44 protein-coding genes and 2 pseudogenes are annotated in these 46,578 nt (G+C 46.3%); 23 read left to right on the top strand and 23 right to left on the bottom strand.

Annotated features, from left to right (window positions below; genetic code table 11):
* The first annotated feature begins 64 nt into the window (after nucleotides 1–64).
* The 3 genes from ACE1CM_RS42065 to ACE1CM_RS42055 all read left to right on the top strand — a co-directional run bounded on the left by ACE1CM_RS42065 (nucleotide 65) and on the right by ACE1CM_RS42055 (nucleotide 1,966).
* Nucleotides 65–952 (top strand): hypothetical protein, encoded by an 888-nt coding sequence (locus ACE1CM_RS42065; RefSeq protein WP_374885231.1) that lies wholly within the window; start codon nucleotides 65–67, stop codon nucleotides 950–952.
* 181 nt (nucleotides 953–1,133) lie between these two features.
* The gene (locus ACE1CM_RS42060; RefSeq protein WP_374885230.1) at nucleotides 1,134–1,517 is read left to right on the top strand and encodes a hypothetical protein; all 384 of its coding nucleotides are present in this window, start codon (nucleotides 1,134–1,136) and stop codon (nucleotides 1,515–1,517) included.
* Between the two features lie 11 nt (nucleotides 1,518–1,528).
* Nucleotides 1,529–1,966 carry a hypothetical protein gene (locus ACE1CM_RS42055; protein ID WP_374885228.1) on the top strand — a complete coding sequence of 146 codons (438 nt, stop codon included), beginning with the start codon at nucleotides 1,529–1,531 and terminating at the stop codon, nucleotides 1,964–1,966.
* A 128-nt stretch (nucleotides 1,967–2,094) separates the two neighbouring features.
* Here ACE1CM_RS42055 and nrdR read toward each other — a convergent pair whose 3' ends face one another.
* The 4 genes from nrdR to ACE1CM_RS42035 form a co-directional block, all read right to left on the bottom strand.
* Nucleotides 2,095–2,658, bottom strand: coding sequence for a transcriptional regulator NrdR (gene nrdR, locus ACE1CM_RS42050; protein WP_374885226.1), 564 nt, complete (start codon nucleotides 2,656–2,658; stop codon nucleotides 2,095–2,097).
* 315 nt (nucleotides 2,659–2,973) lie between these two features.
* Nucleotides 2,974–3,069, bottom strand: coding sequence for a photosystem II reaction center protein T (locus tag ACE1CM_RS42045; protein ID WP_226582684.1), 96 nt, complete (start codon nucleotides 3,067–3,069; stop codon nucleotides 2,974–2,976).
* A 133-nt stretch (nucleotides 3,070–3,202) separates the two neighbouring features.
* The gene (gene psbB, locus ACE1CM_RS42040) at nucleotides 3,203–4,738 is read right to left on the bottom strand and encodes a photosystem II chlorophyll-binding protein CP47 (RefSeq protein WP_374885224.1); all 1,536 of its coding nucleotides are present in this window, start codon (nucleotides 4,736–4,738) and stop codon (nucleotides 3,203–3,205) included.
* Nucleotides 4,739–5,246: 508 nt separating this feature from the next.
* Nucleotides 5,247–5,582: a hypothetical protein gene (locus tag ACE1CM_RS42035; RefSeq protein ID WP_374885222.1), complete on the bottom strand. Its 336-nt coding sequence runs from the start codon at nucleotides 5,580–5,582 to the stop codon at nucleotides 5,247–5,249.
* 311 nt (nucleotides 5,583–5,893) lie between these two features.
* Between ACE1CM_RS42035 and ACE1CM_RS42030 the strand changes: the two genes are divergently transcribed.
* From ACE1CM_RS42030 to ACE1CM_RS42015, 4 genes are all read left to right on the top strand, one after another.
* Nucleotides 5,894–6,586: a hypothetical protein gene (locus ACE1CM_RS42030; protein WP_374885221.1), complete on the top strand. Its 693-nt coding sequence runs from the start codon at nucleotides 5,894–5,896 to the stop codon at nucleotides 6,584–6,586.
* Nucleotides 6,587–6,753: 167 nt separating this feature from the next.
* Nucleotides 6,754–8,394, top strand: a complete 1,641-nt coding sequence (locus ACE1CM_RS42025) for a B12-binding domain-containing radical SAM protein (RefSeq protein ID WP_374885220.1) — start codon at nucleotides 6,754–6,756, stop codon at nucleotides 8,392–8,394.
* Nucleotides 8,395–8,601: 207 nt separating this feature from the next.
* Nucleotides 8,602–9,588: a lysylphosphatidylglycerol synthase domain-containing protein gene (locus ACE1CM_RS42020; protein ID WP_374885219.1), complete on the top strand. Its 987-nt coding sequence runs from the start codon at nucleotides 8,602–8,604 to the stop codon at nucleotides 9,586–9,588.
* A complete protein-coding gene (locus tag ACE1CM_RS42015) occupies nucleotides 9,589–9,957 on the top strand; it encodes a cyclic nucleotide-binding domain-containing protein (protein ID WP_374885218.1) in 369 nt (122 codons plus the stop codon). It begins immediately after the preceding gene.
* 208 nt (nucleotides 9,958–10,165) lie between these two features.
* Here the strand turns inward: ACE1CM_RS42015 and ACE1CM_RS42010 are convergent, their stop codons facing one another.
* Both ACE1CM_RS42010 and hpnH read right to left on the bottom strand, forming a co-directional pair.
* On the bottom strand, nucleotides 10,166–10,981 hold the full coding sequence (locus tag ACE1CM_RS42010) for a PHP domain-containing protein (RefSeq protein WP_374885216.1): 816 nt from the start codon (nucleotides 10,979–10,981) through the stop codon (nucleotides 10,166–10,168).
* Between the two features lie 326 nt (nucleotides 10,982–11,307).
* Nucleotides 11,308–12,330 (bottom strand): adenosyl-hopene transferase HpnH, encoded by a 1,023-nt coding sequence (gene hpnH, locus ACE1CM_RS42005; protein WP_374885214.1) that lies wholly within the window; start codon nucleotides 12,328–12,330, stop codon nucleotides 11,308–11,310.
* A 638-nt stretch (nucleotides 12,331–12,968) separates the two neighbouring features.
* On the opposite strand from hpnH, the gene ACE1CM_RS42000 reads away from it, so the two are divergent.
* Entirely contained in the window at nucleotides 12,969–13,043 is a 75-nt protein-coding gene (locus ACE1CM_RS42000; RefSeq protein ID WP_374885233.1) for a PT domain-containing protein, read from the top strand.
* A gap of 22 nt (nucleotides 13,044–13,065) precedes the next feature.
* A pseudogene (locus ACE1CM_RS41995) lies at nucleotides 13,066–13,659 on the top strand (DUF6745 domain-containing protein).
* A 289-nt stretch (nucleotides 13,660–13,948) separates the two neighbouring features.
* Here the strand turns inward: ACE1CM_RS41995 and ACE1CM_RS41990 are convergent.
* Together ACE1CM_RS41990 and hpnA are read right to left on the bottom strand one after the other, a co-directional pair.
* Nucleotides 13,949–14,386 (bottom strand): hypothetical protein, encoded by a 438-nt coding sequence (locus ACE1CM_RS41990; protein ID WP_374885213.1) that lies wholly within the window; start codon nucleotides 14,384–14,386, stop codon nucleotides 13,949–13,951.
* Nucleotides 14,387–14,663: 277 nt separating this feature from the next.
* Nucleotides 14,664–15,647: a hopanoid-associated sugar epimerase gene (hpnA, locus tag ACE1CM_RS41985; protein WP_374885211.1), complete on the bottom strand. Its 984-nt coding sequence runs from the start codon at nucleotides 15,645–15,647 to the stop codon at nucleotides 14,664–14,666.
* A gap of 89 nt (nucleotides 15,648–15,736) precedes the next feature.
* Between hpnA and ACE1CM_RS41980 the strand changes: the two genes are divergently transcribed.
* The 3 genes from ACE1CM_RS41980 (at nucleotide 15,737) to ACE1CM_RS41970 (ending at nucleotide 18,109) form a co-directional block, all read left to right on the top strand.
* Nucleotides 15,737–17,050, top strand: a complete 1,314-nt coding sequence (locus ACE1CM_RS41980; protein ID WP_374885210.1) for an FAD-dependent hydroxylase — start codon at nucleotides 15,737–15,739, stop codon at nucleotides 17,048–17,050.
* A 435-nt stretch (nucleotides 17,051–17,485) separates the two neighbouring features.
* On the top strand, nucleotides 17,486–17,911 hold the full coding sequence (locus tag ACE1CM_RS41975) for a hypothetical protein (protein WP_374885208.1): 426 nt from the start codon (nucleotides 17,486–17,488) through the stop codon (nucleotides 17,909–17,911).
* 15 nt (nucleotides 17,912–17,926) lie between these two features.
* Complete coding sequence (locus ACE1CM_RS41970) at nucleotides 17,927–18,109, top strand: hypothetical protein (protein ID WP_374885206.1); 183 nt, start codon at nucleotides 17,927–17,929, stop codon at nucleotides 18,107–18,109.
* Nucleotides 18,110–18,627: 518 nt separating this feature from the next.
* Here ACE1CM_RS41970 and ACE1CM_RS41965 read toward each other — a convergent pair.
* From ACE1CM_RS41965 to ACE1CM_RS41945, 5 genes are all read right to left on the bottom strand, one after another.
* On the bottom strand, nucleotides 18,628–19,518 hold the full coding sequence (locus tag ACE1CM_RS41965; protein WP_374885205.1) for an alpha/beta fold hydrolase: 891 nt from the start codon (nucleotides 19,516–19,518) through the stop codon (nucleotides 18,628–18,630).
* A gap of 103 nt (nucleotides 19,519–19,621) precedes the next feature.
* Nucleotides 19,622–20,107, bottom strand: coding sequence for a glutathione peroxidase (locus ACE1CM_RS41960; RefSeq protein WP_374885203.1), 486 nt, complete (start codon nucleotides 20,105–20,107; stop codon nucleotides 19,622–19,624).
* A 105-nt stretch (nucleotides 20,108–20,212) separates the two neighbouring features.
* Nucleotides 20,213–21,040 (bottom strand): slipin family protein, encoded by an 828-nt coding sequence (locus ACE1CM_RS41955; protein WP_374885202.1) that lies wholly within the window; start codon nucleotides 21,038–21,040, stop codon nucleotides 20,213–20,215.
* 194 nt (nucleotides 21,041–21,234) lie between these two features.
* Entirely contained in the window at nucleotides 21,235–22,260 is a 1,026-nt protein-coding gene (locus tag ACE1CM_RS41950; RefSeq protein WP_374885200.1) for a hypothetical protein, read from the bottom strand.
* A gap of 99 nt (nucleotides 22,261–22,359) precedes the next feature.
* Nucleotides 22,360–25,809, bottom strand: coding sequence for an ATP-binding protein (locus ACE1CM_RS41945; protein ID WP_374885198.1), 3,450 nt, complete (start codon nucleotides 25,807–25,809; stop codon nucleotides 22,360–22,362).
* 355 nt (nucleotides 25,810–26,164) lie between these two features.
* Between ACE1CM_RS41945 and ACE1CM_RS41940 the strand changes: the two genes are divergently transcribed.
* From ACE1CM_RS41940 to ACE1CM_RS41905, 8 genes and pseudogenes are all read left to right on the top strand, one after another.
* The gene (locus tag ACE1CM_RS41940; RefSeq protein ID WP_374885197.1) at nucleotides 26,165–27,088 is read left to right on the top strand and encodes a circadian clock protein KaiA; all 924 of its coding nucleotides are present in this window, start codon (nucleotides 26,165–26,167) and stop codon (nucleotides 27,086–27,088) included.
* Nucleotides 27,089–27,176: 88 nt separating this feature from the next.
* The gene (gene kaiB / locus ACE1CM_RS41935; protein WP_226581197.1) at nucleotides 27,177–27,497 is read left to right on the top strand and encodes a circadian clock protein KaiB; all 321 of its coding nucleotides are present in this window, start codon (nucleotides 27,177–27,179) and stop codon (nucleotides 27,495–27,497) included.
* A 101-nt stretch (nucleotides 27,498–27,598) separates the two neighbouring features.
* Nucleotides 27,599–29,164 carry a circadian clock protein KaiC gene (gene kaiC / locus ACE1CM_RS41930; protein ID WP_374885196.1) on the top strand — a complete coding sequence of 522 codons (1,566 nt, stop codon included), beginning with the start codon at nucleotides 27,599–27,601 and terminating at the stop codon, nucleotides 29,162–29,164.
* A gap of 423 nt (nucleotides 29,165–29,587) precedes the next feature.
* Nucleotides 29,588–29,905 carry a hypothetical protein gene (locus ACE1CM_RS41925; protein WP_374885194.1) on the top strand — a complete coding sequence of 106 codons (318 nt, stop codon included), beginning with the start codon at nucleotides 29,588–29,590 and terminating at the stop codon, nucleotides 29,903–29,905.
* Between the two features lie 116 nt (nucleotides 29,906–30,021).
* Nucleotides 30,022–30,171, top strand: coding sequence for a hypothetical protein (locus tag ACE1CM_RS41920; RefSeq protein ID WP_374885192.1), 150 nt, complete (start codon nucleotides 30,022–30,024; stop codon nucleotides 30,169–30,171).
* 48 nt (nucleotides 30,172–30,219) lie between these two features.
* Nucleotides 30,220–30,330: pseudogene (locus ACE1CM_RS41915) on the top strand (DUF2887 domain-containing protein); the annotation flags it as partial.
* 153 nt (nucleotides 30,331–30,483) lie between these two features.
* Nucleotides 30,484–30,924: an Rpn family recombination-promoting nuclease/putative transposase gene (locus ACE1CM_RS41910; protein ID WP_374885190.1), complete on the top strand. Its 441-nt coding sequence runs from the start codon at nucleotides 30,484–30,486 to the stop codon at nucleotides 30,922–30,924.
* A gap of 40 nt (nucleotides 30,925–30,964) precedes the next feature.
* Nucleotides 30,965–31,348: a hypothetical protein gene (locus tag ACE1CM_RS41905; RefSeq protein ID WP_374885188.1), complete on the top strand. Its 384-nt coding sequence runs from the start codon at nucleotides 30,965–30,967 to the stop codon at nucleotides 31,346–31,348.
* 75 nt (nucleotides 31,349–31,423) lie between these two features.
* Here the strand turns inward: ACE1CM_RS41905 and ACE1CM_RS41900 are convergent, their stop codons facing one another.
* From ACE1CM_RS41900 to ACE1CM_RS41870, 7 genes are all read right to left on the bottom strand, one after another.
* Nucleotides 31,424–32,611, bottom strand: coding sequence for a TRC40/GET3/ArsA family transport-energizing ATPase (locus ACE1CM_RS41900; RefSeq protein ID WP_374885186.1), 1,188 nt, complete (start codon nucleotides 32,609–32,611; stop codon nucleotides 31,424–31,426).
* A gap of 42 nt (nucleotides 32,612–32,653) precedes the next feature.
* Nucleotides 32,654–33,043 (bottom strand): DUF2358 domain-containing protein, encoded by a 390-nt coding sequence (locus tag ACE1CM_RS41895; RefSeq protein ID WP_374885184.1) that lies wholly within the window; start codon nucleotides 33,041–33,043, stop codon nucleotides 32,654–32,656.
* A gap of 107 nt (nucleotides 33,044–33,150) precedes the next feature.
* Nucleotides 33,151–33,714, bottom strand: coding sequence for a hypothetical protein (locus tag ACE1CM_RS41890; RefSeq protein WP_374885182.1), 564 nt, complete (start codon nucleotides 33,712–33,714; stop codon nucleotides 33,151–33,153).
* A 237-nt stretch (nucleotides 33,715–33,951) separates the two neighbouring features.
* Entirely contained in the window at nucleotides 33,952–36,009 is a 2,058-nt protein-coding gene (locus tag ACE1CM_RS41885) for a DUF4912 domain-containing protein (protein WP_374885181.1), read from the bottom strand.
* Between the two features lie 30 nt (nucleotides 36,010–36,039).
* Nucleotides 36,040–36,174, bottom strand: coding sequence for a hypothetical protein (locus ACE1CM_RS41880; protein WP_374885179.1), 135 nt, complete (start codon nucleotides 36,172–36,174; stop codon nucleotides 36,040–36,042).
* Nucleotides 36,175–36,453: 279 nt separating this feature from the next.
* Nucleotides 36,454–37,239 carry an AEC family transporter gene (locus tag ACE1CM_RS41875; RefSeq protein ID WP_374885177.1) on the bottom strand — a complete coding sequence of 262 codons (786 nt, stop codon included), beginning with the start codon at nucleotides 37,237–37,239 and terminating at the stop codon, nucleotides 36,454–36,456.
* A 180-nt stretch (nucleotides 37,240–37,419) separates the two neighbouring features.
* Nucleotides 37,420–39,882 carry an IMS domain-containing protein gene (locus tag ACE1CM_RS41870; protein ID WP_374885175.1) on the bottom strand — a complete coding sequence of 821 codons (2,463 nt, stop codon included), beginning with the start codon at nucleotides 39,880–39,882 and terminating at the stop codon, nucleotides 37,420–37,422.
* Between the two features lie 279 nt (nucleotides 39,883–40,161).
* On the opposite strand from ACE1CM_RS41870, the gene pdhA reads away from it, so the two are divergent.
* Nucleotides 40,162–41,196, top strand: a complete 1,035-nt coding sequence (gene pdhA / locus ACE1CM_RS41865; protein ID WP_374885174.1) for a pyruvate dehydrogenase (acetyl-transferring) E1 component subunit alpha — start codon at nucleotides 40,162–40,164, stop codon at nucleotides 41,194–41,196.
* Between the two features lie 132 nt (nucleotides 41,197–41,328).
* Here the strand turns inward: pdhA and ACE1CM_RS41860 are convergent, their stop codons facing one another.
* On the bottom strand, nucleotides 41,329–42,276 hold the full coding sequence (locus ACE1CM_RS41860) for an aldo/keto reductase (RefSeq protein WP_374885172.1): 948 nt from the start codon (nucleotides 42,274–42,276) through the stop codon (nucleotides 41,329–41,331).
* 164 nt (nucleotides 42,277–42,440) lie between these two features.
* Between ACE1CM_RS41860 and ACE1CM_RS41855 the strand changes: the two genes are divergently transcribed.
* Entirely contained in the window at nucleotides 42,441–43,883 is a 1,443-nt protein-coding gene (locus tag ACE1CM_RS41855; protein ID WP_374885171.1) for a BCD family MFS transporter, read from the top strand.
* A gap of 123 nt (nucleotides 43,884–44,006) precedes the next feature.
* Nucleotides 44,007–44,828 carry an inositol monophosphatase family protein gene (locus ACE1CM_RS41850; protein ID WP_374885169.1) on the top strand — a complete coding sequence of 274 codons (822 nt, stop codon included), beginning with the start codon at nucleotides 44,007–44,009 and terminating at the stop codon, nucleotides 44,826–44,828.
* A gap of 132 nt (nucleotides 44,829–44,960) precedes the next feature.
* On the opposite strand, the gene ACE1CM_RS41845 is transcribed toward ACE1CM_RS41850, so the two are convergent.
* Nucleotides 44,961–45,530, bottom strand: a complete 570-nt coding sequence (locus ACE1CM_RS41845; RefSeq protein WP_374885167.1) for a Uma2 family endonuclease — start codon at nucleotides 45,528–45,530, stop codon at nucleotides 44,961–44,963.
* Between the two features lie 20 nt (nucleotides 45,531–45,550).
* Nucleotides 45,551–46,423, bottom strand: coding sequence for a ChaN family lipoprotein (locus tag ACE1CM_RS41840; RefSeq protein ID WP_374885165.1), 873 nt, complete (start codon nucleotides 46,421–46,423; stop codon nucleotides 45,551–45,553).
* Nucleotides 46,424–46,578: the final 155 nt, after the last annotated feature.

Below are 46,578 nucleotides of genomic sequence, written 5' to 3'. Positions count from 1 at the left end.
GGATTAAACTGCATCAGGGCGCTCTTCTAATTAAATCTTTACTTGCATAGAAGGCGTTGAATCAATGCTCAATCGAGAGTCTTGCCAAAAATCGGAAAAAGACTTCTGCTTTGCCACCTTAGCCTTGGGTAAAAAATATCGGGTTCTGGCTTTGTTATTAGCCGAAGATCTAGAAAAATATTCGCCCAACACTTCATTTGTGATTTTAACTGATAACCCCAGGGAATTTAGCGGTCGCTCTAACGTTCTAGCCTTTAAGCATCGACAACAAGGGGTTAAATGTTGGCACGATAAAAGGTTTGTTCTTGCTAAAGCATTAGAGCTATTTGATACTTGCATATTCATTAATGCAGATATGCGAATATTGGGTGACGTTTCCGGGGATATAGAATGGCTTCCAGGAATAACAGCAAGAAGTGGAACCAGCATCCTTAAACATAACGAAAACCGGCATAAAACTTTGGCAATTATTAAAGATTTAGCCGATAAATTAGATCTAAAATTAGAAGAAGTTAAATGGATTAACGAATTTTTATTTACCGTTAAAAGAGACGCGGGAAAAGAGATTGAATTTTTAAGACTGTGGGAAATGATGGCTCCTTATTTTGAGATCCAAGGAGTTCACGATGGAGAAGGAAACGCTATCGGGATGGCGGCTGTTAAAGCCGGGTTGCCACTTAGATTAGACTCTATAGATAGGTTTCCCTTCTTCAACGATAGAATAGAAGCAGAAAGAATCAAACGTGGATTGGTAGATCCGAATGAAAAATTGATCTATTTTGAAATCCAAAAAAAGCTCGAACATCCTCACCAGTCTAAACTGGAAAAACTGGCGAACAAAGTCAGTAATAAATTGATGTATTTCTATCGTTCGTTAAGATTAAAAGTGGTTTGCCTGCGGGATTTTGAATTGTATTATTTAGGAAAACTGAAGAATCAAAAGAATACGTGATTAAAGAAAGAGATAAATCTGACGAAGAAACGAAGAAACTGCAATATGTCCTACTATACCTTAGTATTTCCGAACCTTTAACATATGGGAAGCGAGAAATACCTCCCAGCCTATTTTCACTTAATTATCAAAAAGGATTAAGCACATTATGGCTCGACAACAATAATTCTGCTTTGGTACGTTGGCATTAGGTGATAGTTATCGCGCTTTGGCTTTGGAATTAGCTAAAGACATAGAGAAATATTCGCCCCATAGTTCCTTTGTAATTCTTACAGATAAGCCTCACTACTTTAGCAACCAACCTAATGTTTTATCTTTTTCTCATAAACAACAAAGTGTTGGGTGTTACCATGATAAGAAATTTGTGATTGAAAAATGTCTAAGCTTATTTAATTGTTGCATATATATTGATGCAGATATGCGAATATTAGCTCCCGTGCCTCAAGATATGGAATGGATTCAAATACCAGGGATAAAAGCTAGAGCTTGTCATAGTATGACCAAAAGGTATGCAAGAGTTCTAGATGGAAATATTGTAAAGAGTTTGCAGTCGTCAATAAGGTAGCAGAAAAATTGATGCTAAACATAAAAGATGCTGGGGTAAAATTTGTCTATGAATATTTGTTTGTACTAAGTAGAGAATGTGGAAAGGAAACAGAATTTTTAAGGCAATGGGAGGCGAGCGCACCTTATTTTGAGTTAAACGGAATTTATGATTCAGAAAAAAGTGCAATAGGATTGGCAACGGCAAAAGCGGGATTACCTGTAAGATGGGATGCAATCGAGGGGATTTCCTTTTTTAAGGACAGGACAGAGTTAGTAAAAATCAAAAAGGGACAATCAGATCCAAAAGAAATGTCTAGTTATTTTGAAAAGCAGAAAATGCTTGAATACCCGAAAAGATCGATTTGGAAAAAATTAGCTGTTAAACTTGCTAAGAATTTTGGATACGTTTATCGTTCGTTGAGGTTAAGGAGCGATCCGCTAAAAAATTTTGATTTTTATTACCGATAAAGTTTGTGAAGTGACGATAGATTGCACGAACGACAAACGGGTGCGATATGCCTCCCTTCCGCTGGCGCGAACGCCAGCTGACAAACTATCTTTCACAGAAGCGATCGCTCCTTTATAATTTAGCTGGGTTAAGAACGAGCCATAAAAGAAGCCTCTGTTTCCCGTCGATCGGAATCCTCTGCGGACTGTTCTAAATTTTGGGAAAAATCGGCGGCATTTTCTTGATTATCCGTTTTATCGGCATTATTTTGCAGCCGATCTAAAGTCTCTACAAAATCTCGAATACCCTGGAATTTACGATAAACAGAAGCGAAGCGCACGTAAGCCACTTCAGAAAGCGATTGCAGCTTCTGAAGTACCATTTCTCCGATTTCATTGCTGCTAACTTCGCGCAAAGCGCGTTGCTGGAGAAGCGATTCCACCTCATCTACAATCTCTGAGAGTCGCAGTTGGGGAATACCCGTTTTTTCACAAGCTCGAACTATACCGCGCAGCAATTTAGAACGGTCAAAAGATTCTCGCCTCCCATCCCGCTTCAGAACAGTGATGGACACAAATTCAATTCGCTCGTAAGTCGTGAAGCGATGCTTGCACTGTAAACATTCTCTTCGGCGGCGGATACTTTGTCCCGCTTCTGCGGAACGGGATTCGAGGACGCGATTTTCTCCATGCTGGCAGAAAGGACACTTCATGGTGTCAAAATCCTTTTGAGTCAGTAGTCAGCGAAGTCTAGTTAACCCAAGTTGCTAATTGCTAATTGCTAATAGGTAATTGGATTCATAAGGGGTTCCGATGTTCGCAATTACCCATTACCCATTACCTATTACCAGTCCGCAAAGGATGTAACTAGCAACTTGCGTTAGTAAAAAAGCGAAAGCCAACTGTTACCTTTTTATCTAGCCAACCAGCGATTCTCCAAGGGAGAGGCGCGCGATCGCCAAATAGGTCACAGCGGCTTTTGCTATTGAAAGGTTACCAGCAGCAACAGAGAAGATGAAATTTGCTAGTTACTTCTCGATCCGAGGCGGTTCGCGGAAGGCAATAGCAAAGAAAAGGACACCCAGCGTCAACGCTAGGATCAAAATGTAAGCAAAGCTTTCCATATCAAAAATTCCTGACTATCCAGCCAACTATCAGTCTACCAAGCAGGTGTAAAAAAGGTCTAACGGACTGACGCGCTTTAATAGCAATTTTTCGTCATCGTTAGACCCAGATCAAGACAAGAGCTAGCAAACCTTAAATTTGTTCCTGGCGGCGGGTGGTCTTGTCACCCAATTTCTGGAAGAAGCCCCATTCGACTTGTTCTTCCGATAGTTCTGGGTCGATACCGGCAAACACATCGCGGAACAGAGTCCGAGAACCGTGCCAGATATGACCGAAGAAGAACAACAAGGCGAAGCAAGCATGTCCGAAGGTGAACCAACCGCGAGTGCTGGTACGGAATACCCCGTCAGACCCTAAGGTTTCCCGGTCAAACTCGATGATTTCTCCCAATTGAGCTTTACGAGCATACTTCTTCACATCTGCCGGGTCGGTGAAGGTTTGACCGTCGAGTGAGCCACCGTAGAAGCTAACCTTGACGCCAGTTTGCTCGAAGCTGTACCTAGATTCTGCCCGACGGAAGGGAAGGTCAGCGCGAACAATTCCATCGCTATCGGTCAGGATAACCGGGAAGGTTTCAAAGAAGTTGGGCATCCGGCGCACGGTCAATTCACGACCTTCGCCATCGGTGAACACCGCGTGACCCTGCCATCCTACTGGAATGCCGTCACCGTTATTCATCGGCCCGACGCGGAACAGACCGCCTTTGGCAGGACTGTTGCCCACATAGTCATAGAATGCCAGTTTTTCTGGAATTGCCGACCAAGCTTGGGAAAGGCTGGCACCTTCATCCAAACTTGCTTGGACGCGGCGGTTAATTTCTTGTTTGAAATAACCTTGGTCCCATTGATAGCGGGTGGGGCCAAACAGTTCGATGGGGGTAGCAGCATTGCCGTACCACATCGTACCGGCAACTACGAAAGCGGCAAAGAATACAGCCGCGATACTGCTAGAAAGTACGGTTTCGATATTCCCCATCCGCAGCGCTTTGTAGAGGCGTTCCGGTGGGCGAACGGTCAAGTGGAATAAGCCAGCAATGATGCCAACGATACCCGCAGCAATGTGGTGAGCGACGATGCCACCGGGGTTGAACGGGTTAAAGCCAGCAGGCCCCCATTCCGGTGCTACAGGTTGGACGTGACCCGTCAACCCATAGGGGTCGGAAATCCACATCCCAGGACCGAACAAGCCGGTTTGGTGGAATGCGCCGAAACCAAAGCAGAGAAGACCAGATAAGAACAAGTGAATGCCAAACATCTTTGGCAAGTCCAGCGCCGGTTCGCCGGTGCGGGGGTCTCTGAAGAGTTCCAGATCCCAGTAAACCCAGTGCCATACGGCAGCTAGGAACAGCAAACCGGAAAGGGCGATGTGAGCGGCGGCAACGCCTTCAACCGACCAGAATCCCGGATCGATTGCTGTTTTACCGGGGACGACGCTCCAACCGGCCCAAGAATCTGTTACGCCCAAGCGAGCCATGAAGGGCATGACGAACATGCCTTGACGCCACATCGGGTTCAGTACTGGATCGCTGGGGTCATAAATAGCCAGTTCGTACAGTGCCATCGAACCGGCCCATCCTGCCACGAGAGCAGTATGCATTAGGTGTACAGATATCAATCGGCCTGGGTCATTCAGGACGACTGTATGTACTCGGTACCAAGGTAGTCCCATTGACTACGCTCCTCCTCGATTGGTGGTGTTAGTTCGACGAACTTTTGTGCTGTTTGTTAAAGTTTTAGATCTTGTATCTGTCCACTGAATGTCCTTACCGGGCTTGGCTTGGAACGCTGTGGGCAGTTTAACAGTGCCTTTAACAAAATTAGAGTGTTTAAAGAAGTGTAACTATTGATAGAACCTAATGCAAGCAGGTTGAGGAGATGTGGCATTGGGAATTAGGGCTTGGGCAGCAAGCAAGCGAGCGGAAATACAAAGGTTTTCGGCTTAAGTGTCAAATTTTCTAGTTCCTGCCTGATTCTTAATCTTTCTTTACCCGCGCTGGGCGCCCGCTTGGCCGCTGGTTTGTAGTGGCGCAAGGACGCCCCAAAACCCCGATATCGGCTTCTGAGTGACATGCTCACGACGCTGATGCTTAACCGGGTAAGGTTGCTCGTATAACCAGGAAGTCTGATCAGTAATGATGGGAATCCCCACCATCGCGCCAGCTTCTGCGGGGAGGATGTCACAAAACTACAGATTGTATGTTCACCAACTGGCAGGTAGCTTCTGCTGCCCCTAGTCGCTCAAGTACCTGGTCACCCGTAATCAGCCGTTTCAGTATCACGTGACTGATACTTTGAGCAGCTTGACTCACTTGGTTGGGGTCGATGGGCTTGACTTCCACGGTTAAAATAGCGTCTTCTACGCGATAAAGCCATAAAATCTCGTTTCTTTCTACCAGACAAAGGTTCAATCGCCGAATATTGGGTTGGCGTCGCCAAGCGATTTCGTTCCACAGGCCATCGGATGACCATACTCTGCTGACAGCCCATCCCTCAGAAAGAAAAAAATATTTCACAGATTTGTTTTTGCAACTGTGCCTTTCAGCAATTATTACATCCGCGATCGCACCCAACCCGACCGCTTCCGCTTTTATATCACGTTCAGCCTGTTTTGCGCGATCGCTTCTCCATCCTCCTGAGATACCTTAAGTCTTTTTTTATACCCTCAACCTCTTTTATATGCCTTTTTTAGGGCAAAAATCTGGTATTTTTACTGTTTCTGGCAGTTTATTCTTTAATATACGGTAGAAATGTTTATTCCTAACCAGCCACGCTGGCATAGGGTCATATTCAATACCACCAGGGTGCAAACCGCGTTTCACAGATCATGCAAAACTTTAAAACCGATTCCGCAATTACTTGGCATAATCTCCTGGAGGAGAAGATCGGCTCGTCTGAAGCGAAGATGCGTGCAGTGCTTGAGGCGATGACCGATCTCGTGCTGATCGTAAATACGACTAGCAGCGAACTCGAAAGTTTAGAAATTATCCCAACTAATTTAATTGTTTTAAATCAACACCGCGCGGATTTAATCAGCCAAATAGTAGAACAATTTTTTCAGGATCGGACGGCTAATACCTGGTTGGATAAAGTGAGGCAGGCAATAGAAAAACAGCAAATACTCCAATTTGACTACAGTTTAAGTCAGGGTGAAGAAATTTGGTTTACCGTTAGGATTACTCCAATTTCAGATAATTCAGCCCTTTGGGTGGCGCGGGATATCAGCGATCGCAAGCAAGCAGAAGCCGCTTTGCAACAAAGCGAACTGCAAGTTATAGAAAAGGCGCAACAGCTAGAACTAACTGTCGAGCAATTAAAACGTAGCCAATCTCAGTTAGTTCTGACTGAAAAAATGGCTAGTTTGGGTCAGGTAGTTGCGGGAATTGCCCACGAAATCAACAATCCTACCAGTTTGATCTACTGCAATATCGACCCAGCAACTAACTATGCTCAAGATTTACTCGGTTTGGTGGAATTATATCGCCGAAATTACCCTCAACACAAAAGTGCAGACTGGTAGGGTGGGTTATCAGTGGAGTACGGCACCGAAAGCTTGTGGAATGGTGCGTTACGTTTCACTAACGCACCCTACAGCTGCTCTCTATGCTCAAAAAGCTTGCAATTACGATTTGGACAATTTAAATTGGGCTAGTGTCATCACCAAAAAAGCGTGTGAGGGGAACTTGGATGACTACTACGCTGAAAGACTTTGAAAAGCCAGTTCCGGAGATGGTTGGGGAAAGAATTCGCTATATTCCCCAGAATCATCGCCGCATTCTCTGCGTTTTTCCCAAATACAGCCGTTCTTTTGGGACGCTGCACCACGCCTACCCGCTGACGGGCAAGGTAAAGGCGTTTATGCCACCCCAAGGTATATTAATCGTGGCTGCGTATTTGCCTCAAGAGTGGGAAGTGCGGTTTGTCGATGAAAATATCAAACCAGCGAAGAAGGCAGATTATAAATGGGCGGATGTGGTGATTGTCAGCGGGATGCACATCCAGCGTCCTCATATTAATCGGATTAACGAACTGGCGCACCAACAGGGCAAAATAACAGTTGTGGGTGGGCCTTCGGTGTCGGGTTGTCCCGAATATTACCCGGATTTTGATATTTTACACATTGGCGAGTTGGGAGATGCGAGCGATCGCATGATCGAATACCTAGACTCACACAAGGAACGTCCTGCCCAACAAATTCGCTTTGAAACCAAGGAACGCCTACCTTTAAACCAGTTTCCCACTCCGGCGTATCACCTGGTCAACCTGGATCAGTATATGCTGGCGAATATTCAATTTTCTAGTGGTTGTCCTTATCGCTGCGAATTTTGCGATATTCCGGAATTATACGGCAGAAATCCGCGCATCAAGACTCCAGAACAAGTTATCGCCGAATTGGATCAGATGCTGGCATGTGGGAATCCAGGGGCGGTGTATTTTGTCGATGATAATTTTGTAGGCGATCGCCGCGCCGTCATGAATTTACTGCCCCACCTGATAGACTGGCAAAAGCGCAATGGCTATCCCGTCCAATTCGCTTGCGAAGCCACGCTAAATCTAGCAATGAGTCCGAAGTTGCTGGAAATGATGCGCGAAGCTTATTTTTGTACGGTTTTTTGCGGCATCGAAACCCCGGAAAAAGATGCACTCCATTCGATTTCCAAAACCCACAACCTCAGTATGCCAATATTAGAGGCAATCAAAACATTGAACAGCTATGGCATGGAGGTTGTATCGGGAATTATTATGGGACTGGATACGGATACCCCCGATACCGCAGACCGAATATTAGAGTTTATTCGTCTCTCTAATATTCCCATGCTGACGATTAACTTGCTCCACGCTTTACCCAGAACTCCCCTGTGGCGCAGATTGGAACAAGAAGGGCGTTTGGTTGACGATGAAAGCCGCGAATCGAATGTAGAATTTTTGCTGCCCTACGAACAGGTGGTAGAAATGTGGCGGCGCTGCATTACCACCGCCTACGACCCAGAATTTTTATATCAGCGGTACGCCTACAACGTGCAAAATACTTACCCAAACCGGATTAAGGTTCCTAATAGTCCCGCTCGCACTTCTAAGGAGAAAATTCTCAAAGGTTTGACTATAATGGGCAATATTCTGCTTCGAGTCGGCTTATTTGGCAATTACCGCCAAACTTTCTGGAAATTTGCTAAACCGGCTTTTAAAGCGGGTAAAATTGAAAGTCTGATTCACGTTGGCATGGTCGGTCACCACCTAATTCAGTTTGCTAAGGAGTGCGCTAGCGGCAAAGAGTCCGCCTCTTTCTACTCGCAGAAATTGCGTCAGCAACCCCGTGAAATTACGTAAATTTAAAAAATAGACGAGCAAAAACCAATGGGAGGTGAAATTCGTAGAAAAATTTGTTAAACTTACCAGAGACCGCCAGGGAAATAATTATAAAGTCAGCGCCAAAATAAATTTATGCTGATAGCAAAAGCGAAATTTATTTCTGAGCTAGTTCTGGGTGCAAGTCTAACGCTCCTGAGCAATTGTCGAGAAAAACCAACCAACTGTATGAAACAAAAATTATCTCGCCTCAAGCCATTCCTGCACTGGGCAATTTTAGGAGGAATGCTGATATTTTTGGTGAAAGCATTCCAAAATCATTGGCAGGAAGTAGCGGCAATTAGAATTGAACCAGTAGGATGGTTTTATCTAGCAAGCGCCATAGTAGTAACCTTACTGGCGTTTAGTTGTGCGGGATGGGTGTGGAGTTTGACCCTGGGAGAATTTAACCAACCTTTGAACAGCATTTGGGTGATTAAAGTTTACTTGAAAACCCACATTGCTAAATATTTACCAGGACATCTTTGGCACTACTACGGCAGAATTTGGAACGCTAAAAATGCAGGGGTTTCGCCAGAAATTGCTACCTTAAGCGTGGTTATAGAACCATTTTTAATGATAGCAGCAGCGTTATTGACTACTTTAGTAAGCAGTCATTTATCTGGAAGTATATCGCCAACTGCTCAGAGTTGGACTTTGCAAGTACCCTGTTTAGTCGGAATTTTGACTATTGTCCATCCGCGGGTTTTGAATCCCTTGATCGGATTTACTGGAAAGTTCAAGAAAAACCCTACCTGTCCTAATATTAATGCGGCGGCATGTATCGAACGCTATCCGTTAAAATTATTATTAGGGGCATTGTGCTTTATCAGTCTGCGATGCGGGGGTTTTTTGCTAACATTTATCGCAATAAATCCGGTAAGTTTAAATCAACTGCCGATGCTGGTTAGTAGTTTTAGTTTAGCTTGGCTGTTGTCGGTGGTAGTTCCGGGGGCGCCGGGAGGGGTGGGGGTGTTGGAGGGGACAGCGGTCGCACTCCTAAATCAATCGTTCCCAACAGGTGTATTATTAAGTATCGTCGCCCTATTCCGCTTCATTTCCATTTTGGCAGAAGTAACGGGTGCAGGGTTAGCTTGGCTAGACGAACGTTACCACAAATCGGAAGATAAAATAGAAACCACTCAACCAGCAGCAGAATACATTCGCATCGAATAAATGACAAACCCAGCGCTGACAGTCAGCATCCTCCAAAAACAGTCCCAACCTAAAACATTTTCAGCAGGTCAAACTATCTTTAAAGAAGGCGATCCGGCTGATTTAATGTACGGTATCCTGTCTGGAGAAGTTGATTTATTGGTCAACGGCAAGATTGTAGAGACAATAGAGACAGGTGCAGTTTTTGGCACCGGGGCGCTAGTTGAGGTAAAAGATAGAACTTATAGCGCCATCGCAAAAACTGACTGTGAACTAGCTTATCTCAATCGGCAGCGTTTTCTTTTCGCCGTACAAGAAATGCCCATGTTTGCGCTTGAGGTAATGAAAAGCTATTCTGAGCGAATTAGTCGATTAGCGCAGATGGTTTAATTCACAGAAACCCGGTTTGTTAAATTCAGATATTGCATCACGCCGTTAACCCGCCAGGGAATTAATTCCCTGGCTAATAGCAAAAGTCCTCTTCAGAGGACTAGGTATTCCAGTCTATTTTAATGGACTTAGGCTACTCGCCTGGGAAATTTATTTCCGGGTGGGTCCAAAGGTGCAAGATATCGGTTAAAGAAACCCGATTTCCGATCTAACATCCAGCAGCTGCTTTAATAGGCTCAAGCAAGTTTAAAGGCAAGTGCATCATATTTAATTTAGTAGGTTCCCATCCTTTAACATCAGGGCCATGATAATCGCTGCCGCCTGTCATTAACAAGTCGTATTCTTGACACAGTTTTTCTAGATTGCGGACTTCCGAAGCACTGTGAGTCGGATGGTAAACTTCCACTCCCATTAAACCCGCATCCACCATTTCTTTTAGCACGTCCTCGACTTTACCGCCGCGAAATAGATAGGGATGCGCCCATACTGGAACTGCACCGCTATTCCTTAATAATTCTATCCCTTCAACAATAGAAAATTTCTCGTAATGCACGTAAGCTGGTTTATCATCTCCCAACCAGCGATCAAATGCTTCTTGGGATGATTGGACGTATCCCGCTTTGACTAAAGCAGCGGCAATATGGGGGCGTCCCGGTGCCATTCCTTCGCCTAAAGTGGGCATTTCGATTGGGTATCCCAACTTGGCTAGGTTTTCTACCATTTGTCTGGCGCGACGGAAACGTCCTTCTAAGCGCAAATGCAATCCTTGATTCAATTTCTCCCGCTTTGGGTAAAAACCTAGAATGTGCAGAGAACGGTCATTATGAACGGTACTTAATTCCACTCCCGGCACAATTTCTATTTGGTGTTCGAGGGCGGCGCAAAACGCTTCATCCCACCCAGAAAGCGTATCGTGGTCGGTAATAGCAAGGGCGCGTACTCCTGCGTTAGCAGCAGCAGCAACGAGTTGTGTGGGCGTTAAAGAGCCGTCAGAATAGGTTGTATGACAGTGAAGTTCTAGCATCGGGGATGGCGCAATAAGGCATGGGTTAATAGAGTTCTTGCAACAGTCCGCCACTCCGCCAGGGAATAAATTCCCTGGCTAATAGCTCAAGTCGGTTAAAACCGACTATTTTATACGTGCTTTTTTAGTTTATTTTAATCGACTTGAGCTAAAAGCCTTTGAAATTTATTTGCGGGCGGTTGGGGATTGACCACGCTATTCGGTTTTAACCGACTATTTTATTTGTGCTTTTTAGTCCATTTTAATGGACTTGAGCTATTAGCCCGGAAATAAATTTCCGGGCGGGTGGGGATTTCGCGCTTTAACCCAAATGCGTAGATACCGTACTATTTAGCCATTCCAAACACACTGCTAGCAGCACGCATCATGTTTTTCGGTTCTAATGCATCGATTGCTGCGGTTGGCTCGAAGCCGCAATGCATCATACAATCAGCACATTTGGGATTACCGCTCTTGCGACCGTATTTGCTCCAATCGGTATTATCCAGCAGTTCTTGAAATGTGGAATAATGACCTTCGTTTAGCAGGTAGCAAGGCTTTTGCCATCCCAAAACGCTGTAACTCGGACTTCCCCAAGGCGTGCATTCGTATTCTTTCTCGCCTGTGAGAAAATCGAGAAATAGCGGGTTGTGGTTAAAGCTCCAGTTATTCTTACCTGCCTTGTAGGGAGCTAAGATTTCGCGGAAAATAGCTTTGGTTTGTTCCCGCTTGAGGAAATGCTCTTGATCCGGCGCCCATTCGTAACTATAGCCTGGGGAAACCATTATGCCATCGACTCCCAAGCTGCTGACGAAGTCAAAGAATTCCTGCATTTCCTTGGGATCGCTGTTTTCAAACACGGTAGTATTAGTCGTCACGCGAAATCCTTTCGCTAAAGCGACGCGAATCGCTTTTACCGCAATATCGAAAACGCCTTCACGATCTACGCATTTGTCGTGATGTTCCCGCAAACCGTCTAAATGGACGCTGAAACTAAAGTAAGGGGAAGGCTCAAATTTATCTAAGCTTTTTTCCAACAAAATGCCGTTTGTGCAGAGGTAAACAAACTTGCGGCGCTCGACCAATCCCTTGACAATTTCACCAATTTGTGGGTGGAGCAGCGGTTCGCCGCCGGGAATGGCGACAACGGGTGCGCCGCATTCTTCGGCGGCGGTAAAGCACTCTTGGGGGGTGAGATTGCGTTTGAGGATTTCGTTGGGATGTTGAATTTTACCGCAACCTGGACAAGCGAGGTTACAGCGAAATAAAGGTTCCAACATCAAGACGAGGGGGAATTTTTTCCGACCCTTCAAACGTTGGGTGACTAGATATTTGCCGACTTCGAGGGCTTGTTGTAAATTTATTGCCATAGTACTCCTCTCACCTTGTTTGCGTGCATCAGCAGCGTTCGCTTCTAATCAGAGTCGCTGTTTTAGCTACAGTCTCTCCGTTTAGTGTTCCTCAAAACTCCAAAAAGCTGATGACGCCATGTGCAACTTTTTTAATTGGGGGATGGGTGGCGATCGCCTAAATCTCTGGTAAAGTTACCGCATCATTACCTTTTTTGCTTTGTACCAAGATAGTTTTACTGCCCTACCCCTACCCCCATCGCCAGACGCACCTCGTGCATCAGTCGGGTAATGGTGGCGATCGCTAGCATAGGTCTAAGAAACCCGGTAACAGATGGCGATATGTCGCAGATTAAGATAGAAAAACTGACGCAAAAGCAAGAAGCTTTAATTCCGGTATATCGAGAGAAGTGGCGAAGGATAGCACTTTCTACCGCAGCGATCGATCCTCAAAAATCATCTAATGCTATAAAAGCAGCTTACGAACTGATTGGCTATCAAGAGCCTGAGATTATTGTTTGTGATAGCCCTTTTGCGGCTTGCTACGCTCTTGTGAGTCAACTGGGGAGCGAACTGGATAGCCAACTGTGGAATCAACTGTGGAACCAACTGTGGAACCAACTGGATAGCCAACTGTGGAGCCAACTGGATGACCAATTGTGGAGCCAACTGGAGAGCCAACTGGAGAGCCAACTGGGGAGCCAGCTATGGAGCCAACTGGGGAGGTATTTTGATAATTACCTTTACCTTGTAGATTTGGCATTTGTTGGCAGTTATTGTGATTTTTGTATTTCTGTCTTAAATTGCGCTTTCGAGCCAAAAAAGTGGCAAATCTTTCAGTCGCTAGCGTTTGATTGTGGCTGGATTTTTGCTTTTGAAAAAACTTGCTATGTATGCGATCGCCCCCGCATCCTCTCGTTTGATAATCAACAACGCCTGCACGCAGAAGGAGAACCCGCGATTCAGTATGCCGACGGCTTCAGCGTTTACGCCTATCACGGCGTGATAGTGCCTGAAAAATAGGGGCAACTGCACCCGAATCAGTGGCAAGTACAATGGATTTTAGAAGAACAAAACGCCGAATTGCGGCGAGTGCTAATTCAGGGAATTGGTTACGCCCGCATCTGCCAAGAATTGCAAGCAACCGAGTTAGATACCTGGCGAGAATACACTTTGTTGAAAATTGATCGCCAAGTTGATGTGGAGCCAATTTATTTATTAAAAATGACCTGCCCCAGCACAGGATTTATTCATGCTTTGCGCGTACCCCCCTCGATGAAATCCGCCAGAGAGGCAATTAGCTGGGTGAATTGGGGCGTCGATCCAGAAGCATTTGCGGTGGAAACTTGAAACCTAGAAACCCGGTTTCTCTAATAATACCTGCGCCAATTTTCTGAAACGCCCCACGCTGAAGCATGGGGCTACACAAACAAAGCCCACCTACGTGGGCTAAAATCATTGCTTGCAGGCTGCGGAGGCAGCCAAAGTTTGTATAGCCCCACACAAACTTTGGCTGCCTACGTGGGCTAAAATCATTGCTTGCAGGCTGCGGAGGCAGCCAAAGTTTGTATAGCCCCACCCTTCAGGGTGAGGGTATTTTGGTGAAGGTATTGTCTAAGAAACCGGGTTTCTGACTGACTTAGGAAGCTAAATTCACAGATACCTTGGGAGGTACGCCGAGTCTGATATCAACGACAATCCCTTTTAAATTGGTTATATTTAGTCGTTTTTGCATGTCTTTGGTCATTAGTAAAGCCTTGAATATCAGCACCAATAACTTATTGTTTTGATGCTGATCTATCAGTGTTTGAACTGCCTCGTTGTTAATTCGTTCTACCGAACCTACTAGCGATGTTTTAATTTGGGGCAATATCCCCATTTCTACCTCAAAACTTCCTACCTCGAGGCCGAGACTTTCGGCAATTGGTAGAACCTTTTTGTATTCGTCTAAAACAGCCTCAAATTGTTCTTGGGCGGCTGCAGAAAGTTCTGTAGCCTGTTCCTTTAATTGACCTGCAACTTCCTCTGCTTTATCTTTGACACTTTGTAGCGGGTTGATTCCTTTTTTCAGGTTCATAATTCACTTTTAAGTCACTGCTGAAATAAATATATCATATATTTTATGCCTATAGTATATAGATTTGGTAGGAAAAGTAGTTAGTCAGATTGACGCTTTCCCTGCCAGCTTGCCTGGAGATTAAAATCCCTGGATCATAGCTTTAGTCCACTTAAGTGGACTAAAGAAATGTTTCGAGTCCACTTAAGTGGACTTTGGCTAAAAGCCCTTGTAATTTATTGCAGGGCGGGTTTTATGGGTAGCGACAAGGCTGTTAGATGTGGGTAACGTTTTGAATTTATCCCAATTCAAAATACTTCCTAAACCAGTCTACAGCATCTTTCAAACCTATCTCGATTGGTGTCTGAGGTAAACCCAATTCTCTCACAGCTTTTGCGGCATCGTAATACATAGTTTGCGTCGCCATGCGGACGCCATCTAAAGGTATCGAAGGCTGTTTTCCCAAAGGTGCGAGAATTCGCTCATCCACCCAGGCGACGCCCAGGGGCAACCAAGCGGGAACGCTGCTTTGAGGTGCTTTTAAACCTGTAATTTGGGAAAGTAGATCGAGGAGGGTTTTGAGGGTGAGGTTTTGGTTACCAAGGATGTAGCGATCGCCCGCCTTACCCCTTTCCAAAGCTAACAAATGTCCCCGCGCCACATCCCGCACGTCAATAAAATTTAACCCCGTATCCAGATAAAACGGCATTTGTCGCCGCAAAAACCTTAAAATAATATCCCCTGTAGGAGTAGGCTTGATATCCATTGGCCCAATCGGACTGCTGGGGTTGACAATAACCACATCTTGTGTTTTTCCAGCTTGAATCGCTTCTTGTTCCGCCCAATATTTAGATTTTTTGTAATCCCCAATCAATGCATCGGGCGGACTTTGATAAGTTTCATCGGCAATTCCTCCCGGTTTAACCCCAATTGCTGCTACCGAACTGGTATAAACCGTTCGTTCAATTCCCGCTTTTTGAGCAGCAGCTAAAATATTGCGAGTTCCTAGCACATTATGGCGATAAAGTAAATCCCTATCGGTTTGCCAAAGCGAATAATGCGCCGCAACGTGAAACAGGACTTGACACCCCGCCATTTGCTGCCACAATTGAGGGTCGTTAAGGTCGCCTTTGACAATTTCAATATCGAGATGCCGCAGGTTATCCAAACGACTGCTAGGACGCGCCAGCGCCCGTACAGTATATCCTTCCTGCACGAGCAATTGAATTAAGTTAGCACCGATAAAACCCGTACCGCCTGTAACAAAAGCTGTTTTAGTCATTTCATTTGAAATTGCTCGACTTGCAAACACCCGATTGATATTGCCAAAATACTAACCAGATAATAATTTTTAGATCAGTTTAGTTAAACATGGCGTCCCAACAACTCGCTCAAACCGTCTCGATGTCGCAAGCGATCGCGCCCCAGGCATTTGATTACGACTTAGCCATTGTCGGCGGCGGCATTATCGGATTAACCCTCGCTTGTGCCTTAAAGGATTCTGGCCTCAGTATACTGCTGATCGAGGCGCAAGCCGAGTCTGCTGCGGTAGCAAAAGGTCGCGCTTACGTAATTTCCCTACTTTCTGGGCGTATTTTTGCGGGCATCGGTGTTTGGGACGAGATTTTGCCCCAAATCTCTACATTCGGTCAAATCAGCTTATCTGACGCCGATTATGACAAAGTAGTGTATTTTGAACCCCAGGAACTAGGCACGAATGGTCTGGGTTATGCGGCAGAACACCGGGTACTGTTGAGTGCGTTGCAAAACCAATTAAAAAACAGCAAGAATGTCTCTTTCCTCTGTCCCGCAGAAGTAATACGTGCCGAATATCAAGCAGATGGGGTGGAAATCGAATTGCGCCTACCCCAGATCGGGCAGGGGGGCAGTTTGGATTCTCCCCCCATTACCAATGACCAATTACCCATTACCCTTTCCCGCATTCGGACTCGGTTGCTGGTGGGGGCGGATGGGGCGCGATCGCGCATTCGTCAAGGGGCAGGTATCCAGACAAAAGGTTGGCATTACTGGCAATCTTGCGTGGTAGCAACGATTAAACCAGAAAAATCCCACAATAATGTCGCCTACGAGCGTTTTTGGCCTTCTGGTCCAATGGGAGTTTTACCTTTACCCGGAAATCGCTGTCAAGTTGTTTGGACTGCACCCCACAGGGAAGCAAAAGCGTTACTGGAACTCGACGAAAAGCAATTTCTGCAAAAATTGGCATACCATACGGGGGGACTGCTGGGGAAATTGGAATTGATCGGCTCGCGATATTTATTCCCGGTACAGTTGATGCAGAGCGATCGCTACGCCCAACACCGCCTCGCACTCATCGGCGATGCCGCCCACTGTTGTCATCCCGTCGCCGGACAAGGGATGAACTTGGGTATCCGCGACGCCGCAGTATTAGCTCAAATTTTGACCGCAGCGCACCAGCAAGGTGAAGATATTGGCGATATCGGGGTACTCTGGCGCTACGAACGCTGGCGCAAAACCGAAAATCTCACCATTTTAGGGATGACTGATTTCCTCGATCGGATGTTTTCCAATAATTGGTTACCAATGGTAGTCATTCGCCGATTCGGTTTGTGGATCCTGCGCCACATTGCTCCTGTTAAAATTTATGTATTGCAGCTGATGACGGGTTTGAGGGGTCGTCCTCCCAAATTAGCTTCCGACTAACTTCATCATTGCTAATTATCCTCCGTCATCGATTTACGTGAAATTACTCAGGGGGCAGTAGGTAGTACGCGAATAATTTCCACTAACTGCTACCCGATTACACATTTTTCATTCTAAAAAACAGTTTATCCATTAAGAACTCCACTGCCCAAAACCCTTGCAAGATAAAGGGGCGATGAGTTTTAAGCCAGCAGCAATTTTCACTTTGTTGACGCTTTTTTTCATCTCCTTATCGCTCTATTTTCAGTAATTTTACGCATGAAGCCGCTATAAGTATAGATAAACATAGAAATTATACCGAGGCGAAATCTCGGACTACGTAGGTAAGTTTGGTCATTTAAATTCATCAAAGTTTTACAGGTATTTGCCTAGATCTCCATAATTTCTGCACATTTTCGTTTTAATCTTAGAAGTATCGAGCGAGAGGATAGTAATATGTCCGACAGAAACTATACTGAGTCATTGGAATTGGATCTGGGGTTAATTATCCGCGCTTTACAATGTAAAAGTAAATCCCTGATTGAGTTTTGTCAAAATACGCTAAACTGTATCAAAGGTGGTGAGTATGCAAAAACAATTTTTTCCGCAGCACTGCTGGAAGTCTATGAAACCGAACCGGATACTTTCGACTGGGTTGTAGAAAATTTGTACGACCTAGATACTTACACTGAATGGCTAGATGAATTTGTTTTCTCTATTGTGCAAAAACTGATTCAAAAGAGATTTGTTCTAGGTGAAGATTTCAGCTTGACTTGTACGAGAAAAATAATCGTCACCAAGAAGCTGAAAGCTTCGTTAGCAAGAAATTCTTCAAAACTCGATCGGTTTTTGCTGAAAAAAATATTGATAGTCCTTGACTAATCTCCGATTTTGTGTATGTCAATCCGCGAAGCTGTCCAACAAGCCTTGACCAAAGGTTATTTAACCAAAGAAACAGAAAAGCGGTTGCATCTACTTCTACAAACCAACGACGAAATGGAAGACTTTAATGCCTTTATCAAATTGCAGCTGGCGCTGGTTACGGGGCACGTGAGGCCAGTGTCTGGCAGAAAATTCTGAAGCTCAACCCAAATAAATTTGCATTTTGCCATCATCTTATTATGGCGAAATTTTTCATCTCGGTTGAGCGGTAAGCAAAGGAGATTGGCGACTGCTTGATAAAGCATCAGCGCCATCAACTCCCACTTTGCCAAATCTAAACTAGGATTCCGTCCCAGGAATAAGGCTGCTAATTTCCGAACAATTTCAGGGTCATCTACCAAGTTTCTATCAACTGCATATACCGCGATAGAAAAACTGGTTAAAGGCATCAATTACCCAGTCAAGGTCAGATTAATTTTGATTTGTCAGGTTATTTATATCAACCATTAGATATTAACTCAAGTTGCTAGTTATCTCATGCATAGCAGCTAATGGCTAATGGCTAATGGCGAGATTGGTAAAAATCCTATATGAGCAATTAGCAATTAGCAACGCCCTTGTTTATAACTAGCAACTTGCGTTATTAAGTGTTCTAGGGTGCGTTCGCGTTCAGCGTGTAAGTAGCACGTATCGCTGCCGCAGAAACCCAGCAGGTTTTACGATCGGATAAATGGTGCGATCGCATCCACAAACTCGGTTGTTGCTTCATAAGGCAGAACATTTCGACCCGGAATTTTGACTCCGCGACCGTTTGGTAAGTGCTTGACGTATTCCAGCAAACGGTCGTCCGGGGTTTCTTGCTTGCCTTCTTTACTGATACTAGAAGATTTCGTTCCCAAAACGACTAAAGTGGGTTGGGTAAGGTTGGCGATCGCATCCCCATAATCCTGCTGCCAAAATCTAGCTAGAAACGAAAACACCGCATACCGACTCGCCGGATTTTTTGCCCCTTCTTGTAACATTTCCAACCATTCGTTATCGACTTTTTCACCCGTCTCAAACAATTGTTTTGTAGAGAAAGATCGTAAAAATTCCTCCCGTCGCGCATAGCGATAAAACGCACTACCTACAGGAGAATCTAATAAATTCCAAGCAAATCTTTGCTGCCAATTCGGTGCTTTTTTTGCGATTACCTTCCAAGCTGGAGGTCCCGCTAATATTAATCCCCGAATTAAATTCGCTGACCTTTGCAATTTGACCAATTCCAGTCCCACAGGTAACAGCGCACCTTGGACGATTAAAATAACAGGTTTTTGCACCACGGTCTGCAAAAAATGATGCAATTGTTCTGCCCAATCCGCAGGGGTACAAGCTACGTGGGGCATATCGCTTTCACCGCAACCCAATAAATCTGGATTATAAATCGGATTTCCATGTCCCGTCTCATACCAAACGCGACAAAACCGTTGCCAGAAATGCCGAGACAACCCTACACCAATGGGATGAATTAATAACAGAGGTACACCCTCATCACCCGTTGAATTGGTTGGGTGATGAACTGAGTAGGTACAGCGATAATTATTCCAAGTGTAAAACAACGATTCCATATTAATTGATTGAAGATTAATTGATGTAGTAGCACGGCAATACAGATACCTCGGTTTAAGCAGGAAGATTGATAATGCTGTGCTACTACCCCGTGGTACAGACTTACTTTGCTAACTCGCGCTCAATTGCCGCAATTAATTCCGGGGAATCTGGAGCGACACTGCTCTTAAAATGAGCTACAATTTCGCCTTGTTTGCTAATCAAAAATTTCTCAAAGTTCCAGGACACCTCGCCTTTTGACTCAGTTGCTTTGGTCAGCGTTGCATAAAGCGGGTGCTGCTGGGGACCCCTGGCATGAACCTTATCAAACAGTTCAAAACTGACACCGTATTTACGAGTGCAAAACTGTTGAATTTCTGCATTGCTTCCCGGTTCTTGTGCGCCGTAGTCGTTGCAGGGAAACGCTAGAATTCGCAACCCTGCATCTTGATACTTTTGGTTTAACTTTTCTAGTCCGGCGTATTGGGGCGTGTAGCCGCAGTAAGAAGCCACGTTGACGATCAAGAGTACTTTCCCCCCATACTCGGATAGTTGCTTATCCTCGCCGCCGATGGTCAAGACAGCGATGTCAAAAACTGCACTGCTCATTTGAAATTCGATCTTTAACTGCTAGGTTCTTGAATCATTTTGCTACAAAACGTAAAGAAATTCAACACTTAGGCAGAAACCCGGTTTCTGAACCCGCGTGGGTATTTATTCTTTAGGATTGTTTTCTGGTTGAAGTGGCTGCACTTGTGAATTATAGACATTCCGCTTGCTGCCATTTTCCAGCGCCTCTGTCCAAGTCTTGGCTAAACTGATAAAATCAGAAGGCATCATAATCAGCGTGGTGGTGTTATTTTCCGCGCCAATTTCCGTCAGCATTTGCAGCCGTCTCAGTTCTAATGCGGCTGGATTTTCGACAATTTTTTGCGAGGCTTCGGCTAATTTAATCGAGGCTTCTTGTTCCGCAGCGGCTTTAATCAAACGGGCGCGTTTTTCCCGAATGGCTTCGGCTTCTTTTGCCATTGCCCGTTGCATACTGGGTGGAATTTCTACATCTTTCATTTCCACCCGTTCGATGATAATCCCCCAAGGTTCAGTAATTTCATCGACTATTTCTTGGACTTTGGTATTAATTTTATCCCGGTTTTGCAGTACGTCATCCAAGATATTTTGACCGACGACATTGCGTAAACTTGTTAAAGCGGTTTGATAGACAGCCAATTGGTAATTTTCGACTTTATTGATCGCTTTGGATGGATCGAGAATGCGGTAGTAAAGAACCGCGTTGACTTTGATCGTGACGCTATCAGCGGTAACGGTTTCTTGGGGTTCGATGTTGACGGTTTTGGTGCGGATATCGATTTGGGTTTTTTGGTCAATTACGGGTATCGTCCAGTACAAACCAGGTCCCATTACGCCTTTGATCCGACCCAGGCGAAAAATGACGCCGCGTTGATATTCCCGGTCTAGTTTTAAACCCGAAATCACCAATACAATAAAGACACCTAAAACAGTTCCTAGTAGAGAGTTTGGCATATCTAGCTAGTATTTAACTCAGCTAAGTCTATTTTAGTCTGGGCAATAAAAGCCGTGGGGTGGGGCGAGGACTGAAGCGAGGGCGGCTTTTTTGCCCAATTGCAGGCAAAACAGCAGCTTGAGGTTTATCAATGGGCGTGGGTTCAATTACACAAAACTTAGCATTTGAGCGAGAGGATTGATCCCGTTAATTTTTATTCTCGGTTGTAGAGTTCCATCATATTTGAATTATCCAGATCGATCTGGAGCGGTTTTGTACTTTCTATTTCCACAGGAACCATCCAATAAGCTTTGGCAACTGAAGTTTCATAAGGTGCATAGAGAAAGTAAGAGCCAAAAGGAACATTAGGAATTGTATACTTTCCCTCTATTCCCGTTTTCACGACTTGAAAACAACCTGTATGGGAAGAAACTTTTGCGTTCATGGCTTCGATATTTAAGTGCCAGTAACCGATGGGCGTTTTATTTTTATATATACTTTCACGCCATTTATTATCTCTGACGCGCTTAATTTCTGGTTTAACGCTGGCTTTGCATAAAGCGATTTCCAACCCTCTAAGAATATCTGAATTTCCTGCTTCTTTGGTTACCCATGCTCCTCCTGAAATAGTCGCCGTGCGCTGGTTAACCAGACTTAACCAGGAGTTTAAAAGACTGCTAAATTCTGAGGGGTAATTTAGAGGTTTGAAAAATCCCCATCTGTCCCAAAGTACGGTGGTTACCATAAAGGTAATAAATACCACTATAATTCTTTCTAAATTGCGCCAGATATGAGATGAAGATTTTTTAGGCTTTTTGGGCGCTATTTTTTTAGGTGCTGAACCATTGTTTCCCTGAGATGATAATTCATTTTGAACTGGAGCGCGCTCCTTACCATTGGAATTAAAATTGGAGTCAGAAACGGTGGGCAATGGGGTTTCAGATTTTTGTTCCAAGTTAAATTCTTGAGTCCAAGCTGCAACTTGATCTTCTAACTTACGCGCGTAAATTTTAACACTTTTGAGCGAGTCAAGCTGCCAAGTCATCATCGCTTGACGGATTGTGGTCACGACAGCTTTTTGATCTGGGACTTGTAATGACTCGACAAAAACGTACAAGCGATCGCCGATCGCTTTGACCGTACAACTGCTGCCCAAAGGTTGTAGCAATTGATTCATCACTTCGGCGAGCGCATTGCTATTGCCCAGCTTTGCCAGTTCTAAAATACTCTTTTCTCCCATGCAGTGCTAATTGCTAATTGCTAATTGCTAATTGCCAGTTTTCTCTGGGAATCACCTTTTGTGTCAGTTGATCAACTTGCGAAGTATACTATACCAGAACTAATCCCCAGTCCCCAATCCTTGGCGAATTTGCTCTAACAATTCTTTCATCGACACCGCAGCAGGTATGATGTGGGTCGCCACCTCCTGTACCAGTTCCACTAGCGCCGGAGTCAGAAACTCTGGCGTCGCTTCACTTTGTTTTATGTATTGACAATCCTCGCATTCTGAAGTATAATCCCATCCCTTTGTTCCCCGAAGCAGCACCAAGGTTGGAGGTCTGGAGTCAAACTGTCTCAAAGCATGGAAAACCTTGATCGCTGCTGGATGGGGGGCTGACTGTTCCAACTCGATCAGCAGTAAGTCAACGCTGCGATGTTGAATTTGTCGCAAAACTTCATCCCAAGTGCGAGGGATCGCTGCTTTAAACCCAGCGGTTTGTAGGTACTGAATCAGGGCGTGCAACCACTCAATCCGCTTTTTACCCTGGTGATTGGGTGCATCCGCAGCAGGGAGAAGGGATGGTGCGGGAGCAACAGAGCAGTTTAAGTCAGGCAGCATCGAGATATTGACGACTAAAATATTCGGCTTCCAACTCATTCCGGCGGCGACTTGAATTGCCTGCAATACGGCAGAAGTTTCGCTTGGGGAACCGGGGGGTTCCAAACAAGGAAAGACCGACAAACCCTTGACTTGATTCGCTGCCAGAGCGAGCGCTCGATCGAGCGTCACCAAGGGCAGAATTGCTAAAGCTTGGTGCTGACTTAGCTTTTGTAGGTAGTTTAAAGGATCGGCAATTTCTCGCTCGAGCAAAACAACGCGGGGTTGCCAAATTCTCGCTAAAAGTTCCGCTTGCTCTAGGTCATCAGCTTCTAGGACTCGGTAATGATGGCGATGCAAAACCTGACTCAGATGGGTGTCCCCCGCTCCGGTGCCATCGCTCCGGGTTAGGTATAAAATTGTCAGCTTGGTGGCGGGAGGTTGCGGTTGATTTTCTGCCGTCGGGACTGTTGTCAATTGCTCCAAGCAGTTTCGCAGCGCCTCCAATTCTACCGGCAGGCTTAAAAAATCATCGGCTCGGTTGCTCAAAGCGTGTTTTTTTTCTACCATTGTTGCCGTCACGATTGCTGGAATGTGACGAGTTTGAGGATCGGATTTTAGTAGCGTTAGCAGATCCCACCCCGACAGCAGCGGCAGCACCGGATTGAGCAATATCGCCAGGGGCTGTAACGCCCTCGCCTTTGCCAACGCTTCGGTGCCAGATCGAGCGATCGCGACTCTATACCCCAAACTCGTCAGCTTTTGAGTCAAATCTTCGATAAACCGCGAAGTTCCCTCCACAATTAAAACCAATCGCGATCTGGTATCGGTGATGGCAAATTGCCTGGTTTTTCTCCCCTGCTCAAGAGTTCCCCTCCTCATCTGCTCCCCTGCTCCCCCTGGCGGGCAAGGAGGTAAAAGCAGGGTAAACTGACTGCCAGCGCCTTCAGAAGAAATAAAGCTGACATCGCCACCGTGCAGGTGCGCCAAGCGCTGGGTTAAAACCAGCCCCAAGCCGGTACCCTGGAACTGACGGGTGAGGGGGCTTTCCAATTGCTGAAATTTTTGAAAGATTAAGTGCTGCTTCTCTTCTGGGATGCCAATCCCGGTATCCCAAACACAAAAAGCAAAAAAGCCTTCCCAACGACTCACCCGCAGACCGATAGATCCTGTGGGGTCTGTAAATTTTAAGGCATTGGACAACAGGTGAACCAACATCTGGCGCAGGCGCAACTCGTCGGCGACAAAGCTATTTAAACCCGGTTCGATTTCTAGAGTAAAGCGAGGTTCTATCGCCTCGCTATCGCTTTCTTCCGAGTCTGAGTTATTTTGCATTGCATACACCTGTCGGGCTTGCTCGTAGGCGCGATCGCATACCGTTGGTATATCCACAGCAGTTAGCATCAGCTCGACTTGCCCGGTTTCGATCCGAGTCAGATCCAAAATATCGTTGACCACCGCCATCAGATGGCGTCCGCTTTGGTGAATCAATCTGGCATAGCGAATTTGGCGATCGTTTAGTTCTCCCAGCAACCGATCTTTGAGCAAGCTGGATAACCCCAAAACTGCGGTGAGGGGCGTTTTCAGTTCGTGACTGATACAAGCTAAAAATTCATCCTTGAGCCGATTTAGCTGCATTAAATCGGCATTTTTAGCTGCCAATTCCTTGGCGACTTGCTGCTGTTCGGTCACGTCCTGAGCCAGCACCAGCCACAGGTCGCTCCCTGGTAATGCGTGTCCCACATCCAGCAGCACATCCCTCGCGGTGGCACCTTGGGCGCTAGCTTGAATCTTAGCAAGGCGAAACGACGCCGAGTCGAGCAACGGTGCCTCTGCGATCGCCGTGACTCGTTTTACCTCCTGCTGCGATAAAATATTGCCCAGAGGAATTTTGACAAATTGCCAGACTCGATCCGCACCATTTTCCATCGGGCAGACACAAACGCAGCTATTTGGATCTGGGCCAATTTGACACAGGTTAGGCAAATTGGCTGCCTCTGTTGGTGGTAAAGTAGGCCAAAGCGAGACGCTCGCATCCCGATGCGGTTGAGCGCCAGCTGCTGGCGCTTGCCCTTTAACGTCTTTCCCTTTACTTTTTCCTTTTTTCTGGCTCAACGGGGTAGGATTGTCCTTGGTCAGGGTTGCCAACCTCAAAACCTCGCCATTCGATTCTTTTGGTGTTGACACCGGGCGCGGATTTGTTCTGCCTTGTAAAGATGGACCGTGGCTTCGTTTTGGGGAACTAGCAGCGCCCAGATGCGCTGCTTGGGTTGGTCTTGCTTCTAGGAGCGTAGCGGCTTCTTGTCTCAGCCAGTCCGGATCTTGCAAGGCGCTGAAGTGTCTTTGCCAAGCCAAATTTTGCTGAAGCACCATGCCGCCACTGGTTTGCAACATTACTGGTATTGGCAGTCGCTCTAAAAGTTGCAGCAGGGGATTGAGCGTAAGAGCAGCATCGAGGGAATTTTCCTCGACTTTGGCGGCGCTACCCCGTCGTGGCGGTTCCTCACGGGCTAATTCAGCTTGGGGATGAGCGAGCAAAAATTGCCACAGGCGCCCAGTATCGAGCAGTCCCAAAAACTTGCCGCTGCGGTCAACAATCGCCCAGTCAGGGCGCTCTTGGACGCGAGGCCAAAATTGCTGTAAAGTCAAATCGGCGCTTAAGGTTGCCACTGGCGCAATAATCGATAGACCCAGTGCGGATAGGGGTTCTTGGTAATTAGGATGAGAAACATTACTCTGTCGAGCTGCTCCTGCTTGCTGGGAGTCAGCAGTTTCTTGCCCCAGATCGGCCATCATATAAGGCAATAAACTGCTCAGGTGCAGCACCCCCTGCGGATATTCCTGTTCGGTTACCACTACCAAGCTGGCGCACCGATTTTGGCTGAAAATCTTTAACACGGTGGTTAAAGCAGTTTTCCCCAGGCAGGTGGGAACGGTCGTGATAAATTCTTTCAGACAGGGACTAGGCATAAGATTAATCATTCTCCTGGCTGACCAGATTTCTAACCTCAACGGGATCAGCCTTGCTCAGGCTATTGGGCGCTCCCAAACCATGCCCCATGCGGCTTTAGAGCCAGCTTGCATGAGTGGGTATACAGGAGTCAGCCATGCCACCATCGGTAGAAATTTTTTCGCCACCGAGTTACGCGGGAGCAAAATAGTGTCTGGCTTAATTATGAGCCTTGCCAGAGGCTTAGGCACTCTTAGCCATTACAATTAATTACAATTCAACAAATGTTAGCTTAAATGTTAAGCATTGTATTGTGCCTGGGACGGTATCACCCTACCCACCTGGGTATGCTGGTTTGTTTAGCAGATTCTTTTATTGTCTAAAGTTGTGGGATCGCGACTATCTATTTTCACCTACCTACGTTCTGAGCCGCTGGCTCAGTCGCTGTCTCACTTTTTGAGTAGCGATCGCTATGTGCTAACTCAAATCTACTCTCAGGAAGAGTTTTTGCGAAAAGCCGAGCCAGAAAATCAACTGCCCGATTGCCTGATTCTACAAGATGACCCACAGTTATTGCCCTTGCTTACCCAACTACACCAGCAAGGGACTCTCTTACCCCTGGTAATTTTAAAGGTCGAGCTAGATGCCAAAGACTCTAGTTTGAGTCCCACCCCAAACGCCACCCCTCTAGCAGCTAACTCAATCTCAGAAGATACCAACTTTTTTTATCAAAATGCTGCTGTTCGCATATCAATTACCCAACTCAGCGAAATTCCTCGCTACATCGACCAAGCCATTACTCTGTTTCTAGAGCTTTCGCCGAGGCTTTCCGATTCCTCTCCATCCTCCATGTCTGACGACACCATAGAAGTTAAAACCCAAACTTTTCTGCAAGAACAGCAGCACAGGCTGGCTGAAAAACTCCGGGAGCGGTTAGGATACTTAGGCGTGTACTATAAACGAAATCCCCAAAACTTTTTCCGCAATCTTTCATCGGAGCAGAAACAAGAGTTTCTCGAGCAACTCAAAGCAGACTACCGTGAGATTGTCCTGACTTACTTTTCTAAAGACGACCTTTTGAATCAAAAAATTGATGAGTTTGTCAATCAAGCCTTTTTTTGCGATATCGCAGTGACTCAAATTGTGGAAATTCATATGGAATTGATGGACGATCTCTCCAAACAACTCAAATTAGAAGGCCGCAGCGATGAAATCTTATTGGATTACCGACTGACCCTAATCGATGTGATTGCCCACCTCTGCGAAATGTACCGCCGTTCCATCCCCAGAGATTCTTAATAAAAGGTTCAGAGTTCAGGGGGCAGATTTCATAGCAATTCGCTTACAATAAACTATGAACATTCAATAATAGACCATGAAAAAATTTATGAGTCCACTCAAAAAGACATACGTTCTCAAACTATATGTCGCTGGCAATACGCCCAACTCGGTTAGAGCTTTAAAAACACTAAAAAATATTCTGGAAGAAGAATTTCAAGGGGTCTACGCACTGAAAGTGATTGATGTGCTAAAAAGTCCGCAACTTGCCGAGGAAGATAAAATTCTGGCAACGCCCACCCTGGCTAAAATATTGCCTCCTCCGGTTCGCAAAATCATTGGCGATCTGTCAGACCGGGAGAAAGTTTTGATAGGGTTAGATCTGCTTTATGAAGAACTGCGGGAAGAAGATGAAGGATTGGGTTTATAAACCCAAGCAGAACAACGGAGTTGACAAGTTTTGTGTTAGATGTAGTATATAACAGGTTGATTTAGCATCGGAAAGACCGCTTATAACTTTTAGTTCAAAAAATGAATCAAAAGAATCAGATTGGGCAGCAAAATGAATCGGTAAAGGTAGGTGTTGAGAAAATCCGCACCCTGATTGAGGGTTTCGACGATATCTCTCACGGAGGTTTGCCAGTTGGTAGAGCAACGTTGGTCAGCGGTACATCTGGAACGGGCAAAACATTATTAGCCGCGCAGTTCCTCTACAACGGCATTACGTATTTTGATGAACCAGGTGTTTTTGTCACATTTGAAGAATCACCGACAGATATTATCAAAAATGCTCATAGCTTTGGCTGGGATTTACAAAAATTAATCGAAGATGGCAAGCTATTTATTCTAGATGCATCCCCCGATCCAGAAGGGCAGGATGTAGTAGGCAATTTTGACCTATCTGCTTTGATCGAGCGCCTGCAATACGCGATTCGTAAATATAAAGCCAGACGAGTTTCCATCGACTCGGTAACGGCGGTGTTTCAGCAGTACGATGCAGCAAGCGTAGTGCGGCGGGAAATCTTTCGCCTGGTAGCACGCCTGAAGCAGGTAGGCGTTACCACGATTATGACCACCGAACGCGAGCAAGAATACGGCGCTGTAGCTCGATTTGGCGTGGAAGAATTTGTCTCGGATAATGTGGTCATTCTCCGCAACGTTTTAGAAGGAGAACGCCGCCGCCGCACGATTGAAATCCTCAAATTGCGCGGTACGACTCACATGAAAGGAGAATATCCTTTCACGATTACCAACGATGGCATTAACATTTTCCCCTTAGGAGCAATGCGATTGACACAACGCTCTTCCAATGCGAGGGTTTCTTCTGGCGTCAAAACCTTGGACGAAATGTGCGGCGGTGGTTTCTTCAAAGATTCGATTATTTTGGCGACGGGAGCGACGGGAACGGGCAAGACACTTTTGGTGAGCAAATTTATCCAAAATGCCTGCGACAAAAACGAGCGAGCGATTTTATTTGCTTATGAAGAATCCCGCGCTCAACTGTCGCGCAACGCCTATTCTTGGGGGATTGATTTTGAAGATTTTGAACAAAAAGGTTTGCTGAAAATTATCTGCGCCTATCCAGAATCCGCTGGATTAGAAGACCACTTGCAGATAATTAAAACAGAAATTGCGGCGTTTAAACCTTCCCGAATTGCGATTGACTCGCTGTCAGCGTTAGCGCGAGGGGTGAGCAACAATGCCTTCCGTCAGTTCGTGATTGGGGTGACGGGTTTTGCCAAACAAGAAGAAATTACCGGCTTTTTTACCAACACGACCGATCAGTTTATGGGGTCCCATTCGATTACGGATTCCCATATTTCTACAATTACAGACACGATTTTAATGCTGCAATACGTAGAAATTCGCGGCGAAATGTCGCGGGCGATTAACGTGTTTAAAATGCGGGGTTCGTGGCACGATAAAGGGATTAGGGAATATACCATCAGCGAACGCGGGGCAGAAATTAAGGATTCCTTCCGCAACTACGAACGAATTATTAGCGGTTCTCCCTCTCGGATTATAGTGGATGAGAAAACCCAGTTGTCGCGCATTGTTAAGGGAGTGCAGGGTAAGACAGTAGACGATGAAGAATAAGGACTAAAGTCCTGACTACAAACGATCGCGGAGGGATTTGAACCCCCGACACCCAGAACCGGAATCTGGTGCTAACCAGCCAATTGTTCAAGCTTTCAAGTGTTTGGTGACTTCCTTTCACCTCCTTTCGTCAAAATCATTCTTCCCTCTAAGAGGCTTCTAGAGGGTCGTAAGTCCATAAAAAACACAAGCAATCTGATAAATGTTTTCAGTTACTCTTTATTGCCTTATGCCAGAATCCAAAAATATCAGGGAGTTTATTTGCACAGATGAATAACCCTGGAATGACGATTTAAGTTTTTTCCAAAACATGATTGAATTGTTCAGTAATTTTTTTGTCATTCCTCATGCTCACATTCAAATTCCTATCTTGGCGGCATACGTTACACTTCCTAGTGCTTTATGTACTGTTGCTCCAATACTTTGGTTGGAGAAAGCGGCCGGAAGCGGGAAGTCAAATCTAATCAATGTGTTGCAATACATCAAGTAAAAGCACAAAATGCATCTGGGAGCTTTGCTAGTATTCGCAAGGAAATCGAAATGAATTCAGTTGATGAAAAAGGGGAGGAAAGGCACTTGGTTTTGTGTGTTGACAACCTGAATGAGTTTACAAGAAAAAATGAAAATCTCTATACACTTTTATGGTGCGGTTATCACAGAAAAGACTCAATCACGGCTGCTGTCCTTGGTGGTGAGAACATGGAGTTTAACACCCACAGATCTACGCAGAAACAAAGGTGATAGGTTAGTCGTGGGTAAGTTCTGTTAATAAAACCTGACACAGGTTATTAAGCGGGGCGGATGAGGCGTTCTCTGGCAAACTTGTATCAAGAATGTAGCCTGATGCGAATAAGCAGATGACCGATGACATCCAGCGCGGTAGCAGAGGACCAGCCCCAAGTTGGAATTTAGGGCGAACGAGAACAATAAGAGTACCGATTGCGATCGCCGATCGGCTGATGGAGATTGCCCGGAACGATGGATCGCGGCGAACCGATAGAAGCTAGTGTATTGTTCGCCAGGGAGGAATTGCAGGAGTTATCCAAAAGTCCCGCGAAGTCAAACAGCTTGCCTTCCGTCTAGACGGTTTATTCTTGCCAACAACCAGCGAACCGGAAAAACCTCTCTACCTAGTTGAAGTTCAGTTTCAGCCAGATCCAGACCTATACTACCGCAAGTTGCTAGTTATAAACTTTGGCGTTGCTAATTGCTAATTGCTAATTGCTAATATAGGATTTTTACCAATCTCGCCATTAGCCTCGTGACCACGGCAGAGCCTAGTAACGCCATTAGCCGCTCCCAGAGAGATAACTAGCAACTTGAGTTACTACCGCTTGTTTGGCGAACTTTTCGTCTACTTAAGGCAGTACAAGCCACCCCATCCTTGGCGGATGGTCGTCATCTATCCCAATCGTAGCGCCGAACGAGAACAGAATTTACATTTTGGTCAACTTCTAGCTTTGGAGCAGGTGAGACGAATATACTTGGATGAATTAGGGGCAGCAGCAGAAAACTCTCTAGGCGTGGGAGTTGTTAAGCTAGTTATTAGACGCTTAGTCGAGCAAGCGAAGCAACAAATAACCGATGAAGTTGTTCAGAATAACCTCATCAATTTAATTGAGACAATTATTGTCTACAAATTACCGCAAAAGAGCCGCCAGGAGATTGAAGCTATGTTTGGTTTAAGCGAACTCAAACAAACTAAAGTTTATCAGGAAGCTAAACAAGAAGGCTCAGAAGAAGGTAAACAAAGAAGGTGAGCGGCAAGCCAAGTTATAAGCCATAGCGCGACTGCTGCCAATGGGTTTAAGTTTGGAGCAAATTGCCCAAGCATTAGATTTGCCTCTGGAAGTAGTTCAGCAAACCGCTGAGCAAATTAGGAGCCAAACTATCTTATCTTCCCAACAGAATGTCGCTGCTTTTATTGTACTGTTAAACGAGCAGCTATCGCGCTTTTCTCCTGATGACTTGACTGAGTTATATCACCTAGTTGCTCCTCTACCAGATAATATCGAATACCTCTCGCAAGCACTCTCAGCTTGGTCTGAAAATCCCTCTGAAATTCTTGACGCAAAACGCCAACTTATCGAATCTTTTTCTCATAATTCATCAGAAGAATCACCCAACAAACAAACTCTGATAAATGCTATTGGGCAACCTTCTTCCTCTGGTGATTCCCAGTAATCCAACACTACCTCGTGAAAATCGTTAACTTGATCGCCCCAGAAACCGGGTTTCTGCAAGAAACCCGGTTTCTAATTATACCCTCGCCACTTCAGCAAACCGGATTTTGAGATAATCTTCTTCCATCTTCGCACCAGCAGGTTGCAGCGCTGCCAAAGCTTGGGGCAAAACTAAATTGCGGCGATGATTCCCAATCCTCACATTCAATTCATCCCCAGTTTTACTCAACTGAATTTGGTCTTTCGCAATTCCCGGCAAGTAAAGTTCCAAACTGTACTGATTTTTTTCTTGCACTACGCGGACAGTTGTTTCTTGGTAATAAACTTTACTAGGATCTTCATCCTTATAAAGCAATTCCTTCAACCGATCTAGTGCCGCCAAACCGCACATTTCTTCTGAAAATAAAGGAACTTCCTTCACCGGCAAAGGATGAAAGTTATCGTAAATTTCTTGACGATATTCCTTTTGATTCTCTTTCCACCGCTGGAAGAAGGGATCTTGCACCTCGTTCGGAATAATCCGATTAGCCACAACTAAATCTGTCGCAACATTATACAAACTCAAGTAAGCATGGGCGCGTAAAGATTCCTTGATTACCATTTTTTCTGGATTCGTCACCAAGCGCACCGAAGTTTGAGTATTATCGGTTAAAACTTTTTCCAATGCTTCTATTTGTTCGTAAAATTCGTAAGGCGCATCCATAACTTCTTTATCAGGCAAGGAAAAACCAGCTATTGGCCTAAAAATAGGTTCAACTAGCGGTCTAAGCGCCACAGAAATGCCTTGAAACGGCTTATAAAAACGCCGCATATACCAGCCACTAACTTCTGGTAAACTGAGCAATCGCAGCGCCGTACCTGTAGGAGCCGAGTCAATAATTAAAACATCATACTCGCCTTCATCGTAGTGGCGTTTCATGCGTACCAAGCCGAATATTTCATCCATCCCTGGTAAGATTGCCAATTCTTCCGCCTGAATGCCATCGAGTCCCCGCGCCTGCAAAACTTGGGTAATGTAGCGCTTAACCGCTCCCCAGTTTTGTTCTAATTCTATTAGGGCATCCAATTCCGCACCCCACAAGTTGGGACGAACCAGTCGCGCTTCGTGTCCCAGTTCCATGTCAAAACTGTCCGCCAGCGAATGAGCAGGATCGGTACTGAGAACGAGCGTTTTATAACCCAGTTCAGCGCAACGAAGTCCCGTAGCTGCTGCAACGGAGGTTTTTCCCACTCCCCCTTTCCCCGTCATCAGAATTAAACGCATGATTTCCCTGTCCTGCCTGAGAATTGTTTACATTACTTTACTTTATCGATTATTTGAGAGAAATAGGTGTTGTTTCAAAACATCGATACGCGAACAATCCCAATAATCGATGTGGGAGACAATCAAGTCATCTGCATTTAGTCGTAACTCGCTCCAGCCAGGAATAGAAATGCGGGGTTTCCAGGGTAGGGGAGTATTCCACGAGAGCGTCCAGCGAGTCAGAATCGTATCTCCGTCGCGGCGAATGTCGTGCAGATCGAGTTTTAGGTTCAAAAACCAAGTGCCGATAAACCCTATCATCTGCTTATACCGCTCAATACCCCGAAACTCGTTGAGGGGGTCTTTAAAAAACACATCTTCGGCATAAATGCTGTAAGTCTGGTCAACTGGAAATCTTTGATAGTCCTGTTTTAGAATTTCAATAATGTCCATTAATCTAGTACCTTTTTATTATTTTTTGCTAATTGCTAATGGCTAATAGCTAATCGAAAAAACAATTAGCAATTAGCAATTAGCAATTAGCAATTAGCAATTACCAATTAGCTCACTTCAGGCCAAAGACGTTCTAATTGATACCGCCATGCTGACATTGTTTCTTCGCGTCCGGCTGAACCTTGATTGATGTCGCCCATGAGTCCTTCTTCGTAGAAACGATCTACAGTTTGGAGTGTGGCTTCCAGGGTTTGTCCTTGCTGCTTAGCAGCCTTGATAATTTGACGGATACGACTTTCTACAAGCTGGTTGAAGAAGTCAGATATACCCCTTTGGTGCAACGACAAAAGTTGGGTTACGGCAGACTCGAAGTCAACAGAAGTCAGACTTTCGCAACTGTGTTGAAATACACCCCATAAAACTCCCTGATACAAAGCGTAGCGGGTTTCTAGGGTTGTGTCAAAGTTGGCCTCTAAAAGTTGTTCGAGGAAAGGTTGAGCTGCTTGTGCTGAAGTGATGGGAATTAAGAGTCGCAGCCAAGATTGGTCGTCTGAAAGTAATACTAACAGGCGCTTTGAAGGCGTGTCTACCTGCCAGGAGTTGGGAGCGTTCGCTTGCAAATCCGCTCCAAATAATTCCGCGAGCTTACTACCAATTTCTGCCGGTGTCATAAGTAGGTATTGTTTTTGATTTCAGGACTGACGCAAACACCAAAGTTTCTCTGAAAAATCGTCGCTTTGTCACCATAAATTTACCCAGAAACAAAGGTGATAGGTTCGTCGTCCAATAAGAAGCCCCCGACCTCTGCCGGGGGATAGAAATTTTAGATGGATTATTGGTTGACGGCTCGGTTTCCCAAATTTTGGGTTTTCACCAATCTCCTCCAATCCGAAATCTAAAATCTAAAATTAGGAGAACCATTCTTGAACGGCTTCTGCCTTAGTATTGGTATTCCGCGATGGAGTTTCGCGCTTAAAGTTCATGTGAATCGAACGGTTTTGCTCGCCATCCTTAGCAACTGCCACAATCGGGAAGTCAATTACACCATCCTGGAACGACAGCTGGAAGCGGAACGTGCCATCGGGATTCAGTTTAATTGGACGGCCACCAATCGTCACGGTAGCATCGGGTTCCGTCGCACCGTAAACAATCAGTTCAGCATCAGCAATCAGCCAGAACTGACGCGGCATCGCGTAGGAACTGAGCGCGTGAGAGCTGACTTCGTAGGAACTCACCGCGTAAGAACTGAGCGCGTAAGAACTTTCCGGCACCGAGTAGGAGCCAACTTCGTAGGAACTTACCGCGTAAGAACTGATCGGCACCGAGTAGGAGCCGACTTCGTAGGAACTTACTGCGTAAGAACTGACTGGTATGGCGTAGCTGCTGACAGCGTAAGAACTGACCGGCACTGAATAAGAGCCAACTTCGTAAGAACTGACGGCGTAAGAACTTACCGGCACTGAATAAGAGCCAACTTCGTAGGAACTCACCGCGTAAGAACTTACTGGTACCCCATAGCTGCTAACGCCGTAGGAACTGACTGCCGGGACGTAAGAACTAACGCCGTAGGAACTGACTGCTGGAACGTAAGAACTGACGGCGTAGGAACTTACTGCTGGAACGTAAGAACTAACGCCGTAGGAACTTACTGCTGGAACGTAAGAACTGACGGCGTAGGAACTTACTGCTGGAACGTAAGAACTAACACCGTAGGAACTTACTGCTGGAACGTAACTGCTAACTACCTCATAGGAGCTGACTGCCGGGACATAGCTGCTGACTGCGTAAGAACTGACCCCGTAGGAGCTAACTGCGGGGGCGTAAGAACTGACGCCGTAAGAACTGACCCCGTAGGAGCTAACTGCGGGGGCGTAAGAACTGACGCCGTAGGAACTGACCCCGTAGGAGCTAACTGCGGCGGCGTAAGAACTGACCCCGTAGGAACTGACTGCGGCGGCGTAAGAACTGACGCCGTAGGAACTGACCCCGTAGGAACTAACTGCGGCGGCGTAAGAACTGACGCCGTAGGAACTGACCCCGTAGGAACTTACGGCTGGAAAGTAAGAGCTAACAGCGTAGGAGCTGACTTCATAGGAACTTACAGCGTAAGAACTAACTTCGTAGGAACTTACGGCGTAGGAACTGACTCCCGATATAGAACCAGGGACTTGCTGCATGGAGCCGAACAGAGAACCGGCAATTCGTTGTGCTTCGGTGTCTGCGGCAGGGCCAAACATTTTGTCAATGGGACTTTGAACCACTGTTATCCGCTTGCTGGCGGGGTCTAGCTCCAGCAATGTTCGACCCCGCAGTTCTTCATCCCAAGAAACGGTGATGAATTGCTCTTCTACCCAGTCGGAGGGATAGAGCGGGGGAACGCGCACAGCTTCGGAACGAGCTAAAACGAGCCAGCGACCATCAGCAGTGCGGTAGCCAATATCGACTACGTAGTCGCGATCGCTCACTGGTACCGGCAGATACCATTCCCTTGCTAGCTCGTCGCAGGGATACTCCTGAATGCTATGGGGACTTTGGCTATCCAGGTTGATGTCGGTTACGTCGTACAACCGTAGGGCGATTTGTTGTCCCCCTGCTCGTCGCAGTTCTTCCTTGCAATCGTTCGGAATATCCCAATAAGCATAAGCCCATTGCGGATCGCGCGGCAGGAGAACTATCTGGCTTTCACCATAACCACCAGGTAACTCGGCTAGCTCTTCATCGACGGATGAGAGGTCTTCACCAAAGTTATCTTCTTGACCCACTTCAAATTTTGTTGCTTCCACGGCTTCTTGTACCTCCTGCGTATTAGATTGACTCGGTGAAATTCTGCTGCGTTGTACTTCCTGTATCGCTGCCAGTAGTTGCGACTTTCTCATCCTGCTGTATCTAGAAATACCACACTCACTGGCTACTCTACGTAGTTGCCGCAGGGTCATTTCTTCTAAAGGTGGGCGTTCTTTTGCCATAAATGCGTTCTCCAGTACTTTGAGTAACAGCTATGTCTTGCCTTTATGTTCCCAGTCAAAATATTGCTTTTCTCTCAACGCTACATTTTTGGATAGCTCTGCCCATTTTTTCTTGGAAGCGATGTGGCTATTTCCCGCTGCTACGTTTGAGCTGAACTCCAGCATTGAGCTTCTCTCTCAAGCGAGACTGCGTTCATTTGACACCAGCAACACTCCAAAGACACGTGGGCATTTGCTCTTGTGTGAGTTGCGATTTGTTAAGGATATGTTGCAGAAAAGTCCTCGATCAGGTCAAGAGGTGTGTGGGGCGATTATGAGTAGATCTACGCTTTTATAGGCAAATCGGGGATCGTTTTGTCATGATTTGTTAACAAACCCGCCAAAACCCTTGGCCAGAATATCAAGATTTCTTGACAAAGCAGCGAGGTCAAGAAACCCGGTTTTTTAGAAAAACCGGGTTTCTGTGTCAGTCAAACAAAAACAGCCAATGAGTCCTGGCACGATCGCAACTCTTAAGCTACTGGGAATCAGCGCCATCGGAAAACTTTTCCAACCTGAGATTTGCGCCCGTCGTATCCCGATCGGCACAAAGGCACTGCAACTGACAACTCCAATCGAAGCTTCGAGTCCAGATGCAATAAAATAAGGAAATTCAATCGATTTAGTCAAATAGCCCAAGATAAACGTCCACAGGCAAGGCACGATCAATAAATCGCGCCGGTTAAGCCACCAGCGATGCTCGCTATGGAACCGACCAAAATAACTGGCAACTAGAACGCCAAAAACATAGGGGCCAAAAAGGTTGTGAGCGATGCTGTAGAAGACTGCTACATTCAGGGAGTCGGACTCGATTAAATAAGGAGCGAGCGCTAACCCCACAAACCCGGTGTTTCCCAGCATCGCTGCCAAGATAAAACTACCCTCGCGCGATCGATTAAACCAGCTCTGATTGGGCTTTGGTAAAGCTGGACTCCGCAACACCTGCCAGCATAAGCAAGACAGTCCCAGTCCCAAGGTTAAGGCTACTAACGTCACCAAGGGCGCTAACCCCCAATTTCCAGAAAAGTTCGTCTGTCGAGCTAGTGCCAGAATTTCTATCGGTACCCCAACCCAAAAAAGCGCGCGCCCCAACCACCGAGGCAGGGAGTTTGGTATAAACCGAAACAACAGTATTCCTAAACCCGTCCAGAGAATTAGAGGGGTATAAATATCGAATAGAGTGTTAGTCATAGGTTACGAGTAGATGGTCATAAGTTGGCTTGCGATTCACGCGCACCATTTGGTTATAAATGAGACGAGGAAGACCCTCGAAAGCAAGGAAGGGAAGGAAGACAAGGGAGGTTCTTCCCTACCACCAACTACTGACGATCGCACCACTCGGACAGCTGATTGCTGACTACTGAGGAAAGGCTACTTTAAAACAGTCATATCCCGGATGAACCACCGACCGTTTTGGCGCACCAAGTCATACTGAACCCGCAGATTAGAATCGTAAGATTCTCTTTGCACTAATCGCTCGCCTCTGTAGTGTTTGGCAACTTCGCGTACCTGTGCTTCTACTTTGGCTTGATTTGCATCGCCCTGGGGGATCTGGATCGAATTGTTTTCAATCGTATGCTCGAACTCGCGATGCCAGTTGTTTCTCCTTGCCGTGCGAGCGATCGCTTCCCATCGCGCCAGCGCTGGGTTGACTAATATTTGAGCTAATCGCTCGATTTCGTGGTTCGACCCAAACGCTTCTTTTTTACGATCTAACCAGGTCTGAATCACTTGTTGGGCAACTTCTTCTGTGATTGGTCCCGGTGCAGTTAATCGATCTCTGGCAATTGCGGACGGTTCTAACAAGGATTTATCGAGGCTTACCTCTAACTGTTCTCGTTTAACGGGCGATCGCGCTTGTTGTAAGTTTCTGTTGAGCGCTCCGATGGCTTGGATCAACAAAAATAGCAGTACTCCGATGCCCAACACGCCACCCAAGAGCAATATCAGCCGCTTTTGTTTAGCTGCCTTTGAGGAATTGGCAGCCGGTGACACCAAGTTGCGCCAACCCCTTGACAAATTCTCCAGTTTCTGTTTTAGCCATCGATTCGTGCGGCCTCGCCGGCCGCGTCTGGTGGAAGACCCACCGGGTCGATGCTGCAACGCTGCTGTTGTGGCACCGCCTGGTGGCGTTGGTTGGCGTAAGGAAGCCCCTGGAGCGAAGGTAACCGATTCCCTGATGGGAGCGCCGACGCTAGAGGCTGGCATCCCTTCCCCAGGGTAAGTTTCCGTTTGATTGGCTGCCCCTATTGAACCATTTGCCACGCGCTCAGCCGTAGGCAGCGGTGTTGGAGGCATCGAAGCACCAGCTTTTCCTAACAAGGCGCTCAGAGTTGCTTCGCCGGATCCAGATAAGGGGGTCGAGGAGGTGCGGGGCAAGTCCGTCTTGATGTTTGCTCCGATTTGGGTACTCAAGCGGGATTCAATTAAAGCTTGAGTTCGCTGCATCTGAGATTTCAGACGTTCGATTGCTTCCCGTTCCGCTTGAGTGGTGGATGGGGATGCTGCTGGGGTGGATATCCGGTCAGTAGCGATCGCTTCCCACTGGTTAGTTGCTTCTGTGTCTTTTGGCAGCGATTCCAGCGCCGTCTGCACGCGATCGTCGGCGAAGTAATCTTTTAAAGAAACTTGTTGCTCTGCCAAGTCGCGGAAGTGAGGAAACACTTCTTCCTGCAACCAGCGTTCGCTATAAAGGCACAGTCCCGGCAACAAATCCGGTGCCCCTTGGGAATGTTCGCGAATAAAAGCTAAAGCCTCATATTCTCCCGACAACTCCAAAGCGCGAGATGCTTCGTCGGTTTGTCCCAAAAGCAGGGCGCAGATCGATTGCTCCAGATATACATCTTGGCGTTTCCCCAGACGCATTAGCAGTACCTTGGCGCGCCCGATTAGTTCTGGCTGTCGCTGGGTAAAACCGCGTGCCAAGAGGGCATACACTGCTAAATAAGTAGCTACTGCCGAAGGACGACGGGCTTCTTCTTCAAACAAAGCCTGCTGCTCGGCGCTGGTGAGATAGACGCGCAATTGCTGGATAAAACGGAGAAAGTTTTCCTTGTTTAACCCGGATTGATCGTTGCCTGCACCATCGATGCCGCCGCGTTCGACTAGCATTTCTTGTAACAGCAGCACACCTTTGCGTCGCTCTTGGGTTTCTTCCAATGGCAGTGCTAGCAATTCTAATATTCTGTAAGGACGTAGCTTATAGAGGTCCGATTGGATTTCGCCTCGGACGCCAGCAAATAAACCTTCGCGTAATAGCAATTCTTGACCGCCGTCTAGAGTTGCAGCGGCATCTTCATAACGGCGTTGCTGCCATTGCTCGCGCCCCAATTCTAAACAGGCTAGGGCGACGGTTAAAACCATGTCTGCTCTGGCAATTTTGGGTTCGCCAAACCTGCCGGTTTCGATTTCGGTTGAGGAACTGCTCAGATAGGAGCGACCTAAATGCAAGACCAGTTCGTATTCTCCCAATTCTTGCAGAATCAGCAAGGCTCCCAAAAACTCTTCGTCAGAAATATCGATACTGGGAGGTTCGGGGTAAGCATTTGGTTCCACCGATGCCGCCGCAGCAGTTGTGGGCGACTCGGTTCGTTGTGGGGAATCACTCGCGTAGGTTTTGGTGAAGAAACTGGCATCGTAGGCGCTACGCTGTTCTGGATCGCTAAGAACCCCATAGGCTTCGTCGAGCAGTTGTTTGCGAGCAAGAATAGCAATTTCTGAGTATTCGCGTCGCGGCAGTTGTTGGACGCGATCGCGATATGCTTGCTGCAACTGTTCTGTACTTGCCTGAATCGGTAGACCCAGAATTCGATAATAGTCAAGTGGTATACGCACAGCCCACTTCCCTAACGGCGAACGACTGAATTAGCTTATGGTATCATTGACACTCCCAAGACCAAAGTCAAGGGAATTTTTTTAACGCTCTCCCGCTCTTGCCCACACTTGGAACCAAAGCAAGGGTTGAAGATCGGATCGCACGCCTATTGTAGCTAGTCCTAACTCTTCCCTTAAATTGGAGCGGAATATTACTACAAAATACACCAGGCTGCCGTTGGGGCCCGATACTGGAAACAGATTTGACTTTGAGTCTTGCCGAAAGGATACAACAGATCGATGGTTAAAGAACGAACCCTCCCAGTCTTTCCAGCTGCTTCCGCACAAATTACTAAGGAAGAAGGACTGAAAGTTTACGAAGACATGGTTTTGGGGCGCTTGTTTGAGGATAAGTGCGCCGAAATGTACTATCGGGGCAAAATGTTCGGTTTTGTCCACCTCTATAACGGTCAAGAAGCCGTATCTTCTGGCGTCATCAAGGCAATGCGCCCGGATGAGGATTACGTTTGCAGCACCTACCGCGACCACGTCCACGCTTTGAGTGCTGGCGTACCGGCGCGGGAAGTGATGGCAGAATTATTTGGCAAGGCGACTGGTTGTTCTAAAGGTCGCGGCGGTTCGATGCACATGTTTTCTTCCCCCCATCGTCTGCTAGGGGGCTATGCGTTTGTTGCCGAGGGCATTCCCGTGGCGACGGGGGCGGCGTTTCAATCGAAATACCGCAAAGAAACGATGGGCGACGCCAGTGCTGACCAAGTAACGGCTTGCTTTTTTGGTGATGGCGCTTGCAATAACGGTCAGTTTTTCGAGTGCTTGAATATGGCGGCGCTGTGGAAGTTGCCGATTCTGTACGTGGTAGAAAATAATAAGTGGGCGATTGGCATGGCTCACGAACGCGCTACCAGCGATCCGGAAATTTACAAGAAAGCCCATGCCTTCGGGATGGCAGGGGTCGAGGTAGATGGGATGGACGCGTTGGCTGTATATACGGTGGCGAAAGAAGCGATCGCTCGCGCCCGTGCCGGTGAAGGACCTACCCTAATAGAAGCCCTCACCTACCGCTTCCGGGGTCACTCCCTCGCCGATCCAGATGAACTTCGCTCTAAAGAAGAAAAGGAATTCTGGTTTACCCGCGATCCAATTAAAAAGTTCGCCGCCTACCTCACCGAGCAAAATTTAGCCACTGCTGAAGAACTCAAGGACATCGACCGCAAAATTCAAGCAGTTGTAGACGATGCAGTTCAATTCGCTGAATCTAGCCCCGAACCCGACCCCAGCGAATTGTATCGCTTTGTGTTTGCCGAAGACGAGTAATGGTAATTGCTAATTGCTAATTGCTAATTGCTAATTGCTAATTGCTTAAAATCTTAGCCATTACCGTCGTTCCCACGGCTTATGCCTGGGAACTCCATTAGCCATTAGCCATTAGCCATTAGCCATTAGCCATTACCTAAAAGTACGAGTTATTTGCTCTAATTTGGCTACTTCATCGCCTTGCAGTGAAAAGCCCAATGCTCCAGCATTCTGCTTGGCTTGTTCGGCTGTTTTTGCCCCTGGAATGGGAATGACGTTGCCTTGAGCAATTAACCAATTCAGCGCAACTTGAGCCTCTGTGCGATCGTATTTATCTCCCAGTTCACGCAGTAATGATATTACGGGCGCGATTTTTTCTAACCCTTTGCGGCTGAAACGAGAATCAAACCGCCTCGCCCCCGTCGGTTCTTTAAAGTTTTCTAACGAATACTTGCCAGTAAGCAATCCTTGTGCTAAAGGGCTATAAGCCAGAATGGTAACGCCGAGTTCGCGGGCCGTATCCACAATGCCTTGGGTTTCCACCTGCCGCGATAGCAAGGAATACCGCACCTGATTCGTCGCCAAGCGTACCCCCCTTGCCGCGAGAAGTTTGTGTGCTTCTCTCATTTGGTCGGCAGAATAGTTGCTGACGCCAACGGCGGCTATTCTTCCCCGCTGCACTTCGTCTGCCAGGGCATTCATCAGCGTTTCTTGACTCATGAAAAACGTAAAAGGCCAATGCACCTGATAAAGCGCGACTTGCTCTACTTGCAGGCGCTTTAAACTGGCTGTGAGGGCATCTGCAACCGATTGTCCGGTAAAGCGCCACGGCATCGGGCCGTATTTGGTGGCAATGATGACGGGAAGATCGATCTGTTTGATGAACTGTCCCAGGAATTCCTCTGATAATCCCGTGCCGTATACTTCGGCGGTGTCGAAGAAATTCACTCCCCCATTCAAGGATGCTTCAAACGCTTCCCGCAACTGCACTGGGCCGTAGTCACTGCCATAATTCCAAAACAGCTTGTCTCCCCATGCCCAAGTGCCGACGCACAGGGGCGTGACCACCGGGCCATCTTGACCTAAAGTAATAGTCTGCACGCTGGTTGACCCTTTGTTTACAAAAATTCATATTCTTTTAGTGTATCGTCGCTCCCCAGGTGCTGGTGAGAGGGAGGGAGACGTAACCACGACAGCGGTTTGTGTTAAAGATTAGTTAGTTCCATCGAAAGTCGGACATAAAATAGTCGATCTCTGAAAAGAAAATGGCAACGGGTGGTATTTCAAAACATCAACAAGAGTCGGCAAGTCAGCCAATGCCTAAAATCAAACTGCTGACGATGTTCCGATTAGGTTTATTTCAGATGGGGTTAGGTATCCTGGCAGTTTTAACCCTGGGGGTACTCAACCGCGTCATGATTGCAGAATTGGCAATTCCAGCGACGGTAACCGGGGCTACGCTAGCAATTTCTCAGTTTGTTGCGCCAGCAAGAATTTGGTTTGGACAGATGTCTGATGCCAAACCGCTGTTGGGTCATCACCGCACGGGTTATATCTGGATTGGTGCTGCTTTATTTACGTTTATCTTATCGGCAGCGCTACAAATTATCTGGAAATTGGGTAATGCGGTGCAAGCGGCAGGCGGTTGGAGTTGGACAGAGCAAACTTATGGCTGGACGGCGCTGGCGGCGTTAATTTTTGCGCTGTACGGGTTGGCTGTAAGTGCTAGTTCGACAACTTTTATGGCTTTGTTGGTAGATGTTTCCGATGAAGATAATCGCGGTAAATTAATCGGAATTGTCTGGACAATGCTGACAGGTGGAATTGTCATCGGTGGCATTACCAGCAAAATTTTGTTGATGCCATTAGAGAGTCCGAATCCTTCGTTTGAGACATTAAATGCGTCGATTAATTGGCTGTTTCTCATTGTGCCAATCGTTGTTTTGGGACTGGCGCTGCTGGCTACTTTCGGCGTAGAAAAGAAATATTCCCGCTATACTTCTCGCTCGGCTATGGTGAAGCGGGAAGATAAAATTACGTTGGGAACAGCGTTGAAAATTTTAACGGCGAGTCGTCAAACCGGGATATTTTTTACATTTATGTTGGTGATGACGACAAGCTTGTTTCTGCAAGAGGCGGTTTTAGAACCTTATGGCGGACAAGTGTTTGGTTTGTCAGTGGGTCAAAGTTCCCAATTGAATTCTTTTTGGGGAATTGGCATGTTGCTGAGTTTGAGTGCAACGGGATTTTTCATTATTCCCCGTTTGGGTAAGCGCAGAACAACTGGATTGGGTTGTTTGGCTTGTGCGGTTTGCTTTATCTTGATTATTTTGGCAGGGTTTAGCGCTAATGTGAAGTTATTCCAGGCAACTTTAGTGTTGTTCGGTTTATCTGCTGGAATTGCTACGACGGGGGCGCTGAGTTTGATGTTAGATTTAACCGCAGCAGAAACCGCAGGGACGTTTGTGGGTGCTTGGGGATTGGCGCAAGCGATCGCGCGCGGCTCCGCAGTAGTAATCGGTGGTGCTATCCTCGATGTGGGGAAAGCTATTTTTACCGTTCCGGTGCTATCATACGGCTTGGTGTTTGCGACGCAAGCAGCAGGAATGGTAGCAGCGATATGGTTTTTGGGACGAGTCAACGTGAAAGAATTCCGCGATAATGCTAAGCAAGCACTCGCCACCATCATGGAAGGCGATTTAGACTGATTGGTAATGGGTAATTGATAATTGGTAATTGGTAATTGCTAATTGCTAATTGCAGATTTAAGATGAAAATTCAAAAAAATCTCAGATTACCCATTACCCATTACCCATTACCCATTACCTCAAATGACTGATTTTTGGACTGATATTTTAACCTTTGCCCAAACGACAACTGCTAGAGTTGGTGACTATCTACTTACCCAGTTTGGACAAGTGCAAGCTTCTCGCAAGCCTGATGGTAGCTTGGTAACTCAAGCAGATCAATGGGCGGATAAAGAACTTCGAGAAGCAATAGCTGCCACTTTTCCCAGTCACGGTGTTTTAACTGAAGAAACCGAACATGTTTTCCATGGGTCCCAATGGTGTTGGGTTATCGATCCTTTGGATGGTACAACCAACTTTACCCGGGGAATTCCCGTCTGGGGAATTTCACTAGGATTGCTGTATAAAGGAACACCTGTATTTGGTTACGTCCATTTCCCCCCACTCGGTCAATCCTTCCACGGCTTCTATCAAGAATTACCAATTACCGATTACCCATTACCCAAGACTGGTGCTTTTTTAAACAACCGTCCCATTCACACTAGCCCTGACGCGCCTAGTCAAAATCACGTTTTCAGCTTGTGTGCGAGAAGTACAGATGTGATGAAACAGCCTTTCCCGTGTAAAATTCGGATGCTGGGAGTTGCTAGTTATAACTTTCTCGCTGTTGCGTCTGGTGCGGCTTTAGGTGCTGTTGAAGCTACGCCTAAAATTTGGGATCTTGCCGCAGTTTGGGTGATTCTTCAAGCAGCAGGGGGTGCTTGGGTATCGTTAAGTAAGGAACCAATTTTCCCGTTGCAAGCGCTTAAGAATTATGCTAGTTGTTCTTTGCCCACTTTAGTTGCTAGCCGCGCTGAATTAGTGCCAGAATTTAAACCATTTGTGGAATTTTTGGGGAATGGGTAATAGGTAATGGCGTTACTAGGATCTGCCGTGGTCACGAGGGTAATGGGTAATTTTAGATTTTAGATGAAATTAGCAATTAGCAATTAGCAATTAGCAATTAGCAATTACCAATTACCAACAAATCTAAACCTGTTATAATTTCACTTTGTTGTACGCATCGGCGAGGGAAATTTGAAAGGGAACGGAAGTGAAAGAAATTGATTCATCTTCGGTATCGTATTCGCGGAATGACCATTGTTTATTGCCGGTCTTATAATACTGTTCTACATAGATTTTGGTTTGGTCAATCAGCAAGTATTCTGCAAAAGTCGGTAGGGTGCGGTAAGCTTGAAATTTTCCACTTTGGTCATACCCTTTGGTTGAATCTGACAAAACTTCTACAATTACCTTGGGATTGGTAATTGTATCGGTGCGGTCGCTAACATACTCCGGTTCTCCCACGACTACCATGACATCGGGATAAGTGTAGATGCGTCTAGTGGCTATCCAGAGACGAACATCGCTCATAAACACTCGGTAATCGAGTTTTTTGAAGGCAAAATTTAGCGCGGCATAGAAATTGCCAGCTATCTGATTATGATTGATAGATCCGCCTGCCATAGGAATTATTTCACCGTCGATGTATTCGCTTTTGTAGTCGGCGACTTCCTCTAGTGCTAGATATTCTTCAAGAGAGTAGTAGCGCTGTTCGGTAACTTGCATAAAAACTTTCTCCTGTGGCGTTATTGGTAAGTAAACCAAAAGAAATCGGCAGCGGGGGTATTATTTCTGGGTGGCGTATCTTCGGCTGGATTTAATAGAATTGTACGCTGAACAATCCCATCTACGCGACGGGCGACGCGGTTGGGAATTCCGTATCCGTAGGCGACGTGACCTTTACCAGCTAATACTACAACTTGATAATCTGGGTTGGCTTGTAAAAATCGGACGATACTATCTGCCATTGTTTCATCCCAGACGACTTGAGCTTGAAAAAATCGCTCAAAACCACTACTGTTGCCCTTACCTTTATGGCTTTGTTCGTAAATTTCTTGCATCACCTCGCGATAGGCGGGGTCATCTGTGCGAATTTCCGAGATGGGTGGAATATATCGTCGTTCTTCGCGGGATAATCTTTGTAAGCCGCGACGGGCAACTTGGCGGACTATTTCTGTGGATGCATTTAAGGCGACTACTGGGAGTCGATTGGCTTTGGCAAAGCGGAGGAAGGGGGCATAATATTCCCAAGGGAAACCCCAGCGTTCATCGAACTCGGTGCGATCGCGCAAATCTTGTTCGTTAATATTGTCTGCTAAATAGCGATCGATGTATGACTGATAGGGGCGCTGGAACATTTCCATTGCGATTGCAATGCGCGGATTGCGTTGGTGCAGCGCTTGTATAATCTGTAACTGCGCGGCGTGATCTTGCGGTTTATCGTGAGTTTCCCCCAGGTAGATAACTTTTGCCTTTGTCAGTTCCTCGAATAGTGCTGGGGAGGGGTAAGCTTGTTGTTGGACGGGACTAAATACCCTTTGAGCATAAGCTATCGGGGTGCTAACTAGGATTAGACCCAAGGACAAAGCGCAGAATTGGACGAGTTTGCGTGTTTTCATACATATATTTTGTACTGCTTCCCATAAATAAGAGGATGGGGAGAATCAAAGACAGGGGGACAAAGAGAGTCAGAGGAAAAACTCCCCGCGTCCCCTTGTCTCAGAGGATGGGGAGAATCAAAGACAGGGGGACAAAGAGAGTCAGAGGAAAAACT

The organism is Microseira sp. BLCC-F43, assembly GCF_041929235.1.
Lineage (GTDB): Bacteria > Cyanobacteriota > Cyanobacteriia > Cyanobacteriales > Aerosakkonemataceae > Microseira.
Note: the sequence above shows the minus strand (reverse complement) of the source record. Positions and strands in the feature narration are given on the sequence as shown.

What these genes read in the sequence shown, in the direction of transcription:
- ACE1CM_RS42065 (WP_374885231.1), top strand. Translation starts at nt 65, where the DNA reads ATGCTCAATCGAGAGTCTTGCCAAAAATCGGAAAAAGACTTCTGCTTT.
- ACE1CM_RS42055 (WP_374885228.1), top strand. Translation starts at nt 1,529, where the DNA reads ATGCTAAACATAAAAGATGCTGGGGTAAAATTTGTCTATGAATATTTG.
- nrdR (WP_374885226.1), bottom strand. Translation starts at nt 2,658, where the DNA reads ATGAAGTGTCCTTTCTGCCAGCATGGAGAAAATCGCGTCCTCGAATCC.
- ACE1CM_RS42045 (WP_226582684.1), bottom strand. Translation starts at nt 3,069, where the DNA reads ATGGAAAGCTTTGCTTACATTTTGATCCTAGCGTTGACGCTGGGTGTC.
- psbB (WP_374885224.1), bottom strand. Translation starts at nt 4,738, where the DNA reads ATGGGACTACCTTGGTACCGAGTACATACAGTCGTCCTGAATGACCCA.
- ACE1CM_RS42030 (WP_374885221.1), top strand. Translation starts at nt 5,894, where the DNA reads ATGCAAAACTTTAAAACCGATTCCGCAATTACTTGGCATAATCTCCTG.
- ACE1CM_RS42025 (WP_374885220.1), top strand. Translation starts at nt 6,754, where the DNA reads ATGACTACTACGCTGAAAGACTTTGAAAAGCCAGTTCCGGAGATGGTT.
- ACE1CM_RS42020 (WP_374885219.1), top strand. Translation starts at nt 8,602, where the DNA reads ATGAAACAAAAATTATCTCGCCTCAAGCCATTCCTGCACTGGGCAATT.
- ACE1CM_RS42015 (WP_374885218.1), top strand. Translation starts at nt 9,589, where the DNA reads ATGACAAACCCAGCGCTGACAGTCAGCATCCTCCAAAAACAGTCCCAA.
- ACE1CM_RS42010 (WP_374885216.1), bottom strand. Translation starts at nt 10,981, where the DNA reads ATGCTAGAACTTCACTGTCATACAACCTATTCTGACGGCTCTTTAACG.
- hpnH (WP_374885214.1), bottom strand. Translation starts at nt 12,330, where the DNA reads ATGGCAATAAATTTACAACAAGCCCTCGAAGTCGGCAAATATCTAGTC.
- ACE1CM_RS41990 (WP_374885213.1), bottom strand. Translation starts at nt 14,386, where the DNA reads ATGAACCTGAAAAAAGGAATCAACCCGCTACAAAGTGTCAAAGATAAA.
- hpnA (WP_374885211.1), bottom strand. Translation starts at nt 15,647, where the DNA reads ATGACTAAAACAGCTTTTGTTACAGGCGGTACGGGTTTTATCGGTGCT.
- ACE1CM_RS41980 (WP_374885210.1), top strand. Translation starts at nt 15,737, where the DNA reads ATGGCGTCCCAACAACTCGCTCAAACCGTCTCGATGTCGCAAGCGATC.
- ACE1CM_RS41975 (WP_374885208.1), top strand. Translation starts at nt 17,486, where the DNA reads ATGTCCGACAGAAACTATACTGAGTCATTGGAATTGGATCTGGGGTTA.
- ACE1CM_RS41970 (WP_374885206.1), top strand. Translation starts at nt 17,927, where the DNA reads ATGTCAATCCGCGAAGCTGTCCAACAAGCCTTGACCAAAGGTTATTTA.
- ACE1CM_RS41965 (WP_374885205.1), bottom strand. Translation starts at nt 19,518, where the DNA reads ATGGAATCGTTGTTTTACACTTGGAATAATTATCGCTGTACCTACTCA.
- ACE1CM_RS41960 (WP_374885203.1), bottom strand. Translation starts at nt 20,107, where the DNA reads ATGAGCAGTGCAGTTTTTGACATCGCTGTCTTGACCATCGGCGGCGAG.
- ACE1CM_RS41955 (WP_374885202.1), bottom strand. Translation starts at nt 21,040, where the DNA reads ATGCCAAACTCTCTACTAGGAACTGTTTTAGGTGTCTTTATTGTATTG.
- ACE1CM_RS41950 (WP_374885200.1), bottom strand. Translation starts at nt 22,260, where the DNA reads ATGGGAGAAAAGAGTATTTTAGAACTGGCAAAGCTGGGCAATAGCAAT.
- ACE1CM_RS41945 (WP_374885198.1), bottom strand. Translation starts at nt 25,809, where the DNA reads ATGCCTAGTCCCTGTCTGAAAGAATTTATCACGACCGTTCCCACCTGC.
- kaiB (WP_226581197.1), top strand. Translation starts at nt 27,177, where the DNA reads ATGAGTCCACTCAAAAAGACATACGTTCTCAAACTATATGTCGCTGGC.
- kaiC (WP_374885196.1), top strand. Translation starts at nt 27,599, where the DNA reads ATGAATCAAAAGAATCAGATTGGGCAGCAAAATGAATCGGTAAAGGTA.
- ACE1CM_RS41920 (WP_374885192.1), top strand. Translation starts at nt 30,022, where the DNA reads ATGACCGATGACATCCAGCGCGGTAGCAGAGGACCAGCCCCAAGTTGG.
- ACE1CM_RS41905 (WP_374885188.1), top strand. Translation starts at nt 30,965, where the DNA reads ATGGGTTTAAGTTTGGAGCAAATTGCCCAAGCATTAGATTTGCCTCTG.
- ACE1CM_RS41900 (WP_374885186.1), bottom strand. Translation starts at nt 32,611, where the DNA reads ATGCGTTTAATTCTGATGACGGGGAAAGGGGGAGTGGGAAAAACCTCC.
- ACE1CM_RS41895 (WP_374885184.1), bottom strand. Translation starts at nt 33,043, where the DNA reads ATGGACATTATTGAAATTCTAAAACAGGACTATCAAAGATTTCCAGTT.
- ACE1CM_RS41890 (WP_374885182.1), bottom strand. Translation starts at nt 33,714, where the DNA reads ATGACACCGGCAGAAATTGGTAGTAAGCTCGCGGAATTATTTGGAGCG.
- ACE1CM_RS41885 (WP_374885181.1), bottom strand. Translation starts at nt 36,009, where the DNA reads ATGGCAAAAGAACGCCCACCTTTAGAAGAAATGACCCTGCGGCAACTA.
- ACE1CM_RS41880 (WP_374885179.1), bottom strand. Translation starts at nt 36,174, where the DNA reads ATGCTGGAGTTCAGCTCAAACGTAGCAGCGGGAAATAGCCACATCGCT.
- ACE1CM_RS41875 (WP_374885177.1), bottom strand. Translation starts at nt 37,239, where the DNA reads ATGACTAACACTCTATTCGATATTTATACCCCTCTAATTCTCTGGACG.
- pdhA (WP_374885174.1), top strand. Translation starts at nt 40,162, where the DNA reads ATGGTTAAAGAACGAACCCTCCCAGTCTTTCCAGCTGCTTCCGCACAA.
- ACE1CM_RS41855 (WP_374885171.1), top strand. Translation starts at nt 42,441, where the DNA reads ATGGCAACGGGTGGTATTTCAAAACATCAACAAGAGTCGGCAAGTCAG.
- ACE1CM_RS41850 (WP_374885169.1), top strand. Translation starts at nt 44,007, where the DNA reads ATGACTGATTTTTGGACTGATATTTTAACCTTTGCCCAAACGACAACT.
- ACE1CM_RS41845 (WP_374885167.1), bottom strand. Translation starts at nt 45,530, where the DNA reads ATGCAAGTTACCGAACAGCGCTACTACTCTCTTGAAGAATATCTAGCA.
- ACE1CM_RS41840 (WP_374885165.1), bottom strand. Translation starts at nt 46,423, where the DNA reads ATGAAAACACGCAAACTCGTCCAATTCTGCGCTTTGTCCTTGGGTCTA.